We start from the raw sequence: 57,671 nt of genomic DNA on the forward strand, positions 1-57,671 counted from the left end.
CCGTAATGCCTCCAGGGAAACGTGAACTGGCACGAATCGAACGTCGGTTGATAACCACGCTCACCGAAGCGTGCGAAACAGCAAAAGGTGAAATCAAAGGCTTTGCTTGGCTCACCCACATCGCAAACCTGAACGCGTTGGCTGAAACCCTGAAGGTAATCTGGGTATTCGAGACCCTGGCTGACAGAAAGAACGCCCTGGTTGACGCTAAGGCGCGCATCTTCGAGTTGACGTCCATCGCGTTGAATGACGCCAACATCGACCTGATCCCTTCAGACCACAGTGTCCGATTCGACTCTGAGGAGGAGTGTCTGCGAACTCACGGAGGCGACTGGAAAATCCGCCTGACTCAATCACGTGCGGCCAAAGGTGGCTGACAATGGCTAAAGAAATCGAGAATCCCTGCATCTCAGTTTGCCAGCTCAGTGGTGATTTGTGTGTGAGCTGCGGGCGAAGCAAGGAAGACATCAGAAAGTGGAAACGCATGAAGCGGCCTGAAAAAATGGCCGCGGTGCAAAGGGCGAATGTGCGCTTGAAAGGGCTGAAGAAAGCACAGGGATAGTCACTTGTTCTGGATGACCGCTTTGGGTCGATGCTGTTGAAAAAGTCGGATTTTCAGCTCACCTGAACTCAGGCACGGCCACCAGCGGAGAACCTACTCACCACATTGAGTGGTTTTTCAGCCCTTCGTTGACCTTTACTGCTTTGTTATTGGGTTAATTTGAGGTTTTTTGCTTGGTGCAGGCGCGTGACTGGTGCCCCTTGAGAGGTAAGTTTGGCCAGCCGTCGCAGGTTCTGTACCGCGGCAGCCAACGTGAACTCATCGGTCGCGCCACTCATGCCACGTAGTCGCAAGCGATCCAGTTTCAGGATGCGCTTGAGGTGGGCAAATAACTTTGGAAAAGGTCGAGTGGTTGGGGACTTCATCTTAAAACAGTCGCTCCTGCCCACTTGATAACTGTCCCATCATGCTCTGTGATCCCCCGCCGGCCAATGAAGCAATTTTGCCGCAGGTCAGACAGGGGAGCTACTTTTTCAACAGAATCGCCCCATAGCGGACATTGGCGAAACTTAGGTGTACGAGTACTGAGTAAGCGTCCGGAAATTCACTTTCCGAACGGTGAGTAGCCGTTTGAAAGTCGCTAGCTGGCCCAGTTTTTGTTGCTGGCGCTTGCTGTAGCGTATGCCTACACTCCAAAAGCCTATCATTCCAGTACAGGGCGGCGGACAAGCTCGTGCAAGGGCGCTCACAAGGATATGTCGAGTTGGATCGTGAGCAATTACCTACCAGCAGGTGCATATTGAAAACAAATCCGTGCTGGGGAGCGTTGCTTGCGCTGGGAGGCTTGTTGGGGCTGGGCATGCCCTGCGTGGAAGCACGTACGCTGTCCCAGATTCAGGAAAGCGGCGTCCTACGCATATGCGTGGCTGGCTCAAGCGCTTCCTTCTACCGGACTAATGCGGAGGCGTTCGCGCAGTCACTCGGTTTACGCCCACAGGTAACGGAACTGCCGAGTTTCGATGCGCAGTTTCACGACGATCGGGGCGAGACCGTACGCGGGGAAAGCTACGACCCGAAGCTACTCGCCGACGGCCGCTGTGATCTTTATCCAAATGACTTGCATATCATCCCTTGGCGCGAAACGAAGATGTTGCTCGTGCCCTACTACCGGGTACGCAACCTGGTCATCGTCCATCGCTCCAACCAGCCCCAGGGCAACGAGGTGTCTGATTTGCTCGGTCTGACGGCGGCAGTGCAGAAGGGCACGGACTACGAGCAGTGGATCGATGAAGCCAACCGCGGTCCTCTCTCCAGTCAGCCGGTCAGAATGGTCTATGCGCCAACCGAACAGGCGGTGAAACTGGTCGCCGATGCGAAGGTGGATTTCACGGTATTGGGTAGCGAAAGCGCGCTGCGCTGGGCTCGTGAAGATCCCGAACGTCTCTCCATTGCGTTTCCGGTCAGCGAAGCGACCAGCGTTGGGTGGGGTGTTGCGCGCAACGCCCCGGATCTCGCGCGAGCGCTGGAGCGTTTCTTCCAGTCCAGCAATCGCATTGATTCGCCGCTCGATGCGAGCTGGCGGCGGTACTATCGCGTATCGCTCATGGAATACCGGCTGTTCGAGGATTCCTTCAACGAGGATAGCCTCGATATCAAAGCCGTAATGAGCTGGGCGATCCCGAGCTTGGTCGCGGTCCTGCTGTTGCTCGGCGCCATGCTGGCCTGGAACCGACGCCTCAACCGGGAAGTGGACGAGCGCAAGCGCGTTGCCGCAGAGCTGGCCGAGCGCGAAGCTTTCACCCGCGCGCTCATGGATACCAGCCCCGCCAGCCTGGTGCTGGCAGATCGGAACGGGGCCGTCAGGGAAGTAAGCCAACGCTTTTCACAGGCGACCGGTTATGTCAGCGAGGACCTGCTCGGGCGCAACGCCACGAGCCTGTATGTCGATCCTGAGGAGCGCGAACGCTTCCTCGAACTGCTGACCCAAAACGGCAAGGTCGAACACTTCGAGACCCGCCTGTTGCACAAAAATGGATCAATTCTCTGGGTTCTGGTCGGTGCATCATTCGTCACAATCCACGGTGAGACCCTGGTCGCCAGCTGGGTGCGCGATGTCACGGATCATCATGCGGCAGCAGTGGCGCTTAGCGAAGAACGCGCGCGGCTGCAGGCAATCCTCGATACGAGTCCAATCAACATAGCCTTTTCTACCCAGGGCGTGATCCGCTTCGCCAACCCCCGCTTCTGTGAAACGTTCGGCGTAGGCGTCGGTGACGCTGCTTCGCAGATTTACGCGAATGGGCATGATCGCGAAGCCATCGTCGAACGACTCACGGACGACGGCATCGCAAAGGGCCAGGAAGTACCGATGCGTGACCGGCAGGGGCGCGAACGCACCATGCTTGTCACCTACCTGCCAATCCAGATCCAGGGGGAGCAAGGGCTGCTCGGCTGGCTGCAGGATATCACCGAGCGCAAGGCAGCAGAGCACGCGCAGCAGCGGGCGAAGGAGATTGCTGAAGAGGCGACGCGGGCAAAAAGCGACTTCCTTGCAAACATGAGTCACGAAATCCGCACGCCCATGAATGCGATCATCGGCATGTCCTACCTTGCGCTGAAGACTTCGCTGGACCAGCGGCAGCGCGATTATGTCTCGAAGATCCATAAGGCGGGCACTTCGCTGCTTGGCATCATCAACGACATCCTCGACTTCTCCAAGATCGAGGCCGGCAAGCTGAGCGTCGAGGCAGTGCCGTTTGAGATCGATGCGGTGCTCGACAACGTGTCCTCGCTGATTGCGCAAAGGGCTTACGACAAGGGCATTGAGCTGCTGTTCGACCGGGCGTCGGACGTTCCCAAGACGCTGCTTGGAGATCCGCTGCGCCTGGGCCAGGTCATCCTGAACCTGGTAGGCAACGCAGTGAAATTCACCGAGCATGGGCAGGTGACAGTCGTGGTTCGCAACCTGGGCCGCACCGGCGGCAAAGTTCAGCTGCAGGTTCGTGTCCGCGATACCGGTATCGGCATGACTCCCGAGCAAACCGGGCGACTCTTTGAGGCCTTTGCCCAAGCCGATAGCTCTACCACGCGACAATTCGGCGGTACCGGCCTGGGCCTTGCCATCTCGAAGCGCATCGTCGAGCTGATGGGCGGAACGATCGCGGTGAACTCCGAACCGGGCAACGGCAGCACGTTCTCTTTCAGCGTCTGGCTTGGTCTTGACCAGCATATGCGTACGCAGCACCAGATTGTCCCTGCGGAGCTCGCCGGAGCGCGCGTCCTGGTCGTCGATGACAATGCCGACGCGCGCCAGATCCTTTCCGACATGCTTCGCGTAGCGGGGCTTTCGCCGGTCGCGGTGGCGTCAGGCGAGGCTGCTTTGGAGAGCCTTCGCGGTGCTGCGGCCGACGACCCGTTCCGGGTGCTATTGGTGGATTGGCAAATGCCAGAGATGGATGGCATCGAGACGACGCGCCGGGCGCTTGGCCTGCAGCCTGCACTGTACGCCGTCATGGTCAGTGCATTTGGGCATGACGAAATGCATGCCGCTGCGCAAGCGGCCGGCATTCGCGCGTTCCTGGTCAAGCCGGTCAACCAGTCCTCGCTGGTAGAGGTACTGGTCAACTTATTCGCGCCGCAAACGGGCGTGGTGGCGCTAACCGTACCCAATGCGCAGGCGCAGGTGCTCGCCGGAGTGCGCCTGCTCGTCGCGGAGGACAATGAAATCAACCAACAGATTGCCAGGGAGCTTCTCGAGGCTGCCGGTGCCCTGGTGGAAGTTGCCGGCAACGGCTGCGAGGCGCTGTCAATGTTGGCTGCAGCGCAATACGACGCGGTGCTGATGGACGTACAGATGCCGCAGATGGATGGTCTCGAGACGACCCGGCGTATTCGCGTCGAGCCTCACTGCGCACAGATCCCGGTGATTGCTATGACCGCACATGCCAGGGTCGAGGACCGGGAGCGCTGCATCGAGGCGGGCATGGACGACCATGTGACCAAGCCCGTGGATCCGCAAGCACTCATCGCCACGGTTCTGCGCTGGGTCGTACCTCGGTCGGCGGCAGTGGAGCCGTCCAGCGCCGCATCGGGCGAGGAGCGCCTACCGGACATTCCAGGGCTAGATAGCGCCGACGGACTGAGGCGAGTGGCGGGCAATCGCCAGCTATACATCAAGCTGCTGGGTCAATTTGCCGACCGCTGGGCTTTGGCAGGGCAAGCGCTGGGGAACGCGCTGCGCGCGGGTGATCGGGCGACGGCCGAGCGAATGGCCCATACCGTGAAAGGCGTTGCAGGCAACCTCGGCTTCAGCGGCCTGCAAGTCATGGCCGGTAAGCTGGAAACCGCGATCAGGGCGCACGCTGAGTCGGACGCATTGGTGAATGAATTGATCGAAGCGCTCTCGCTGGCCGTGCATGCGATTCGCCAAGCGCTGGGTAGCGGCCAGGCAGCACCGGCAGTGGTATCGAGCGTCGACTGGGCACAGCATGCCATAGCGCTCATGCACCTGCTGGAGGCCAATGACGGAGCAGCGCCGGATTATCTGGAGCAGTATGCGGATTCGTTGCGCGGAGCACTCGGCCAGGACAGTTTCGAGCAGTTGCTGAATGAGGTGGACAACTTTGACTTCGAGGCCGCACGGCTAACACTCAAACGTGCATCGACGGCCCGCGATACCCCGTGCTGGAGGGAGCATCATGAGTGAAACGCTAAACTACTCACTTAGCCCGATCATCCTCATTGTCGATGATACGCCGGAGAACATTAAGCTGATCAATGGCCTGCTGAAGGACATCTACCGCACGCGGGTGGCCATCAGCGGTGAGCGCGCGCTGAAGGCAGCGGTGCAGGAGCCTCGCCCGGATCTGATTCTGCTCGACATCATGATGCCTGATCTGTCGGGGTATGAGGTGGCAGAGCAGCTCAAGCGCGATCCGCGCACCGCTGATATCCCGATCATCTTCATCACCGCCATGGCGACAATGGAAGACGAGATCCTGGGTTTGCAGATGGGCGCCGTGGACTACATCACCAAGCCGATCAACCCACCCATCGTGCTGGCTCGGGTGGAAACCCAATTGAAGATCAAGGCGGCCGCCGACTTTTTGCGTGATCAGAAGGCTTACCTTGAGCAGGAAGTCCAGCGCCGCACCGCCGAGCTCACCGCCATCCAGGATGTGACCATTCAGGCCATGACCTCGCTGGCCGAAACCCGCGACAATGAGACGGGTAACCACATTCGACGAACTCAGCACTACGTCAGACTACTGGCCGAGATGCTTCGCGAACATCCGAGGTTCCAGCATTTTCTCAATGACGAGAGCATCCGCCTGCTGTTCAAGTCGGCTCCGCTGCATGACATCGGCAAGATCGGCATACCCGATGACATACTGCTCAAGCCGGGGCGCCTCACGCCGGAAGAGTTCGAGACGATGAAGACCCATACGGTACTGGGACGCGATGCCATCCGGCATGCCGAAGAGCAGTTGGGCATCTCGGTGGGATTTCTGTGCCTTGCCAAGGAGATCGCCTACAGCCACCACGAGAAGTGGGATGGTACCGGTTATCCCGACGGGCTGAGTGCCGATGACATCCCCATCAGCGCCAGGCTCATGGCGGTGGCGGATGTCTATGACGCGCTGATTAGCCGACGCGTATACAAGAAGGGCATGTCACACGATCAGGCGCTGGAGATAATCCGCCAGGGATGTGCTACGCATTTCGACCCAGAAATCTGCGAGGTTTTCCTGGCCAACCATGAGCAATTCCAGGCTATCGCGGTGCGTTTTGCTGATCGCGGTCAGGATGGTTAATCAACGCGTCGCCGTGAAATCAATGCCCAGGGCTTCACCGACAACAACGGAACACGACTTTTTCGTGGAGTGCCTCCCTATGACCTTGGCCCGCAAACTGTTTATTGGCGTCGCACTGGCCGGCCTGCTACTCGGCGGTTGCACCTCCCAAGTCACCGAACGCGAGCAGTACTCGGGCTTCCTGTCCAACTACGACAACCTGCAGGAAGTGACCACCACCACGGGCGAGAAGGCCATGCGCTGGGTGAGTCCGTCGTGGAACCCGAATGCCTATGACACCATAGCGTTCCGAACGCTGGAGTTTTATCCCGCGCCCAAACCCAACGAGCAGGTCAATCAGCAGACGCTGGCCGAGTTGCAGGACTTCATGTCGAGGAAGGCCAAGCTCGTGCTGGGCCAGAAGTACCAGAGGGTGTCTAACGCGGCCGCTGCACCGGCCGGATCACGCACTCTGATCCTGCGTGCGGCCATCACTGGCGTCAGCGCTTCGAACGAAGGCATGAAGTGGTATGAAGTGATGCCGATTGCGGCGGTTGTCGGCGCGACACAAGCCGCCACCGGATACCGGGACCAAGACACTAATCTGTTCATCGAAGCCGAGTTCATTGACGCGAAAACCCATCAGACAATCGCCAAAGTGGTGCGTAAGGTATTCGGCACGCAGCTGAAAAACGAGAGTCAGCGAATCACCACCAAGGACTTTAAAGACGCTATCGAAAATCTGAATACCGACCTCTGGACGTTCATTCACCGTTGACCATTACCTGGCTTCCACCGGATTACAAGGGTGACGTGCCTGCGGTCAACATGGAAAACGTCGGCGCCAAGTACCCGGCCACCTTCGTCGATGCCAAGGGTGAGTTCCTCTCGGGCAGCAATGCCTACGCAAACCTGGAGATTTGCAAAAGCAGTAAACATGAATGCCTCGGAGATATGAGCGTAGGAGCGCTCATATCTCCGAGTAAGTGGCTTGAAGTCATTAGGGGCGGTTTTTACCCACCGTTACCTAACCTCGTACGAAAGCGAGCAAATCGGCGTTGATCGTATCGGCGTTCGTCGTAGGCATTCCGTGTGGGTAGCCCGAGTAGATTTTCAGCGTGCTGTTTTGCAACAGTTTGGCTGACAAGAGTCCAGAATTTTCATAAGGCACGATCTGATCATCATCACCATGCATCACCAGCACGGGGATCGTGATGCTTTTCAGGTCTTCGGTAAAATCGGTCTGAGAAAAGGCCACGATCCCATCATAATGTGCCTTTGCGCTGCCCATCATCCCTTGTCGCCACCAGTTCAAGATGATGCCCGCTGACGGTTTGGCACCAGGGCGGTTATACCCGTAGAAAGGTCCGGTCGGGATATCGTGGTAGAACTGCGCGCGGCTGGCCTTCAGCTGTGCCTGCAAGTCATCGAAAACCGATTTTGGCAGCCCGCCGGGGTTGTTGTCGGTCTTCACCATCAACGGCGGTACGGCGCTGATGATGGCGGCCTTCGACACTCGGTCTTCGCCGTGGCGAGCAATGTAGTGGATGACTTCCCCACCGCCGGTGGAGTGTCCTACATGGACAGCACCTCGTACGCCAAGATGGTCGACTACGGCCGCAACGTCATCGGCATAGTGATCCATGTCGTGCCCGTCCCAGACCTGACTGGATCGCCCGTGGCCGCGTCGGTCATGTGCAACGACCCGGTAGCCGTTGGCCAGAAAAAAGAGCATCTGCGCATCCCAGTCGTCCGCACTGAGTGGCCAACCGTGATGAAAGAAGATCACTCGGGCATCGCGCGGCCCCCAGTCTTTGTAAAAGATCTCAACACCGTCCTGCGTAGTGACATACCCCATGTTCGCATCTCCTGTATGAAATGGAGGCCATGATCAGAGTCGTGTTCTGATCGTGTCCCTTATTGAACAAAGTGCAGCCCACCCAACAGGCGGTCAGAGGAGCCGATCCTGGTCTGGCTCACTTGCCCCTGAGTTCCATTAAATCTGCGCCGCTTGGCCGCCAGATCACTTAAGGTTTAAAGTCAGCTTTAAGGTCAATGGCTTTTTTGGGTGGAATATGAGAATAGGCGAACTGGCGAAAATCAGCGGATTGGCGCCTTCACGCATCCGTTTCTACGAAGCGAGCGGCCTGATCATATCTGTCGAGCGCAAAGCCAACGGCTATCGGGACTATGCACCTGACACGGAGCGGGTTCTGGGAATCATTACCGGCGCACAGGCTGCGGGGTTTTCATTGGAAGAAATCCGCCAATTACTGCCGATGAATGCGAACGGTTGCCAGCATGACGCGTTGCTCAGTGGGCTCAGGCGCAAGGTTGAGGAAATCGAGATCCTGCAGCAGCGGCTGGCCCTGAATAAAGCGCAACTGCTACTGGTCATCGAGGGCGTCGAGAGCAAGCCCGAAGGCATGGGTTGTGCGGACAATACGCAGATGCTGTTGCAACGTCTGCGCGAAGAAGGTGTGGCGGCAGTTTCAGGCAAGCCGTGATGTGCGTCTTCCAAGTGAAGGCAACCATGTCCGGAGTACATCCGATCGAGAAGCGGTTGTGAAGCAAAGTACCGCTTAGAATGTTTCTACTCCTTTGTCGGTCGCCGAAAGTGCAAATATATATAAGCTCGCCTGGTTTGCGTCAGCAAGCAGCTGGTAAGCCGTGTGAAGGTGCCCGCCTTTCTATTTATAGAGCGATTGTGTATTGGAATATGGGGAATGCTTATAGATTGGAAAGACGGGATGCTTACCATTCGCGGCAGCAGCGACAAGCTGAGGTGTAGAGCTTGCCGTGATGAGCCGGGGGCTTGCGAAGATGTGCAGAAAAAACCAGTCTTGTCTGATAGACACGCGCAAGTTGCTGAGGCACATTGGGCAAGGATATCTATTTAGTTAGAAATATGAGGGACTTGTGAAATCGCATAGCATTTTGAATTGCAACTGGCAATATTCAGCAAGTGATTTTGCAGACTGCCGAAACATTGCCAAGGGCGCTGTTTTCATTATTGCGTCGGGGAGTTCCGCGAAGGACTTTCCTATTGAGCGATTTGCAGACATTCCGATGATTACCATGAATGGCGCAATCTCGATGTTTGCTAAAACAGATATCAGGCCATTTTTTTACGCGTGCACTGACTTAGGTTTCCCCCGTCAGCAACCAGAATTATTTACCGTGGCGCTGAAGCTCAGCCAGCATGTTGCTCTGTGGAAAGATCAGCTGGACGCATTGCCCGTAGTACCGGCCGGAAGAGTCTTTCCACTGAAAAAGGTGAGGGATCCATCCTTGCTGGAGGCACTGGTAACACGCGAAAAGGGCCTGATACGCAACCGTGCATTTTGGGGCAAGCGATCTAGGTCACTGGGGTTCAGCAAGGATCTATCACTCGGGTTTTTCGATGCCCGCACTGTAGCCTACCTGGCCTTGCAGATTGCTTATCATGTCGGTTTCACCAAAGTGTTCCTTGTAGGTGTCGACCTGAACCAATCTGTGGGTCGCTTCTATGAAACCGGCAAGGTCGCTGTATCGCCCTGCGGGTTGGATCAGCACTTCCCTCGAAGAATTCTGCCTTCATTGCAGCTAATGGCCAACAAAGTGATGGGCGATCAGTTCGCCGTTTACAATCTTTCCCCCACGTCACGAATTCCGAAGTCAGTGATTCCGAAAATTGGCCTTGATGACGTTGAGGCTCTGCTCAGGCATACATAATGTGTCTTTAAATGCAGCACGTGACCAACGCAGCACGGTACAACTGACCGAATTTTTCGCTTCAACAATAATAAATGCGCAGTTCCACCCAGGCAGAGCGCCCGATTGAACATCGATACCCGAATCAAGTTCCGTCATCTGGTGTGTTTTCTCGAAGTGGCGCGCCAGGGCAGCCTGGCCCGTGCTTGCGACAAGTTGGCCATCAGCCAGCCCGCGCTTTCCAAAACGCTGAAAGAACTGGAATCCCTGCTGCAAGCCTCTCTGTTTGAACGCAGTAAAAAGGGCTCGACACTGACCGAGGCCGGGGTGGCCTTTTTGCGGTATGCGGGCCCGAGCGTGCAATCGCTGCGTGAAGGGGTCAACAGTTTGCGCTCCGGGGTACATGAACCCATTACCGTGCAGCTTGGTGCGCTGTCCACGGTCGAAAGCCTGTTGGTGCCTGAAGTGGTCGCCCGTCTACACGAGCGACATCCCGCGCTGGTGGTCAGTGTGGTGACCGGGCCCAGTGCCTACTTGCTGTCCCGACTGCGGGTCGGTGAACTGGATCTGGTGGTCGGCAGAATGACCGATAGCCCATTGATTCTCGGGCTGGCGTTCGAACACCTCTACAGCGAATCCATGACCCTAGTGGTCCGTAGCGGCCATCCATTACTCGCCGATTCACTGGGGCATAAAAATCTCGAAGACTATCCGCTGGTGTTGCCGTCGGCAGGGACGACGATCCGCAAGTTCGCCGACAGCCTGTTTGTGCAGCACGGGATAACGCCATCCCGACAACGCCTGGAAACCCTTTCGGTGGCCCTGAGCCGACGCTATGTGCAATGCAGTCAGGCCGTCTGGGTTGCGCCATTTGACGCCGTCAGGCAGGACTTGAGGCAAGGCGATTTGATGGAGCTGGACCTTGGGATGCGTGAACCTGGCGGTTCCGTGGGGCTCTGCACAAATCCGGTGTTGCCCGTGACACCCGCAGCCCAGTGGTGCGTGGAAGCGTTGCGCGAGGTCGGTGAGGAATACCGGGAGGGCAAATATCCATAACCATATGGATATGCTTCAAGTCGTTTTTTTCAATTTTTGGTTGGGTCGCACAAGCGGAAACTGGGTGTCACGTCGCTGCCAAGGCAGTGCCCGCCTCCGTCCAACCATAACAACAGGAAAAACGACATGTCTGATGCGCACGACAGCCGCTTCGTCATTCGTGACCGTAATTGGCATCCCAAAGCCCTGACTCCGGACTACAAGACTTCCATCCTGCGGTCCCCTCGCCAGGCACTGGTGAGTATCCCCCAGTCTTTATCCGAAACCAGCGGCCCGGACTTTTCCCATCTGAAGATGGGTCAGCACGACAACGATCTGCTGTTGAATTTCAATCACGGTGGCCTGCCCGTTGGCGAACGCATCATCGTCGCCGGCCGTGTGTGTGATCAGTATGGCAAGCCGATCCCCCATACCTTGGTGGAGATGTGGCAGGCCAATGCCGGTGGTCGTTACCGGCACAAAAAAGACAGTTACCTGGCGCCCCTCGATCCGAATTTCGGCGGCGTCGGCCGTGCCTTGACCGACCGCGATGGCAACTACAGTTTCCGCACCGTCAAACCCGGCCCTTACCCATGGCGCAATGGTCCCAACGACTGGCGGCCGGCGCATATCCATGTCTCCATCAGCGGCCCGTCCATTGCCACGCGCCTGATTACCCAGCTGTATTTCGAAGGCGATCCTCTGATCCCCATGTGCCCGATCGTCAAGTCGATCGCCAATCAGGAAGCGGTGCAAAGCCTGATCGCCAAACTGGATATGAGTATGGCCAATCCTATGGATTGCCTGGCTTATCGCTTTGATATCGTTCTGCGCGGCCAGCGCAAGACCCACTTCGAAAACCGCTGAGGAGGCCTGCACATGCCCGTTCAACTTCTGCCCGAGACGCCGTCGCAAACCGCAGGCCCCTATGTCCATATCGGACTGGCACTGGAAGCAGCCGGAAACCCGCCGCGCGATCAGGAAATCTGGAACCTGATGGCAAAACCTGGCGCGCCAGGTGAGCACATTCTATTGATGGGTCACGTTTATGACGGTAACGGCCACTTGATTCGTGACGCATTTCTGGAGTTCTGGCAGGCCAATCATGACGGCCTCTACGACAACGGTTTCGACCTCGAAAAGCCCTTCAACTGCTTTGGCCGCACCGCCACGACCGATGTCGGTGAATGGACGATCAACACCGTGAAACCGGGCGTAGTGAAAAATGCCTCGGGTGTTCCCATGGCCGCGCACATCAACGTGGCGCTGTTTGCTCGGGGCATCAACATTCACTTGCAGACCCGACTGTATTTCGACGACGAACCCGAGGCGAATGCGGTAGATCCCGTGTTGAACCTGATCGAACAACCCCATCGGCGCGAATCCCTGGTAGCCAGGCGCTGCACGGTTGACGGGAAGCTGGCCTACCGTTTCGATATTCATGTTCAAGGCGAATCGGAAACCGTGTTCTTCGACTTCTAACCACACTGAGCAGGTGTTGAGACGCCAGCGCTCAACACCCGCTCGGCGCCTTCTTATGCTCGCTGCAAGACCGACTCGCCCGCCTTCGGCGGCAATCGCAGGTTGTCCAGCAATGCAATCCCCCCAATCGCCGCGACACAAAGGAACGCCAGCTGGAAGTCCACTGTCTGTGCCTGCCCGGTATTGCCGTGGATGGTCATGGCGAGTCGCAACAGCAACGCGCCCACGGCAACGCCCATCGCCATGCTCAGTTGGAAAAACATACTGAACAGGGTTGAAGCATCGCTCATCTGCTCCTTGGGCACATCCGCAAACCCCAGCGTATTGAAAGCCGTGAACTGCATGGAGCGTGACAAGCCCCCAACGAACAGAATCAACAAGACAAGCGCCCTGCTCATGTGCTCATCCAGCAAGGCACAAGCCGCGATCGCCAACACACCGAGGACACCATTGACCATCAGCACCTGACGAAACCCCCAGCGTTGCATTACCGCCGAGGTGAACGGTTTCATGGCCAGATTGCCCGCAAACACGGCCAGCACCAACAGCCCCGCATCCAGCGCGGAAAGACCGAAGGCCAGTTGAAACATCAGCGGCAGGAGAAACGGTAAGGCGCTGATGGCGACCCGAAAAATCGACCCGCCGCACAGGCAGACGCTGAAGGTACGGATGCCCAAAACACCCAGCCCCAACAATGGCTGAACATGACGACGCATATGTCGCCAGGCCAAGACCCCGAGCACCGCACCAGCACCACTGAGCAACAGTGCCTGAAGCATATTCGCCTGGCCTTGCCCCAGCATTTCGACGCCAAACAGCAGCGCAGCGCTGGCGCTGCCAGTCAGCAGAAAACCACTGAAATCGAAGGTTCGGGCAATGACGTGTTCTTGCTTGGGAATCAGGAACAGCGCGGCCACCATCGCCAGCACGCCCAACGGCAGATTGAGGTAGAAAATCCACGGCCAGGAAGCGTGGGTGACGATGAAACCGCCCAAGGGCGGCCCGAGCACCGGAGCGACCAGACCGGGCCAGGTAATAAAGGATATCGCCCGCACAAGGTCTTTCTTCTCGGTGGTGCGAAGCACGGCCAGGCGTCCGACCGGGACCATCATCGCTCCGCTGATGCCCTGCAACACACGCGCAGCGACAAAGGTTTCCAGGCTGGCACTCATTGCGCACATCAACGAGGACAGGCTGAACAGCACGATCGCCGAACTGAACACAAGCCGTGAACCAAAGCGATCGGCCAACCAGCCGCTGATGGGGATGAACACCGCCACCGCGAGCATGTAGACGCTCATCCCGATGTTCACATCCACCACCGGCACGCCAAACGTACGGGCCATGTCAGGCAGTGCCGTCGCGATCACCGTGGCATCAAGGTTCTCCATGAAAAACGTGACGGCTACCAACAGGGCAATCCACATCGAACGGCGTTGAGACACAGTCACCCCCATCCATGAGCCTCCTCAATAAAGTGCAGCACCGCGCTGGAACGCTCATCGATGCGTGAAATCAGCGACAGTTCGCTGACCATTTCCGCTTGAACCAGCGGCACGATCCGAATGCCGGGCATGGTCAACCGGGTCATCGTTTCGGGCACGATACTCAAGCCGATACCGGCAGCCACCAACCCGGGGATGCTCATCAGTGACGGCACATACATGATGTTCTCGGGGTGCAGCTGGTTTTGCCGGCACGCCTGGAGGGTGTGCGAGGTCAGGCCGATGCCGGCACTGTCCTGCAAAAACACGAATTTCTCGTGGCGCAGCGTCGCCAGTTCACCCGTGAAGCTGTCCGCCAGTTCATGGTTGTCCGGGATCAGCAAAACCAGCCTGGATTGACTGAAATGATGGGTGCGCAGACGATCCGGCAGGTGATCCTTGAACACCCGGGCAAAAGCCAGGTCGAGTTTGTGGTCCAGCAACATGTCGAACTGTGCGCGGATCCCCGCGTCCACCAGCGACACTTTGACTTCCGGGAAAGTACTGAAGTAATGGCGCAGCAATTGCGGCAGGTTGGCCTCGAACAACGCCGAGTGGTAGCCGATGTTGATCTCGCCAACCTCCCCGCGCCGGGCACGCCGTGCGGCGGCAATCGCCAGTTCGCTGGATTCGATGGACTGCCGCGCATGGGGCAAAAACGCCTCGCCCGCAGCGGTCAACGCCACTCCTCGATTCTCCCGGCGGAACAGGGCCAGCCCCAGCTCGGACTCAAGTGTGCGCATCAATTGACTCAGCGCCGGTTGCGCAATACACAGTTGTTCAGCCGCCCGGCTGAAGTGCTGCAAGTCGGCGGCGACAACAAAGGCTTTCAGATGACGCAGTTCCATGAATCCCACCCATAAGGCCAGCTTATCTATTTGTCTTGATTTCGATAATTATTCTGTAGAGGGGATGCGCTAATGTCTACTCACTTCGACGTTTCCTGCCCGTGCCTATGCTCGAACGGAATCGTATGGGTATCCCGTAACCATAAAAACAATGACGAGCACCTCAATGAGCACAACCAGTCACGAGACTCATGATTCGCGCATGCCTCGCAAAGCGGTGACCGCCGCGACCGTTGGTACCGCTTTGGAGTGGTTTGACTTCACGCTGTATGGCGCGGTGTCGGCGACCATTCTGCCCAAGCTGTTTTTCCCGGCCATGGAGCCGACCGCCGGCCTGCTCGCCTCGCTGGCAACGTTTGGCGTTGGCCTGGCCGCCCGTCCATTGGGCGCGATTACGTGTGGTTACCTCGGTGACAAATTGGGCCGCCGCAATCTGATGCTGGCTACCGTGACCCTGATGGGTCTGGCATCGGTACTCATGGGCCTGTTGCCTACTTATGCTCAGATCGGCATTTGGGCACCGATCCTGCTCGTTCTGCTGCGGATCATTCAAGGCTTCGCGCTGGGCGGTGAGTCCACCGGGGCACAACTGATGGCGCTGGAGCACGCATCTCCCGACCGACGCGGACGTTATTCCGGCTTGCTCGGCTTGTGTTCGCCCCTCAGTCAGATATTAGCCAACGGCGTATTGATGGGCCTGGCCGCGACACTGTCCAGCGAACAATTCGAAAGCTTCGGCTGGCGAATCCCGTTCCTCATGAGTTTCGTACTGGTGGTGGTCGCGATTTTCATCCGCCTGAAAGTCGATGAAACCCCAGCCTTCATCGCCTTGAAAAAGACCCCCATCAAGCAGGAAAAAAGTCCGCTCAAATCCGCCGTGGGCAGCCACTACAAAACCATCCTGCGTTTGATGTTTTTCTTCTGCTCGCCCGCTGCGCTGTTCTATCTGATCGTGATTTTCTCCCTCAGCTACCTGACCAAGCACCTGGGCTTTAGCCAGTCGACGGGCTTCATGTCGCTGATGGTGGCAAACATGTGTGCAATCTTCGGTGCGCTGGCCGGTGGTTATCTGTCCGACCGTTGGGGCCGCAAAAAGGCGCTGGCATTTGGTTCGTGCATGACCTTGCTGATCCTGTTCGTCTACTTCCCGATCCTCAACACGCTGAACGTTGCCGCCATCATGGCAATCATGGGGCTGTTCCTGGGCTTCACCCAGTTTCAAAGCGGTATCCAGCCGGTGGCATTCGCCGAAGCCTTCCCGACCCAGGTCCGCTATTCGGGTTCGGCACTGGCGTACACCGGCGCCAACCTGGTGATCGGCGGTCCTATGCCAATGATCGCCGTGTATCTGATGAGCCAGTCGAACAACTCGCCGTGGCCTCTGGTGACGCTGTGCGCCGTGATCAACCTGATCTCGCTGGCCATGATTCTTATCGGCCCTGAAACCCGCGGCATCGACCTGAACGCCGTAGCGGCACCTGATGCGGACACGACTGCCGCTCCAGCCCTTCTTTCCAAATAACGCAGCAGGACGACCATGAACCGCACCGTCTTCATCCTTAACGGCCCTAACTTGAACCTGCTGGGTCGTCGTGAGCCGCACATCTATGGCCACACCACACTCGATCAGATTCGTCAAAGCAGTGAACGGCTGGCCGAGGAACTTGACCTGGTCTGCGACTTTCGCCAGACCAACCACGAAGGCGTGATGGTCGACTGGATTCAAGAAGCCTTCGAGCAAGGCGCAGCCTTGATCATCAACCCGGCCGGCCTGTCGTTTCATTCGATTCCTGTGCTCGATGCCCTGAAGCTGCTCAGCGCACCGCTGATTGAACTGCATCTGTCGAACATCCATGCACGGGATGAACTGCACCGCCACTCCATCATGTCCGGCGCGGTCAATGCGGTGATCTGCGGTATGGGGGCCGACGGCTATCCGCTGGCAATCAGGGCCATTGACGACCTGCTGCGTCGTCAGGTGGCCAACAGCTAACACCCCTCTTCGCCAAACGCTTACACGGCGGTCTCTCGGCAGATGGTTGCCAGAGCCGCCTGCGCCTGAAATTCAGTCGCACGCTGCAAAAACCGCCAAAAAAATAATAATTCACTGCGAGAGAATCCTCATGCATCACTCTGTTTTTCGCCGTAACGTGCCCGCACATTACGCATTGATCGGCCTGACACTGGCACTCGGTGCAGGCGTGGCGACTGCGGCTCATGCCGATGAAAATAGCGGTTTCATCGAGGGTGCAACCAGCACGCTCAACCTGCGCAACGCGTACATCAATCGCAACTTCGTCAACCCCGCCTATCCGCGTCCAGCCGCACCACAGAACAAAGCTGAGGAGTGGACGCAAAACTTTATTCTCGATGCCCGCTCCGGCTATACCCAAGGTCCGATAGGGTTCGGCGTGGACGTCCTGGGACTTTATTCGCAAAAACTCGACGGCGGTAAAGGCACCACGGGCACGCAACTGTTGCCTGTCCACGACGATGGACGCCCTGCTGACAATTTCGGACGCTTGGGTGTTGCGGCCAAAGCCAAGGTTTCAAAGACAGTGGTGAAAGTCGGCGAGTGGGTCAGTACCCTGCCAATCCTGCGTTCGGATGACGGTCGGTCGCTGCCGCAGACCTTTCAAGGTGCGCAGATCACTTCCCAGGAGATCGGCGGGCTGACGCTGTATGGCGGTCAAATCCGACAAAACAGCCCGCGCAACGACGCCAGCATGGAAGACATGGCGATGAACGGCAAAGCGGCGTTCACTTCCGACCGATTCAACTTCGGTGGCGGTGAATACACGTTCAACGAAAAGCGCACTACGGTTGGGCTCTGGTACGACGAACTTCAAGACATCTACCAACAACAGTACTTCAGCCTCAATCACAGCCAACCGGTGGGCGATTGGACGCTAGGCGCCAACATGGGCTACTTCGTTGGCAAGGAAGACGGTGCCAGCCTGGCCGGCGATATGGACAACAAGACCGCTTTCGGCCTGTTCTCCGCAAAACTGGGCGGCAACACGTTTTACGTCGGCTTGCAAAAGCTCACCGGCGATACCGCGTGGATGCGGGTCAACGGTGCCAGTGGCGGGACCTTGGCGAACGACAGCTACAACTCCAGCTTCGATAACGCGCAGGAACGTTCCTGGCAGGTTCGTCACGACTTCAACTTCGCAACCGTCGGCGTTCCTGGCCTGACGCTGATGAACCGTTACTTGAGCGGTGACAACGTGCACACCGGCGCTATCACTGATGGCAAGGAATGGGGCCGCGAATCTGAATTGGCTTATGTGATTCAGTCTGGCGTCCTGAAAAACCTGAGCGTCAAATGGCGCAACTCAAGCATTCGCAGAGACTACAGCACCAACGAATTTGACGAAAACCGGCTCTTTATCAACTACCCGATTTCGTTGCTGTAGTGCGACTCGCATAAACACGCTGCGACCCTCCAAGTGGATGTGAATGAGACCAGGTTGATCTGAAAGCGGGGACTTAGACGATTTTCTTTGTCGAGTCCCCATTCACCGTCCGACTATCATCGGCCGAAAACGGCCTGCCACGTTCGCTATAGGCAGCAACTGCCAATAGCGGACGCTCCCCGCTCATGCGCCCGCCTATACACCGATTTACGGATGATCTGGAACAGGTGTGGTCGTGATGTCGAACGCTTTGTGAAGATCGAGTTCTGACAAACTTCGGCGAAATGTTCCCGAGTGCCAGTGACCGCCACCAGATACTTTGGGAAACCCCGAAACGCCTGTTCGGCTTTACCGCCTGACCTGAAAAATCACCGATCACTCAGAACGGCTCACGCTCTCGCGAGGCCACCACCGTTATCCCAACAGTGCGTGCTTTCATCCAGACACCCCGCGGCCGCCTGATCTCCACTGATGGTCAGTTCAAGCAGCAGCACTCGCTCAATGGCTGGCACAAATTCAATGAACAGTGGTCGATGGGCGGTGAAATGGTCTACGGCCATCAATCGGGCGACGGCAAGGCGTCGACCGTGGACATCGTCACCAGCCCTGGTTTTGACGGCGCGCACTGGTGGGGGCCAACGTCGCGTTGACTTACCAGCAACGCAAGGACTTGTCGTTTTCGGTGCGGGCCGAGCATTTCGACGACCCGGACGGCTACGTGCTGTTCCCCTCTTCCACCGCACGCGGCGCCTTCAATGCGCTGACCACGGGGCTGCGCTACGATTTCAACAAGTACCTGACCCTGCGCCCGGAACTGCGCTACGACTGGTTCGATGGCCGCGATGACGCGCGTCCTTTCGGCCAGGGTGATGCACGAAATCAACTGACCGGGACTGTGGAAGCACTGGTGTATTTTTGAGGTCAGCAGCCTCGGAGAAAAGCTCAGCGGCAGAAAGGCTACTCGAGGCCGACGGCGAACTCACCGTCGGCCTCGAGCGGGGTAACTGCAGGTGTCATTGCAACTACCTGACGGAAAATCGACGATCCAAACTACGACCCGGTTACAGGATTTTAAAGGGAACGTTGATAATCAAACGGAACTCTTCGATATTGTTTTCCAGTTGCAATGGGCTGGACCGGTGCCAGACATAACCGCTCATCACACTCGCCCCTTTGAAACTACCGGACTGCAAGGTGTAGCTGGCCAGCGTGCCGACTTCATACTCGTTTTCGTCATCCTGTTTTTTAAAGTCGGCGTACATGCCGTTTGAGCCACCATTGTAGTGGGTGGCATCGATACCCCAGCCCTTGATGTACCACACCGAGGTCTTCAAGCCTGGCAGGCCGTAAGCGGCAAAGTCGGTCATGTAATTGATCTGGTACGACTTTTCGTTTGGCCCGTTATAGTTCGAGAGCGCGACGTTAGGCAGGTTGATTGCATTCGACTCACCGACAAAATCGAAGAATTCGTCGCCATCGATTTTCTGCAGGCCAAACTTCAGCGTATGGTTTTTCCAGGTCGGTGCCACGCTCAGGCCGTAGGCCTGCTGATCGATGTAGCCGCCCTTTTCGGCACCACTGGACTGGGTGTTATAGACATCCAGCTGCATGTCGGTACTGATCGGGCCCCACTGGTATTTCTTGCCCAGGCCAAAGTACTCACGGTCCCAGATATCGTCGAAGCGCGACAGGTAGGCACTGGTGCGCCATCCGCTTTGGGTCACGAAATCTGCACCACCGTAGGCGATGAAGTCGCCGGTGACGTGCCGGTACGTATAGGTCGGCGTCAGATCCTGAGTGCCCGCGCCAGTCCTGGGGGATGCCCTGTCGAAGAACCCGGACTTGATCGTCAGGCCGTCGATATCACGGCTTTCCAGCGAAACACCGTCGAAGGAAGCGGGCAGAGTCCGGGTGTCTGCGTAACCCATGACCGGCGTTCTGGACATCTGCTGCCGACCCACTTTCAGCGTTGTCTGCGCGAGCTTTACCTTCAACGCCGCCACGCCGATTTTGCTCCAGTCGTCGACCACATTGCCGTCCTTGTCCACCAGCACGCGATTGCTGCCGCCAGCCGTTGTCAGCTGGCTGCGCTCCAGCGCCACTGCCGAATAGGTTGAGACGTCGAGACCGAAACCCAGGGGGCCTTGAGTGAAACCGGATATGTAATCAAGCTTGAACCCCTGCACCCAGGCAGTACGGTCTCGCACCGCACGAGGGCCATCATTGGTCTGTGCGCGGAAGTGCACAGCCTTGCTGCCGATTTCATGGGAATACCACTGACGCGTATTGAGCGTCAGTGTGCTGTCTTCGACAAACCCATGTTCCTCTGCAAAAACCGGCGACGCTGAAATAGCGGCCGCGAGCATACCCGCCGACCATACTGGAAGCTTTTCTGTGCGGTACATTGACTTTGCCTATAGCGGAGTTATTGGCAGACGAACGTCTGAAATTATTGTTGTTGTTTTATCGCGAGGTCGAAGGCGCTTTATCTGCGCACTCCAACCTTCTGCTTCGCATAAATGCAATATTGCACGGGGTGCCAGCGGTTATTCCTGAACGTTGGTGTCACGTGATTCAGGCAGCATCCGCATGGCAATAAGGCTAACGATGCTGATACCGACCAGGTACCAGGCGGGGGCCATGGGGCTGCCGGTTACAGCAATCAGCCAGGTGACGATGAACTGGGTACTGCCACCAAAAATCGCGGCACCAAAGGCATAGGTAATTGACAGGCCGGTGCTGCGCACAGCGATCGGCAACAGCTCCGGTACCTGGACGATACCCGCCGCGCCAAACATGGCCGTCAGGGCTGCAAGTACCGCATTGACGGTCAGCAGCGTGACCAGACTGGGTGACCCCGTGAGCCACAGGAACAGTGGGACGATCAGCAAGGTCAGCGCGACCCGAGGTAAAATGTTGGTCAGGCGCCGTCCGTAACGATCACTCAGATGCCCGCCAATCAGGGAAAAGACAAAGGTGACGATCCCGCCGATCAGCACACTGCTTTGCGCGACCGCTGCCGGCAGCTTCAGCACCTGTACCGCGTAGCTCACCATGTAGTTGCCGATCTGCGATGCGACCGCGATCGAGGCGAACAACATCATGCCCAGGATCAGAATCTTTTTGTGGTTGCGCAGCACTTCGCCGACTATCGCGCTACCGCTGCGTTCATCGGTGCCCTCGTGGGTCTCGGGCAGGGACTTGCGCATGTACACCACCAGAGGAATCAGCACCAGGCTCAGCAGGAACGGAATCCGCCAGCCCCAACTGGCCAGTTGCTCAGTGCTCAGACTCAGGGACAGCACCACCCCGAGCATGCCGCCAACGGCAACGGCCAAGCCTTGGCTGGCGACTTGCCAACTGGCGTAGAAGCCACGGCGGCCGGGAGGTGCAGCTTCAATCAGCAACGAGGTGGCAGGACCCAGTTCACCGCCCAGGGCCAGGCCCTGCAGCAGGCGGCAAAAAACCACGAAGATGGGGGCCGCGATACCAATTGACTCGTAGCTCGGCGTGATGGCCACGCCCAGCGTGCCAAGGGTGATCAGGGCCGCGGTCAGGATCATTGCCGGTTTGCGCCCGGCCTTGTCGGCAAAGGTGCCGATCAACACACCGCCCAGTGGCCGCGCGAGAAAGCCGACGCCAAAGGTCGCTGCCGCGGCCATCAGGCTGCCGTACTCGCCTGATACCGGAAAAAAGGCTTTGCCGATGTAGATGGCGAAATACGCGTAGATGACAAAGTCATAGAACTCGAGCGCATTACCTGCCACCGCGGCGGCGACTGATTTCTTGCTGATGGTGGGGTGTGGAATTGCCCCTTCAGGGCTTTCCTCACTTGGGTTTTCAGTGATCGACATTGTCGAGTAGTTCATGGATCAAGATCTCTGTATTTATTAGAATTTATCTTAAACAGGTCCCTGTTTTCCGAGGTATGCCCTTACCAGTTTTCCAGTCCTTGCAGTGCCTGAGCCACGACATGGCTGGCTTGCGTCCAAACGGGTGTTTTCCAGTCCGCGTGGTTGGGGTAGAACAAATCCTTGAGTCGCTGGGTGATCTCGCTGCTTTGCGCCGTGTTCTGCTTGCCGTGGCGGAAAACCCAGTGGTCGGCCCGCAGCGTCGTGATCACTTTCTCGATCGGGTACGTGCCGAACTCCAGGCAAATGCCAATGTGTTTGGCCGACGGGCATTCCTGCGAAATGGCCACCTGAATCGGGCCGCTCATCGGCACGCTGGTAGAGCTGCCGGCATGTACATCGGTGATCTCACCCCACCAATTCCTGGCTGTCTCCAGGGTGCAGATGTCACGGGTGGCGAAGATTTTTTCCCCGTAGCCGTAGGGGCCAAGTCCAGTATGGACGTCGACAGAAGCGATGACCGTAGCGTTTGCGGCATAGGTACGCAGGATCTGCCGGAACGTGGTGTTGCTCCAGGTCGGCGTCTGTCCACCAAAGAACATGCCGTCCGGGTAGTGGTATTGGCCCAGGGAAATGGCGCACTGGAACTTCTTGTCACCATGGGTCATTCGGTATTGCTGCAATACCTGATCATCCTTGGGGGGCCATTGCGCAGGCAGCAGTGCCTCATGGATTTCGTGATAACCCTCGTTTTGAGGGAGCGGACCGTCGAACTGAATGAAGTTACGGTTCAGGTCGACGTTTTCCTGGGTCACTCGCCGCAGGTGGGAAAAGCCGTGCGGGTTGATCGCGTGAACATAGAGAATCGCCGTATCGTCCGGCTTCGGCGTATCGAGCCGCAGCGTGCCTGTCTGCACGGCCGAACCAGGAAAGCCTTCCACGCCATGCACGCCGCTGAGCACGATCAGCACTTTGGAAGCGTCCCTCGGACCGTCGAACACGACATCCGTTGCCAGCGTTTCGTCATTGGCACCTTTGAGATTCAGCTCATAGCTGTCGATCGACAGCCCTCGCTGGTGGGCAGCCGCAAAAAACTTTTCGCGTGCTTGTGCATACGAATCACTGAAAAGATCGTCGATGTGTTCTGCGTTCATCATGAAATCGAGGTCTCGGCGTCTGCAGCTTGTACGATCGAACGCAGGCGCGTTTCGCGGCGTCGTCGGCAGGCATCACCAAATGCCTTGAATATGTCGCGGGACAACGGGTCATCGTGCACGCGCATCTCCGGATGCCACTGCACCGCGAGGGCGAAGCTGCTGGCGCCCGTGACTGAAAACGCCTCAATCAACCCGTCCGGTGCGGTGGCCTCGACCGTCAGGCCGGTCCCGAGCCTTGCGATGCCTTGATGGTGCAGGGAGTTGACTTGCGCATCATCCGTGCCTCGCAGCCGGGACAGCAGCCCACCCGCAGCAACCTTGATGCCGTGACTGTATTGGTACCACTCGACGATGGGGCGGGAATGGTCACCTTCGCGATGGTCAATGGCCCCGGGGCGCTGATGAACGGCACTGTCCAGCGTGCCACCCCAGGCAACGTTCATCTCCTGGAAACCTCGGCATATCCCCAATACCGGGACCCCCGCTTCGACCAGCCTTCTGACGAGCGGTAGAACCGTTGCGTCTCTGGCCAGATCCAGCGTCGAGACGTCCGGCGTGGCGGTGTCGCCGTAACGCAGCGGCGAAATATTTGACGGGCTGCCAGTGAGCACCAGCCCATCGATATTGGCCAGCAGGCTCTCGAAGTCAATGGCATCGGGATCAGCGGGCAGCGCCAGGGGCAGTGCGCAAGCCGTGCTCGCCACTGCGTCCACGTAACCGTGCAGCAAGGTATGCGCGGGATGTCCATAGCGATCCACGCGATCGGTGGCGATGGCAACAAGGGGTCTGGCGCCGTCCGCGAATAGTGGCGATCTGGTCATGATCAAGTCCCGTAGGGGTAAACGAAAACCCAGTCTATGAGATCGTTTAATCATGGTAAATTGCATAATAAATTCTAATTTCATGCATTAACTGCAAGTGAGAAACCCGTGAACACTCGACAGTTGCAGCACTTTCTCGCCCTGATGAACACCGGATCGCTCAGCGCTGCGGCCGATGCGGTGCACCTGAGTCAACCGGCGCTCTCCAGAAGTATCAAGGCGCTGGAGGACGAACTGCGGGTGTCGCTCTTTGACCGGACTAATCGTCGATTGCACCCCACGCCATTCGCGATGGAATACCTCGAGCGGGCAAAGCGCATCGTTTTCGAGGAGCGTGAAGGGGCGCGAACGCTAAGCCTGATGAAGAATGGGGCTTATGGCCCGCTCGTGTTCGGCCTGGGCTCGTCGGTGGCCCATGACTTCCTGGCCTCGTTGATCCGGCAACTGCTTGCCACGGGCCCGGGCCTGAAGATCCAGGCTCAGGTGCACAGTACCGATGTGCTGCTCGATGCCCTGCAAAAGGAAAGGCTCGACTTCTTCATTGGTGACGTGGGTGCGGCCGCCCGCTACCCGGAGCTAATGGTCGAGCCTTTGTACACCTGCAGTTTTGGCTGGTTCGCCCGGGCCGGGCACCCGCTGGCCGGGCGCAAGGGCCTGACCATGGATGACCTGAAAGAGCACCCGTTGATTGGCTCCGGATACATCAATGAGATGTTGGCAATGAAAATGGCCCATCTCTATGGCATGCAAATGCCCATCGAGACCAACTTTGCCGCGAGCATCAATAACATCGAGACGGCGCACGACCTCATTCTGAGTACCAACGCGCTTTTCCCCACCACCTTCCTCGCCATGATCAAACTGCTGAGGGAAAAGTCCGTCGCCATCCTTGATGTCCAGCCACCCTTTGAGTTGGACCTGACCCTGGGCATCGTGACGATCCGGCATCGAACACAGACGCCCGCTGCGAAGCAGTCGTTCAACATCATCCGGTCGTATTTCCAGGAGGCGGAGCAGGAGATCGCGGCTTATCTATAGTCGTGCCTGACGGGGCGCATTACCCACCACGGGTCCATACTGGTTGATTGCATCGACCCAAAAAGTGACTCAGACAGTCACTCGATCAACTGGACAGGGAATGGGAAGCGCTACAGAAATACTGAGGAAACGAAAATGAAAAAGCCATTGTGTTTCGTCATGCTGTTGCTGACGACAGGTCCCGTGCTGGCCGCCAGCGCGTCATCTGTCGCCGATACTCAGTACAAGTATGGGATGCACCTGGATATCGCCGAGGTGGTCTCGGTGACGGCAACGCCCGTTGAGGACGCAGTGTATCCGGCGACCATGGAGTACATCGACCATCAAGGCCAGACGCAACGGCTTGCGTACATCCTGACGGACACCACTTGGGGCGGTCAGTAGTTCTGGTCAGGTCGCGCGTCGCGATTGATGCGGGTGCATGGAGTTGACCGGCAAGGTCGCGGCCGCCTTTGCTGCGTCGCCTGAATCAATGGGTAGTTGCGGTTACGCAACGCGACGTTGCGACCAGTATCAGAAATGAGCATCGAGAAAGTGAGTTTCAAGAAGGGTCAACACTCAGACCTTTGGCTATTCAGGCACCGCCCTCCAGAACTTTTCTCTGTTTATCGGTCTATGTGGATAGGCACATCCGCTCCGTCAGCACGCCCCCACAGGCTGACCTCTGTCAGATGGCCACATGCCCAATTGTCAATCAGAGGTTGTCTTCGCTCATGAAATTCCATGTCCCCCGGATGGTGCTCCTCGGCCTGTTCGCGTTCGCGGCAGTGGGCTCGGCATCAGCCACACAGTTGAAGACGTCAACCCCTGTTTTCGCCACTGAGGTCGCAGCCGTTCAGGCTCCGCTCCAGCCCGCCAGCAATCCTTGGCCGACCTTGGCCAGTATGGCTGGCACGCAACAAGCGCCTTTACTTGCCCATGACGACCGCCGGTACTGGCATGACGGCCACTGGCATGATCGCAGAGACGATTGGCGCCGGGACGACTGGCGTAGAGATAAATGGCGTAGAGAACAAGCCCGCCGAGAAGCCGAACGCCATCGTGATTGGGAACGCCACCAGGATCGGGCCATGCGGCACCGTTACGAGGACGACCGCCGTTACTATCGCCGCTAGTGCAAAGTGCCGCGCTCTTTCCAAGCCGATGCTCAACTGCGAAAGGCCTTATCTAAGCAGGGTCTATTGCTGCTCTTTATGCAGGACAGCAATCGGCCAAAATGGCCGGTGGTCGTTGCATGACGATTGTCGCCGGTGTTTGGCTAAGCTTAATAAATCAGGGTGAAATCAAAACTTAATCAATAGCGGCCATCAACGGATCTGGATTGGCATCCAGGCGGCACTCCAAAGGGAGACGGCTATGTATGCAGTGATAAGAACCTACTTGGGTACCGGAGCAAAAGAGCTTTTCCAGCGGTTGGAAGAGCGCCATGTCGACGTCGAAGCGACCCTGCGCACAGTGCCAGGCCTCGTCAGCTACACACTGTTGAATACGGGTGATGGCGGCACGTCGGTAACGGTTTGCACGGACAAGGCCGGCAGTGATGCGAGCCTGAAAGTCGCGCGTGAATGGGTTCAGAAAAATGCATCGAACATCCACGCAAACCCGCCGATCGTAACGGAAGGTCCGGTCATTGTGCAGATCAGCTAGCGGCCATTCCGCAGGGTGGTGAGTGCTATACTTTTTTCAGATTGCATGAGATGTGCAACAACGTTCCCCACAGTACAGCTACCGACTGCTGCAGGACAGAGGAGGTCTACAGCAAACCCGAAACGGGAGGTGTGGCATGAACCGACACTATTACATCAGTGACAATCTCAACGATCTTGAAACCGTGGAATATGAACTGGAAGCCAGCGGCATCAATTCCGAACAGATCCATGTACTCAGTAAAAAAGTTGCTGATGTAGAAGACCATCACCTCCACGAGATCAGCTCGTTAATGGAACAGGATGCGGTTCACTCGGGTGAGATTGGTGCGGTGATCGGTGTGCCGCTCGCGGCGCTGGTCCTGGGTGGCGCCTATTGGATGGGCTGGACCGAATCCGCCGCAGGCTGGATGCCCTTTATCTTCCTTGCCATTGTTGTATTGGGCTTCTGCGTCTGGGAAGGCGGTTTTTTTGGCTTCCAGGTGCCGAACACTCACTTCCGCAATTTCAAACAGGCCGTAAAAGACGGCAAACATATCTTCTTCGTGGATGTTGAACCGAGTCAGGAATCCGTACTGGACCAAGTCATCAAACAGCATCCGAAGCTGAAGCTCGCCGGCACGGGAACGGCAGCCCCCCACTGGACAGTGGCCTGGCAGCACAAATGGCATCAGTTCAAGCGAGTGATATCGGGTTAGCATCTGGAGACAAGGTCATCCGAACGTTGCTCACTGGCCAAAGAAAATGCCCCGGCTGAGGAAAATATAGTCTGCCTCGGTGGCCATCAGCCCGATGAGCACCAGTAAACACAACGGTGGCACCAGTATGGCGTAGACCAAGGCCAGGCGCTCCCATGCCATGTGCATGAAGATGGAGACAATCAAACCCGCCTTCAACAACATGAAAGTGATAATCAGGGACCACCGAAGGTAGCCTTGGAAGTGGAAGTAATCGACCAGGTACGACAGCGTACTGAGGACGAATAACAGCCCCCAGATCTTGAGGTACAAACTGATTGGATGTTGCTGGCCCTGAGCAAGTGCCATCACTCGTGCTCCTCTACCATAAATAGAAGAATGCAAAAATAAATACCCACACCAAATCCACGAAGTGCCAGTAAAGCCCGGCTATCTCGACGTTCTGATAGTTTCCGGAGCGCTCATAATCTCCACGCCATACCTTCAGCGCCACAATGCTGAGGTAGAGAGCGCCGATTGACACATGCAGTCCGTGAAAACCGGTAATCATGAAAAAGCAGGCACCAAACTGCGCCGCGCCCATGGGGTTCCCCCAGGGACGCACCCCTTCTGCGATGAGCTTGGTCCATTCAAACGCCTGCATGCCGACGAAAGTCACCCCCAGGGCAGCGGTTGCCAGCATCAGCGCCGTGGTTTTCGCGCGATCACGCCGATAGGCGAAATTGACGGCCATGGCCATGGTGCCGCTGCTACTGATCAGCACAAAGGTCATGATGGCGATCAGAATAAGCGGGATTTCCTTGCCGCCGATCGTCAATGCGAACACTTCACTGGGGTTCGGCCAGGCGCTGGTGATGGTCATGCGTACCGACATGTAGCCGGTCAGGAAACAGGTGAAAATAAACGTGTCGCTGAGCAGGAATATCCACATCATCGCCTTGCCCCAAGGCACCTGCTTGAAGGCCTCTTTATCCGAGGACCAATCGCTGGCGATGCCCTGCCATCCCGGTGCAGGCGGCGTACCTGATGGACTGGACTCGGCTTGGGCTTGTGGGTGCAATGCCATGGCTGTTCACCTCAGGCCGCAGAATCTGGCGATGGCTTCATAGGTTTGCGGCGTGCTGGCCAGCAGCGCGAAGAGCACGAACCAAAGGCCCAGCAAGTAATGCCAATAGATGGCACAGAGCTCTACGCTGGCGCTGAGTTGTGCCAGTGGCACATGCCGCAAAAATTTAGCGACGGTCCAGCACCAGACGATCAGCCCGCCCAGCACATGGAGCCCATGCAGACTGGTCAAAAGGTAGAAGAAACTGTTGGCCGGATTGCTGGCGACAGCGTAGCCCCAGGCGACAAACTGCTGCCAGAGCCAGAGTTGCCCCGCCAGAAAGGCAATGGCAAACACGCCCCCCAATGTAAAACCAATGACCGTTGCGCCCCGCCTTGCCTGTCGGGCGGCCATGCGCGAGCACTGCAGTGCGATGCAACTCAATACCAGAAAAGCCGAATTCAACCAGAGCGGCCAGAGATCGCCTAACGGCGCCCAAGGCTCTGTCAGGGGGCGCCAGTCGGTCATTTGTGAACGGGCAATAAAGGCAATCAGAAAGAGGAAAAATAACGAACTCACCACCACCAGAAACAAGCGCAGGCCTACCTTCGCGGTTTGCCTTCTATCGGCAACCTCGGCGCCCTGAACACCCTCAGGGTCGCGACTCCAACTGCCGCCGGGATCAGCGCCACCGATGTTTCTCAATAGCAGCCTGTTCATGTCTTGATGTCCGCTATTTTAGGTCCGGCACTGAGTTGCCGCATGTGCTCCAGCGCCTCGGCGGAAACCGTTTGCGGCACAAAATCCTGCTCGATCCCCGGCACACTGTAGTCATAGGCCCAGCGATGCACGACCGGCAATTTCTCTCCCCAGTTACCGTGTTTCGGCGGGGTGTCCGGTGTTTGCCATTCCAGGCTGGCCGCGCCCCAGGGATTACTGCCTGCGGGTTTGCCCTTGAATGCGCTCCAGGTCAGGTTGAACAGAAACAGCAGCTGAGAAACGCCGACCGTCAATGCGACCACCGTAATGAAAGCATTCAAGTCTTGCGCGGACTGCGGGATGAAGGCGTAGTTTTCATAGGCGTAATAGCGACGTGGCATGCCCTGGAATCCCAGGTAGTGCATGGGGAAGAAGATGGCGTAGGTGCCCAGAAAGGTAATCCAGAAATGCAGCTTGCCCAGGGTGTCATTCCACATGCGCCCGGTGACTTTCGGGAACCAGTGATAAATGGCACCGAACACCACCAGGACCGGGGCGACCCCCATGACCATATGAAAATGGGCCACGACGAAATAGGTGTCCGAGAGCGGGATGTCCACGATCACATTGCCGAGAAACAACCCGGTCAGACCACCGACCAGGAAGGTGACGATAAAGGCCAGGGCAAACAGCATCGGCACGGTCAGATGGATGTCGCCGCGCCACAGGGTCAGTACCCAGTTATAGACTTTCAGCGCGGTCGGCACTGCGATGATCAACGTGGTGACGGCGAAGAAGAAGCCAAAGTACGGGTTCATTCCGCTGACATACATATGGTGCGCCCAGACCACAAAACTCAGTACGCCAATCGCAATAATGGCCCACACCATCATTCGGTAACCGAAGATGTTTTTACGCGCATGGGTACTGATCAAGTCGGAGACCAGACCAAACGCAGGGAGCGCAACGATGTAGACCTCCGGGTGGCCGAAGAACCAGAACAGGTGCTGGAACAATATCGGGCTGCCACCCTGGTGATCGAGCTGCTGCCCCAGCGAAATCATCGTCGGCATGAAGAAACTGGTGCCCAACAGCTTGTCGAACAGCATCATCACCGCACTGACAAACAACGCCGGGAACGCCAGCAAGGCCATGATCGAGGCCATGAAGATGCCCCATACCGAGAGCGGCATGCGAAACAAGGTCATGCCGTGCGTGCGCGCCTGCAACACCGTGGTGACGTAGTTCAACCCGCCCATGGTGGCCGCGACAATGAAAATCGCCAGTGAGACAAGCATCAGGACAATGCCCCACTCCACCCCCGGTGTGCCCTGGGTAATGGACTGTGGCGGATAGAGCGTCCAACCGGAACCGGTCGGGCCGCCAGGGACAAAAAAACTGCTGAGCAACACCACTACCGCCACCAGGTAAAACCAGTAGCTGAGCATGTTGACGTAGGGGAAGACCATGTCGCGGGCGCCCACCATCAGCGGGATCAGATAGTTGCCGAAGCCACCCAGAAACAACGCCGTGAGCAAGTAAATGACCATGATCATGCCGTGCATGGTCATCGCCTGATAGTAAGTACTGGCATCCATGAACGCCAAACTGCCGGGGAAGCCAATCTGCATGCGCATCAAGCCGGACAACACCAGAGCGATGAGCCCCACGAAGATCGCCGTCAACGAATATTGAATGGCTATGACCTTGTGGTCCTGACTCCAGATGTACTTGGTCAGGAAACTCTTGGGCTCGTGCAGTGCTTCTGTTTCGGCTTGCTCCGCATAGGCCATCACGTCATCCTCCTGCCGAAGTTTCAGTGTATTTCTGGCTGCTTTACGGCTACTTCCCTGGCTCCGCCTTGTTTGCGTCAGCGTCAGCATTCGCGTTGGATTTGATAGAAATTATTAGGGCTTTCAGCTCCTAGTCACTCGGAGCCGCCGCACCCAGTGATTTGATCAGGGCGATGACAGCACCCAGTTCATCGTCTTTGAGAGTATAGGCCACCATGACCGGCGGGTAGCCCTGTACCAGTCGGGCCTTCGGATCGAGAATCGACTCTTTCAGGTAGGCTTCATCGACCTGCACACTGCTGCCATCGGCAAGCTGCTCGGTGCGGCCGTACAGCCCCTTCCATCCCGGGCCGAGACTGGCACTGCCATCCTGGCTATGGCAGGCCTTGCAGCCGAGTTGTTCGGCTAGCTGGCGGCCTTTTTCCAGCACGCTGTCGCGACCGGGTTTGGCCGCTGTCGTCAATGTCTGCGCAAAAGTCGGTTGGCCTTTGAGCCATTGATCGAAGTCGCCCTGCTCTTCCACGATCATATGGCCGCGCATGTTGTAGTGACCTACGCCACAGTATTCAGCGCAAAGGACTTCGTACTTTCCGGTTTTAGTCGGCGTAAACCAAAAGTACGACACCATCCCTGGCACCATATCCATCTTGCTGCGAATTTGCGGCACATAGAAATCGTGCAGGACATCTTTAGCGCGCAGCAAGACTTTCACCGGCCGATCGAGCGGAAGGCGAACTTCATTATTCATGACAAGCACATCGTCCTGCCCTGCAGGATCCTTGGGATCAAGGCCGAAGGGATTGGCGGAATCAATAAACCTGATATCCGATTTGCCCAGCTTTGCGTCCTGGCCGGGAAAGCGAAAAGCCCACTGCCACTGCTGGGCGACCACTTCAAGTTCGTAAGCTTCTTTCGGCACACGGATGAAATCGTTGTAGACAACCAGGCCTGGCGCCAACATCCCGGCAATGCCGACCGAAGTAATGATAATCAACCATAATTCCAGCTTTTTACTTTCTGGCTGATAGGCCGCCCTGGCGCCCTCCTTGTGTCGATACCGCATCACCGCGACCGCCATGAATACCGTGATGGCAATGAAAAATATTCCGCTGATGATCAGGGTGATGAACAGGGTGGTGTCTATGGACCCCCAGTTGGAAGCGGCCGGCGTCGCTTGCCAAGGCGCTAGTAGATGGAATAGCACTGATGCAATAACGATTAGTATCAGGACAATTGCTATTGCCATTTGCTCTTCATCCTATTCCTGTTGTTCATTGGTTATGCATAAGCATCGCCACTGACCTACAAGCAGGGCTGACAAACACCACCCATCCGGGCGGTAAAGTCAGTAAGAAGTATAGAGCCCATCGGGTTGTACCGTGGGGTTGGCAAGCGAGGCGCGGTGACCGGCTATACTGAAATTCTGATGACGGACAGCAGTGATCGGCCAGAAGCGGCGCAAAAAATCGAACCCTGCCCTTGTGCAGTCATCCAACATACGTGATGGCGTTGAGCAGGAACGATAACGACAGATTCCAGCAATCCACATGGGAGGTTTCGTCATGAGTGCCCTGACGATCGAAGGCTGGTGTAAAACCAGCGGCGCCCAAAAGTCCACCCCGATGGGGGAAGTCCATTTCTATGTCGACGGACCGCTGCATGTTCGTCTGGAGCAGGCCGAAGAGCGCTTGCAGAAGTCCCACGAGCCGGAAGCCATGGTCGATGTCGACATGGACTCGATGGATTTGATCATGCCCGAGGGATACGCACCCTTGTCCGACTGCCAGATGCGCGTCTATCTGCAACACGAACGCGGACAGTTCCATCTGGTTGGACACCGAGCGAGTGACGGCAGCTTGATCTACACCAATGCGGTGTTGATTGATCAACTGCTTGAGTAGCGGCTACGTGAATTTGGTACCGAACAAACATCAATATCGGGTACTGCTTTTGATTCACCGGTATTAGCCACTGTAGCGGGTCGACGGCAGTGTTTTCGCGCACTGCCGTCTTCTTGTAACGGTGGTGTCGCTGAGTCAGCACCGTCGTGACCAGTAGAATATCGGCCGCGCACCTCGCTGCGGCGCCAGATATTTGCCCTGAGTGGGGGGCCGAGCATCCCGGATTAGCCAGAAATCAGGTTAGAGTGTTCATCAATCTCTGTTCATAGCACCCTCCTCTCGATTCGCGTCATTGCGCCAAGCAATTCCAGCGGACGAACCGGGCAAAAAAAACCGTATATCAATCGTTGTTTGAAGAATGAATCGTCCGCTGTTTGTTTCTCTAGATGGGCCCAAGGGAACCGGCAAAACCACACTGCTGGAGGCCATTACGAAAGTACTGAGGGCAGACAACAAAAAGGTGATCCGCCTTTGCGAGCAAAAAAGCGATCCCGATAGGGGCGAAACAATGGCCCTCGTGAACAGGCTCGTCAGAAATCCCACCCGGGATCTGGAGTTGAGGGTTTGTGAGCGCTTTGCTGATAGCCGTACCTGGATTTCCCGGCACGTGCTGACTAAACAGCCACCAGGCAGCATCATCCTGATCGATCGCTGGTACCCGTCTGACGCCGCGTTTCGCCGGATAGTCCCGTTTGCAGAGATTCTTCAGTTGAACATTGATCGAAACGTGCGAGTGCCAGACCTGCATGTCGGGGTTGTCACCGCCCCTGATATTTCATGGGCCAGGGCAACGGCACGACGGCGTGGGCTGAGCAGTACCGTGATCCATAAGCTGGAAGAACATGTCGCTTGTACCAAGGCATTCGAGCGAGCGATTGCAGATCACGGCTGGGTTTTATGCCGTAATGAAGGAACGATCGAAGACGCAACGATGCAGGTGACTTCTGAGATCTATAGAGTCCTCGATGCCCGTTAGGCGAAGTTCGCTGCGCCGGCCTGTTCCGGGTTATGCGCCCTACGGTACTAGCGCTGGTTGCGATAGCGCTCGGTCAAGGACTGCACGAGGGTGACGTAGGATTGCGTCTCGGCGTAGGGAGGCACCCCGTTGTACTCGGCCACGGACGCTTCGCCAGCGTTGTAGCCTGCCAACGCCAGCATCTGGTTGCCGTTGAAGCGCTTGAGCAGCCAGGCCAGGTAGCGCACGCCGCCACGAATGTTCTGTCGTGCGTCGAACGGATCGTCCACGGCAAAGCGCTGGGCGGTGGCGGGCATCAACTGCATCAACCCCTGGGCACCGGCCTCGGAAATGGCGTTGGGCCGAAACGCCGATTCGGCATGTATCACTGCGCGGACCAGCGCCCTGTCGACACCATAATGACCCGAAGCAGCTTCGATCTCCCGCCGATAGGATTGGGTGTCCAGGCGCAGTGAGGCAACCTTGAAATTCTTCGGCGCCATGCACAGATAGCAGCCCTTGATGACATAGAGCTCAAGGGCATCGACCCGTGCGGAGATCCCGACGGGGCGCCGGCTCACATATTGACGAACACCCCTGTGGATGAAGGTGAACACCCGAATCCGCACCGCGCCTGAGTCGTCGTCCCGCACAACCCGTGGCACGGCCATTGCCTTGGCACCGACACCGGCGCCGGCGCCGGCGCCCGCCATGCCATTCAGGCGAGTGCAGCGGGCGCTGGCGATGGCTTGGCTGGTGTAGCTGATGGCGCCGTCCCTGGCTTGGCACTTGAACATGGCGCTGGCGCACAGTGGAACGACCAGCAAGGCCAGCTCGATGCAGCCAAGAAGGCTCTTGCGAGCCCATCGCCGTGCTCTGGAACTCATCACATCGCTCCGCGCCGAATGCGCCGATCAGGCCTGGGGCGCCTGGCCCGGGTGCTGCCTTTGCAGGGCTCATTCTGGGTGACCCGCCCTTTGTTCTGTTATACCCCTTGTAACCGGCCTTGGAACTTGCGTTGACGTACGGACTGCCGGCGTGGCCGTTATTTGCCCTTCACGACAGGCGGAAACCGACCAGTAGCCGACCTTGCAAACCTCCATCTGAAGTGGATAGCCGCATTAAGGTCGTTTCACTGTCGGTCGCAGATCTTGTTACACGATGCGAAGCAAATCTGATACGAAATGCGTCAGTCAGCAGAGTGATCCATTATCGATTCCTGCTGACTGAGCTTTAATTGACTGACTCTGTGTTCAACGCTGAATACATTACTGGACTTAGTGCCCCAGTATTTTCGACAGGAAGAGTTTTGCCCGCTCCGAAGATGTCCCGTTAAAGAATGCTTCAGAGGATGTGTCATCAATGATCATCCCCTCTTCCATGAACACCACCCGATCTGCCACCCGTCGAGCAAAGCCCATCTCATGGGTGACCACCATCATCGTCATGCCGTCCTTGGCTAGCGACACCATTACGTCCAGCACCTCGTTGATCATCTCAGGGTCCAGCGCCGAGGTTGGCTCATCGAAGAGCATGATGACCGGATCCATCGATAACGCCCGGGCGATGGCAACACGCTGCTGCTGACCTCCAGAGAGCTGTGCCGGATACTTGTGGGCATGCGCGCTGAGGCCCACACGTTCAAGCAATGCCAGACCTTTGGCTTTCGCATCGTTTGTCGCACGATGGAGCACCTTCGTTTGTGGCAACGTCAGGTTCTCGATGATCGACATATGGGGGAACAGCTCGAAATGCTGAAACACCATACCCACTTGCTGGCGCAACTTTGGCAGATCCGTTTTTGCACTGCCGATCGATTGCCCATTCACCAGGATTTCGCCTTTCTGAAAAGACTCAAGTCCGTTTACCGTCTTGATCAATGTCGACTTGCCTGAACCTGAAGGCCCGCACACCACTACAATTTCGCCTTTACTCACGTGCGTCGAGCAGTCTTTGAGGACTTGCAAATTTCCGTACCATTTATTGATTCCGCGCATTCTGATGCAGTGTGGCTGAACATCTGCAGAGAAGCGGGAAACCGATGCCACAGCGGCGTTAGTCTGAATCATTTGTCGAAGTACCCCGCGCGAATAGAGGCGCCGATCAGATTGACAATCAAGCGTCCCGCCGTCACGCAGGTGAGGTTGCTTGCGTTGTCTTTACCCGGCTGGATTTCAACGATATCCATACCGACTACCCGTCCTTTTTTCACCAATCCGTGAATCAGTTTGCGTGCCTGTAAAAAAGTCACGCCACCTGGGGCCGGACCATCTACAGCGGGCATGATGGTTGGATCGAGGCCGTCGGCATCAATGGTCAAGTAGTAGTTCCCACCATCGGGAATTCGCGAAAGTACTGCGTCCATGCCGATCTCATGCAGTTCATAGGCACTGATTAACTCCGCACCATACTCGCGCGCGACCTCAAGATCTTCGGGGCGTGCGCTACCTTGGGCGCGCAGTCCGATCTGGAAGATTTGGCCGACATGGGCCATTTCGGAGGCTCGACGTATTGGGCTGGACAACCCTTCCCGAATCCCGTTCACGTCGTCGCGCCAGTCAAGGTGCGCATCGATATGGATGATGGTGATCGGGTCGAGACTGTCGTAGGCCCGTAAAACCGGCGTAGTAATTCCGTGGTCACCGCCAAGGATGACGGGTAGCGCTCCGGCTTTGAGAAGCTGGCGTACGGCCTGCTCGGCACGCTCATAGTGCTCACCCGGTTTGGCGACATCTGGCAAGACATCACCACAATCGATGAATCGGATATCGCTACGGCCTTGCAGCAACGGGCCATCGATATCGAAATCATAATGCCGTGGATCACGCACCATACGGTCAGTGAGCTGACGTATTGCTAGTGGTGCATTGGTCTGGTCGTTGGTATATGAGCGCGGGCCGTAAGGCGAACCAAAAGGCATGCCAAGCACCGCAATATCCGCCTGTTGAAGGTTGTCCAGATCGGTCATCAGTTCTGAATAAAGCAGGGTCTGATGGCTGGTACGTGGGGCGACGGTCAGGTTCTTCATAAAAACTCCTAAATGATGGGATTTTCTAGCGATGCCGCCAGTGTCTTTCACGGGCTTCCAGTGCTTGGCCAAGCGCATCGAGGACAATGCTCGACAGCCAATAGAGCAATGCAGCGGTGCCTAACACTTCGAGATAGGCGAAGGTGTCAGCGGTCATCAGGTTGCTCTGATAGGTCAGCTCAGGAAGACTGGTTACCGAGAAGATCGCGGTGTCCTTGAACATCATGATGATCAGGCTGGTCGTAGGCGGGATCAGGTAGCCGAAGCTTTGCGGTACGACCACGTAGCGCTGAACCTGCCAGACGGAAAACCCCAGCGACCGCGCTGCACGCGCCTGGCCGGCAGGCACGCTCTTCAAGGCGGCACGCAGGATTTCACTGAAATATCCGGCCGTGTAGAACGCCGTGGCACCAATGGCGATCGCAAACGATGAGGCTTGCACTCCTAGCTGCGGCAGGCCGAAAAACAGCAGGTACACCACGATCAGGAATGGAACATTTCGGACAAGTTCGACATAACAACGGGCAAACAGCCTTGGCAACCAATGCTGGGCATCGGCCATGTAAGCGAACAAAGCACCGATCAACATCCCCAGCGGAATTCCTATGGCACTGACCGTCGCGGTGATTTTCAGCCCCTGCAGCAACGCCGGGATTGCGTGGCTGATCACTTCAATATCAATGGGCATTTGGCATTACCTTGGCAATGCGGCGCTCGATGAGTCGCGAGATCGACGAAGCGCACAGCAGAATAAGGAAGTAAACGATCGCTGTTGCACTGAACACTTGCAGTGGCAGATCGCTTTGCAGCGTCGCGTTACGAGCCACGGTCGCAAGCTCACTGACAGCGATGACCGACAGCAGCGATGAGGCTTTGAGCAGTACGGTGTACTCGTTGGTCAGCGGCGGAATGGAACGATGGAACATCTGCGGCAACAGCACGTAACGCCACTTTTGATGAGCGCGCATTCCCAGTGCCTGGGCTGCAGCCACCTGACCTCCAGGAATCGAAGTCAAAGCGCCTCGCAGGATTTCACTGATGTAAGCCGCCGTGTTCAAAGACAGGGCGAGGATCCCCGCTTCGAGTGGTGTCAGCTCAATACCGATCAGGCTCGGCAAAACGAAATACGCGATAAGCAACTGGATCAACAACGGTGTGCCGCGGATGGCACTGACGTAGACCATCACTGCGTATCGGAAAATTGGACCTGCGGCGACTCTAAGGAGAAGTAAAAGGACGCCGAGCCCGAGCCCTATCAGAAAAGCCAGGCTACTTGCGATAAGTGTTGTCGCTGCTCCTTGTAGTAGCCCATCGAAAAAGGGTCCTAGTGCGGTGTGTGCACTCAACCAGCTCGTCATTACCTGACCCTCCCTTTAGAGGGCCGCTTCAGGCAGATACCCTGAAGTCGGTAATGTCATCGTTTCGCCGAACCATTTTTTTTGCAGTTCCGCCAACTTGCCCGTCGCACGCATCTCATCAAGGGTTTCGTTGATAAAGGTGCGTACTTCAGGATTTTTAGCATTGACTACCCAAGCCAACAGCTTGGCATCGCCGACCTCGCCAACCGTCTTATAAACGTCTGGCTGACGACGCATTTGCACAGCCAATACGTTGCTGGGTAGAACACCCACATCGATCGAGCCATTGGCAATCGCCAAGCCGACATCGGGATAGCCCTGGAACAGTTTGAGGTCAGCGTAGCCCTGCCCTTTGCCGGCCTTGAGTGCTCGCTCGTATTCCTGCAGTGCTTGTTGGGCTGAAGAACCCATCTGGGTTCCCACCACTTTGCCTGCTACATCCTCGGGCTTGCTGATAGTGGTGTTGTCCGCCTTGACGACGAACAATGAGCGGACAATACCGATGGGCTGACTGAATGCGAACCGTTTGGCACGCTCCGGTGTGATCCCGACGGAAGTGGCCACGAAATCAAATTTGTTGCTCATCAATCCGGGAAGCAAACCGTTGAACGGCAAGTTCAACTGCTCCAGCTCGACGCCGAGTTTGGCGGCCATCAGTTCCAGAATATCGTGGCCGTAACCCACCACCTTGCCGTTTTCAACGAACTCATAAGGTTCGTAAGCGGCTTCGGTGCCCACTGTCAGCTTGCCACGTTGCTTGATGTCGGCAAGCGTACCTGCCTGGGCTAATGCGAAGCTTGATGTGCAGATAACCAGCGAGGTCAAGAGCACGGTTTTGACGATGCTTCGGCGACTGAGTGTTGTCATGATGCGGTCCCCCATTTCTTGGAGTGTTGTATTTGTGAAGGTTGCTGGAACCAAATTAGCCAGCGCGAAAGCACAAGTAAAATCACTTTATTGGCAATATGGTCTTGGAATCTGATACCTTTTTTCCCATGAACCGATTCGACCTGACCGAGCGTGACTTACGTTCTCTGCGTATTTTCTGTGCTGCCGCTGAAGCCGGTGGATTTGCTGCGGCTGAACGCCGGCTAAATATGACCAAAGCCTCCATCAGCAGGCATATCAAGGAGGTAGAGGAGCGCTTGGGTGTGCGCCTCTGCGAGCGAGGTCCGGCAGGGTTCAAGCTGAGCGCGGCAGGGAGGGTGGCGCTGGAGTTGACGACTAATGCCCTCAACTCTCTTGAACGAATCAAGCCTGAAATTGATGCGGTACGTGCTGTGATATCCGGCACCGTCTCGATTGGTACTGTCGAGCACATGCTCGCCGATCCGAATTGCCGACTGACCGAAGCGCTGAAAGAACTGAGACGACGGGCACCTAATGTTCAGGCAGAAGTCGCCGTGATGACCTTTGCCAATTTGAACCAGGCACTGCGCGAACGCCGGGTGCAGGTGGCCATTCGTGGGATGTACAGAAAAGAGCGAGTCTTTCATTACCAAAAGCTGTTCGTCGAAGAGCACCGCGTGTATGTGGCGAATCAAGCGCGGAGCGAGAAACAGCTTCGCCCTCAATTGGTTTATCGACCGCATCCCTTCGTCGAAGAAACGCTGGCTGCGCATGGTTTTGAACGTGGGCCCGAAGCCGCAGGACTGGAAGCGATCGCGATGCTTGTTGAAGGTGGAGGCTATGCCGGGCTGCTACCCGAGCATTATGTCGAACTCATTGCCCCGCGCTTCGACTTGCGGGAGTTACCGGACAGCCCCGTGTTCCATAACACCATCTGCGCAATAACCGAGGCTTCTCGCCCTCTGTCACGAAGCGCAGAGCTTTTTCTAGAGATCCTTGAAGAATTGCATGCAAGCGACTCCTCCATCTCGAATCGATATGGAGCCAGATAGAAAACGAATGGTTCAGTTAGTCGAGTTGTCACCCTTCGCGAAGAAGGTAGTGAACAGGTCAGTCAAGATCTCACCATGAGTCAGATCCTGCGGCGATCTTGGGCCTGATATTTCAAGTGTTGCTCCGCGATTTTTTGCCCTTGCTATGCTCACAGCATCTGTTTCTACAGAGGCGAGCAGCATGGCCGCACAAGGCAAGCATGTCCCATTCACATTCAAGGCTATGGCTAGCTCGGCGGGTGGGTTCCTTATCGTTTGGGCTGCCATGAAGCTGCTCGACACCTGGTTCGACCTGACGTTGTTAGCCGAGACCAAGGGCTGGCTGCTACGTTTTCGGGATTGGCTTTTGCTGGAAACGCCAATGCCGAATTGGTCTGCGCTGATGCTTGTCGCGATTTTAATCAGCACGCTGTCTGTCGCGCTTTACTACGCCCGCTTCACTGACGGCGCTAACGGCGAGTTACATGAGATAGAACGAAAAGTTTACAAAATGAACAACCCTCAGTTTCCGCAATTGACGGATAACCAAACGCTACTGATGGAGGCGTTGGCCTATCATGCAAACTTCAGAAAAGTTGCAAATTTAGACTCGGTTTGCAAACTTGTTTCGCTCAGTACGTTAGAAGTTGAAACCGGTTTAAATCAACTTCAGGTTAAACGTCTTGTCAGGCGAAAAGTGACACGAGGGACGTTCGGCTCCACCGTCTTTGAACTTACCCTGGAGGGTAAGGATTATGCATTAGAGCGACTTGAGCTAACGTAATATCGACACATGGGTCGTGACCCAGGCTGCTTTTTTGAGTGGCATTGTTCACCCTATGGGCGACATGATTCGCCCGAACGTTCGGTGAGTCAGCCTATCTCTCGAGAAAAACCACAGGACGAGCTATCTACGACCACTGGTCGCATTCGCCGATCACAGGTAGCAAAAAATCAGAAACCCGCTATTACGTTAATAATTGCAATTTCATTCATTGCACATCGCCACAGGAACGCCCCAGGATGCGAAACGCACTCAAGCATTCGAGACTCCGTTTTGGCTTTTTACTTTCTGTTATCTCAATAGGGCTGATCGCTTGCAGCAGCAACGATAATATTAATACACCCAATAAAGAAATGACTCGACCACCTATCGATGATAGCGAGACTTCCTCTGTGCGTGTCACGACCAGCTGGATACGACACTCGCTTAGCCAAACTGACTGCCTGAAACACGCCCGAGCGGCACTTACAAAAGCGAGATACTTTGTTGATGCAGGAGAAAGATCAGTCTTTGGGTTTCGTGAAGGCATGACTTTTTCGATCCGCTGCGACTACGAAGGCGTTGCTTTTTTAGCAGTGGCTTATCGCCAAAGACCCAGTACTCAAATCCAGGATCGGATCTTGAATGAAATAACCAGGTTATTTTAAGGACTAAGGACAGAGGTAAAGGGGCTCGTCCACAGAAAGATCGAATGCAGGTCTGGACGGTACAAATGGCTCTATTTGACTTTGCCGCCTCAAGGATGAGGGAGAATGAGATACCGTGTTGAGCTGTCGATCTGTTCAACACCCAGGGAAATCAATGCTGAGCTCACTTGTATCGAATGGCCAGTCACTCACGCCGGCCCCATCAGAACGCTCGGTCCCATGGTGGAGCTTTACCAAAACAGTCCTGGCCGTGACGGCACTGTCTCTGGTGCGTGATGGGCTGGTGGGACTGGACGATCCGATCCTCGATCAACCTTTCACGTTGCGCCAGTTACTGCGGCATGAGGCCGGTCTCGCCGATTATGGCGAACTGGCGGAGTATCACACTGCCGTTGCGAACAATGAGCCAGCCTGGTCGGCAGATCAAATGATGCAGCGCCTTGAGGGTGCTCGACTTCGATACAGTCCCGGAACCGCTTGGCGCTACTCGAATGTCGGTTACTGGCTGATTGGAAAACTGATCGAACGGGTGACTGATCTTGCGCTTGAAGAGGCCGTGAGTCGACGTGCACTAACGCCCTTAGGCTTGTCGAGCGTTCGCTTCGCTAAAACGCGAGCAGATTTACAAGAAACCTCTCCTGGAAACCCACCGAATTATGACCCCGCCTGGGTCTATCACGGCCTGCTGATCGGTCCTCTTTCACAAGCGGCGCTATTGCTGGATCGACTGCTCACCGGACACCTTCTCCCCACGGACTTGCTCCAGGCAATGCAGACCGCACGAACATTGGGCGGTCCGATTCCCGGACGTCCATGGGTTACACCGGGATATGGCCTTGGTGTAATGCAGGGCACAACTGAAGGCGGCTTGATCCTGTGCGGACACACAGGCTGCGGGCCTGGAAGTGTCATTGCTGTTTACCGCATCAGCGACGGCGACCCCTCGGCTTGTTGCGCAGCGTTTGGGACAAATGTCAGTGAAGGCGCCGTCGAAGCACACGTCGTCGACCAATTGAAACAAGCCTTGCGGAACTACGTTTGAGGCGTCCGCGCCCTCATCGACTCCGCTCCCTTGATTCTCTCGACGTCAGTTTTTTGGGCCGATTGCCGTCCTTCGTGAAAGGGTTGAAAAAGATATGGCCTCCAAGGAATCGAACCGTCGCCCAGCGGTCCAACGCGGGTCTGGACAACGGCGCCACGCGCCCGAATGATCACCTGCCGACCGTCATTGCCCTTGGAGAGCCTTTTGTCAGCTGTCTTTTCGCGCCAATTTTTCCGGTGGGCGTTACTGCTCTTTTGCGGTGGCGCCACGTCGCCTGCTCTCGCCTGCCCGACCGGGCAGTATCAAGTCAGCGTGGTCGCCTGCTTTTGTGCGCCAGGTTCCGAAGAGGACTTTGGGACGATCTTCAAAGACATGAACCTATTGGCGGCCTCGGGATTAGAGAACTGGATCGTGATGTCGCGCAACAACGCGGCAACGGGCGATGTTCTACCCATCCCGCTGAACATCCGGGCCCAACTCGAACCCTACTACGACATTCAAGTGCTCGACACGGCTCGCTACAAGGTCGGGGATGAAACGGAGCTGAACGCTGCCAATACCCTGCTGCAGAATCCCGATATCAATGCCGTCACCCTGGTAGACATCATCGTCTTTCGCGACGCTGAAGATGCACTCAACAATGTCGCGCTCTGGGCACATGAGTTGAAGCACGTGCAGCAATACCAGCAATGGGGCGTTCGCGAGTTTGCCACTCGCTACACCCGTGATTACTCAGCCGTCGAGGCGCCCGCCTACGAGATTCAAACCCAGGTGGGCAAAGCCTCGAGAGCCGCCGTCGAGCCGCAGACACCTCGAACACCATGAGTTCTGTCAGTGATCGTCAGAACCACCGAAGCGCAAATCAAAGGCTATGTAATCCGACTGGAAAATATCCTGATCGGGTTTGAAATGCGCTTTGTGCTGTTGCCTGCTCCCGTTGCACGGGCCGTCATCCTGGATGGCATCGAAGGCACTTACACCGGTCAGCTCGGCGTTAAGATCGCCTTTAAGTCGCTCTGCACTCATATTGTTATTTTCCTTACGACTGAAGGTCATTCGGCCGGGCAGCGCACGGCCGATCGAAGATCGAAATGGGGGATTGCCACGCAGTTCGTAGGGAGGAGTTTATCGACGCGCAGCATGTCAACCTTTCTATCGGCGACAACGCGTTAGCATTTCATGACAATTTGTTTCCGCTGATCCGGTCCGCACCGATCAGAGCATTTTCTCCAGACCGATTTTGTCGCTGAGCCAGGCTTTGAAACTGCGCCATGTTCCGCCGGGTTCCTCGTACAAGGTATGCAGTTGATCGTCGTCCTCCGTGACCCAGACGATTTCGCCTTTTTCCAGTCGGGCCTGATAACTCATCGCAGGCGCCATGCCCTCAAGCGCCAGCTCGCGCACGTAGCCGGCCAACTCGGCGCTGTCGACCAGCACCCCGACTTCGGTGTTCCAAAACACAGAACGCGGGTCGAAATTGAACGAGCCGATGAACACTTTTTGCAGGTCCATAATCATGGCCTTGGTGTGCAGGCTAGAGTCCGAGCCACCACTGAAGCCAAACGATGAAGCGCGACCGGGGTCGTCCGGCTGGCGCCGCAGCTCATAGAGCTTCACGCCGTGTTCGAGCAGGGTCTTGCGGTAAGGCGCATAGCCGCCATGCACCGCTGGCACGTCGGTAGCTTCCAGCGAGTTGGTCAACAGGCGTACCTCCACACCGGCATCGGCACGACCGAGCAAATAGTGCATGCCCGGCTGCTGCGGGACGAAATACGCCGAGATCATGATCAGTTCTTTATCGACGCTATCTAGCTCAGGCCGCAGTTGCGTGGCCATCAATAGCGAGCGGGCCGGCTCGTCGTCGGCCAGTACCTTGCTCGGGGCGTCCCACATTGCCTTGCCGTGGGCCCAGATCAGTTGCTTGCGCCAGGTGGCGAGTTGCGGCTTGGACCGGTAGGTCATGAGATGGTCGTACAAAGCCTTGTTCTCGGTACGCGAAGTCAGGAGCGATTGATCCAGACGCTGGCGGCTCTTGGCCAGGTCTTCGGCGGTTGGCTTGTTGATCAGGAAGTCGCTGATCGGCTGGCTCAGGGTGCTGTTCCAGTACTGATCAAAGCTCACGCCCAACTGCCCGGCAACCGGGCCGATGCACAGCAGGTCCATGTCGGTGAAGTTTAGGTCGGGCTTGGCGTCAAAATACTCATCGCCCAGGTTACGACCGCCGACGATGGCGACACTGTTGTCGGCCAGCCACAGTTTGTTGTGCATGCGCCGGTGCTGTTGGGAAAGATCGAGCAGACGGCCCATGGCTCGGGTCACCATGGTGCTGCGTCCCAGATGCAGCGGGTTGAACACACGGATATGGATGTTCGGGTGCACGGCCAATGTAGCGATGACTTCTTCCCGGCCGTCACTGGCAGTGTCATCGAGCAGGATGCGTACGCGTACACCGCGATCGGCGGCCAGCAGCATTTCACGCACCAGTGCCCGGGTGCTGAGACCGTTGTGCACGATGTAGTACTGCAGATCGACGCTTTTTTGCGCATTGCGGATCAACTCGGCGCGCGCCCGGAACGCTTCACTGCTGTTGGGCAGCAAGCGAAATCCGGAGCGCCCTTCCTGCGGTGCGGCTTGCGCCTGGATCGAGCGCCCGAAAGCCGATTCGCTGGCAGGCATCACCGAGCTGTAGTCATGGGGCAAACGCGTGGGAGTGGCACAGCCAGCGAGCACCAGTGCGACCAACACGGCGGGAATGAACCGGAAGATGGGCAAAGGCTCGTCCTCGCTGGATGTGTTCTGACCTCAGGAACCCGCCTATGGTTACGACCCCACGGCAATCTGCACGCCTGATTTCAGTAAAGCCCGGTTCAGCCAGCGTGTCGAAGTTTCCGACCATTCCCCCCAGAATGGATCAAGACAGGTTTTCGAGTAACTCCAGTGCCTGATCGAAATCGAAGCTCTCCGCTTGCTGAACAACCCGGTGCAACTGCTCGACGACCCGAGGGCCTGACGCCAGCCCCTGCAGTTCGTGCAGGGCAGTCAGCGCCAGGGTGTCGCTCTCGGCCAGCAGATGCCGGACGTGGGCCAATTGCGCCTGCCATTCGCTATTGAAGGGTGCGGTGACGGCGTCTATGGGCGCTGTCGGTTCGGTCAGCACCGATAAGCCTTCCAGCACGATGGCCAGGCAGCGTTCGACCTCCACCAGCGAATCTGTCAGGTCCTGCCCTGCGCCACCGTTCAGGCACGCCTGTTCCAGGACGCCGGCGTCGTTCGCCAGTTCAATCGCACCGATGTTACCGGCCGTCCCGCGCAAGGTGTGGGCCAATCGGATTGCCACCTTCGGATCGCTATCAGCTCGGGCCGCCAGGAACTCGGCGCTAAAAGACTGCTGGCTGGCGCAAAACTTGCGCAGCAGGCGCAAGTAGAGCTCAACCTTGCCCATACACGTGCTCAGGCCTGCACTCAAATCAATACCGGGAAGGCTGGCCGGCAGCACGTCTGTAGACTCCGTCGTCAGCGGCGAAATGACGGCAACAGGAGCGCCGCGACCCGCTCCCGGATGTATCCACCGGGCCAACGTGGCGAACATGTCTTCGACGTTCAAGGGTTTGGAGATGTGATCGTTCATGCCGCAGGCAAGCGCCCGTTCGCGGTCCCCCGCCATGGCGTCGGCGGTCATGGCGATCACCGGCAGATTCGCCCAACGAGGCTGCTCGCGTATTTTGCGGGTCGCGGTGTACCCGTCCATCACCGGCATCTGGCAGTCCATCAACACACCATCGAAGTCCGAGTCCCGCTCCAACTGGTCGAGCGCTTCCTTGCCATGATTGGCCAGCAACAACTCGATACCGGCGCTCTCCAGCAGTTCACACGCCAGTTCGCGGTTCAGCTCATTGTCTTCCACCAGCAACAGTCGCGCGCCACGCAGGCTCGCCATGGCGCTGGTGCTCTGGTCGGTGCGCTTGTTGGCCCGGGTGTCGACGTGGGGGATTTTTCCCAGCACGGTGCCCAGCGCCTCCAGCAACGTCGACGGCGTCACCGGTTTCGTCAGTACCACCGGCAATTGAATGCCGTGCCGGCTGGCTTCTTCGCGAGCCTCTTCGCGACCAAAAGCAGTGACCATGATCACTGACGGCGTTTTCACCAGTTTGGCGGCCTGCATCTGCCGCACCGTCTCCACGCCATCCATGCCGGGCATGCGCCAATCCATCAGCACCAGGTCATAGGGCAGCCCCTTGGTTTCGGCTTCCACCAACATGGCCAGTGCGGCTCGACCACTTTGCGCGACGTCCACTTCGACACCAAAACCGCGCGCCATGGTGGACAGAATCTCGCGCGCCGTGGCGTTGTCGTCGACAACCAGCACACGGCTACCCACCAATTCGTCGGCGGTCAACATGCGGCGTAGATGGGCGTCGCGCTGCACGCCCACGCTTACCTCGAAATGAAAAGTGGACCCTATGCCCGGCTCGCTCTCCACCCAGATGGTCCCGCCCATCAGCTCCACCAGATGCTTGGAGATGGCCAGGCCCAACCCGGTGCCGCCGTATTTACGCGTGGTGGAACTGTCGGCCTGGCTGAACGGTTGAAACATGCGCGAGCATTGCTCGGCGCTCATGCCGATCCCGCTGTCGCGCATCCAGAAATGCAGTTGCGCCTGCTCACCTTCGGCGCTTCGCAGTTCTGCACCGAGCACAATCTCGCCCTGCTCGGTGAACTTCGTCGCATTGTTGCCCAGGTTGATCAGCACCTGGCCCAGGCGCAACGGATCGCCGACTAACGCGGTCGGCAGTTCAGGTGCCGTGTTGAACAGCAATTCCAGACCTTTGTCCTCGGCTTTCAGGCCAATCATGCTGGCGAACCCGTCGAGCACGTCCTCGAGATGGAAAGGAATGTGTTCGAGGTTCATCTTGCCGGCCTCGATTCTGGAGAAGTCGAGGATATCGTTGATGATGCCCAGCAGGCTTTCGGCCGAGCGATGGACCTTCTCGATGTAGTTACGCTGCCGGTGGTCGAGTTCGGTTCGCAACGCCAGGTGGCTCATGCCGATGATGGCATTCATCGGAGTGCGGATTTCGTGGCTCATGGTGGCCAGGAAGTCGCTTTTGGCCCGGGTCGCCTCCTCCGCGGCCTCGCGTGCGCGCTGCACCTCGGCCTCGGCGGTCTTGCGATCGGTGATGTCAAAGTACCAATTGGCATCCATGCCCCGCTCTCCCAGTGTCATCGAGACAGCCGACACCAGTACGTCAAAGCGTTCACCACCGGCGCGCTGCATCGTGGTCTCGAAATTCAGCACCTGACCTTGCGAGGCCGCAGCGAGAAAGCGCTGGCGTGCCTGCGGGTCGACCCAGAACTGCGCCGGATCCGTCCCCTCCAGTTCCGCCAGACGGGTTCCGAACAAACTGTTGAACTGCGGATTGCAGTAGCTCGGACGCCCATCGAAGTCTCTGATCACCATGGCCACCGGGCTGCTGTCGAGCACGGCGCGCAACTGGGACTCACTGGCTTTGAGCGCCGCTTGCAACTGACGGCGCTCACTGACATCACGCACCGAAGCGCACACGCAGGTTTCACCCCCGTCCAGACTCGGCAGGTGCGACAGGCTGATCTCGGCCGAAAAGTGGCTACCGTCCTTGCGCACGCCTTGCAGGTCATCCAGATAGCTTCCCATCTGTCGAGTGTCGCCGTGGGCCACGAACTCCTTGCGCAGACCCACGTGGTGCTCTCGACTGGCAACGGGCACCAGACGTTCGATTTTCTCGCCAATCAACTCACCGGCCGCGTAACCGAACAGTTGATCCAGTTGGCGATTGGTTCGCAGGATCTTTCCGTCGGCATCCACCACCAGCATGCCGTCCGGGGCCGCTTCGATGATCCCGCGATACCAGGCCTCGGTCGCACGCAAGGCCGACTGCTGGGTTTCGAGCGCCTTGGCCTGTTCTTCCAGTTGCAGCGCCTGTTCCGCCATTTCATTGGCCTGGCGACGGGTTTCTGCCAACAGCGTCTTGACCGCCTGGTTACGCTCCAGAATCGCCATCGCGGCAGCCAGGCGTGGCGTGGCCTCATGCAACAGCTGTAATTCGCGCTCGCCCAACGGCTCCAGACCGGCCAGTTCGAGTACGCCCAGCAGCCGCTCGCCGCGCACGATGGGTTGCAGCAGCAAACAACTCGCTGTCATCTCGCCAAGCGGCGAGTGCAAACGCCATTGATGCTCCGGCAGCGCCTGAAACTGACGTGGCTGACGATCCACCGCGCACTGCCCCAACAGACCATCGCCGAACAGGACTTGTGCCTCAGGCGGTCGCTCGGCATCGGTCGCATAACGGCCCATCAGCGAAAGCGTGCCGGCGTCCTCGTTCGCGCTGTAAAGCACCCCTTGGCAGATTCCGTGCAGGCCGGCCATGCATTGCAGAAACACCTGCGCCAACTCGGCGGGCGTTTCAGCCTGTTGCAGATCAACCTGCAACTGGGCGGTATGCGACTTGATCCAGCGCTGGTGCTCCAGCTGTTGGGACTCGCTCTGCAGTTTGGCGATGGCCCGTGCCAGGTCGCCCGTTTCGTTATTCATGTCGGTGTGAGGGATCGGCTGATCCAGCTGCCCGGCGGCCAATTGGTCCACGGCCACCCGCACCCGGTTGAGCGGATTGCGTATCGATTGGCTGACCAGCCAGGCCAGCAGCAGCGCCAGCGACAGGCCTCCGAACAACAATATGTAGGTCAGCAGGGTGCTGCGTTCGGCATAGTCGGCAATGTCCTTGGCCGTGTCGCGAATCGAGGCTTCCTTGATCTGGGCGATCGCGTACAAAAGGGTGTCGGCCTGCTGAGCCAGTTGCTGGAACTCACTGCTATTGAGCAGCACCAACGCCTGACTCTGCTGGCCCTGATCGATCAATTGAAAGGCGTGATCGCCATGGCGCTGCAACTGTTGCAGCAACAGGTCGAACTCGGCGAGACGTGCCAGATTCTCCGCACGCCGCAGGGTCACTTTGGCCTGGGCCAGCGCGAGCTGCAGCCGATTCTGGATGTCACGCAACTGCTGCAGGGATTCGACGCGGATCGATGCGCTGTCGGTGCCTACCGCACGCTGCAGTGCTTGCATCATATGGGGCAGTTGAACCCGCGCTTCATGCAAGTACTCCATGCCCACCAGTTCCTGCAGGTAGAGTTTCTGCATGTCCTGCTCCAGCGAATGCTGGGTCCGCAGGCTTTGTACACCGAGCACCAGCACCAACAGCAGTAGCGCGGAAAACCCCAGAATCAGTTTGTGCAGAAGCGCAAGGCGCTCAAGCAGGGTGCGCAATCCGGCCATGGCCTGTCCTCGTGATCCTGATAAAAATACGGGTGAAGGGAGTGGAAAGTACCGGGTTCAAGGCGTCTGGCCGCTACGTTCCAGGGCGGCCTGTTTGGCTGCCATGTCCTGATTGGTGTCGGCGAAACGCTCGGCAATGGCCTGGAACTGTTCAACGCAGGCCAGGAAAGCGTCGCAGATGTCCGGATCAAAGTGGCTGCCTCGCCCCTGCCGAATAATCTCGACGGCCTGCTCGTGGGGCATTCCGGATTTATAGACCCGACGGCTGATCAGCGCGTCATAGACATCGGCCACCGCCATCAACCGGGCGCTGATGGGAATATCGTCAGCCGCCAGCCCCTGCGGGTACCCGCTGCCGTCCCATTTCTCCTGGTGACTGTAGGCAATCTCCTTGGCCAGAACGAGGAAGTCGACGCGAATGCCGAGCGCATCCTCGGCATGCTGGATGGCGTCACGCCCCAACGTTGTATGAGTCTTCATGATCTCGAACTCTTCCTCGGTGAAGCGTCCTGGCTTGAGGAGGATATGGTCGGGAATGCCGATCTTGCCGATGTCGTGCAGCGGCGCCGACTTGAAGAGCAGCTCGATGGTCTCCTCGCTGAGGAAGGGACTGAAACGCGGATGATCGCGCAGATGCTCGGCCAGCACCTTGATGTAATGCTGAGTCCGGCGGATATGGTTGCCGGTTTCGTTATCGCGCGTCTCGGCCAGTGAAGCCATGGCCTGGATCGCCACGTCCTGGATCGCAGTCACTTCACGGGTCCGGCGCTCGACTTCTTTTTCCAGATAGTCGTTGTGATCGCGCAGGAAGTCCTTCGCCGCCTTGAGTTTGAGTTGGGTATCCACCCGCGCCAGAACCAGCGCCGGTCTGATGGGTTTGGTGATGTAGTCGACGGCCCCGAGCTCCAGGCCATGGATCTCATCTTCGGTTCCGGCCATGGCCGTCAGAAAGATGATCGGAATATCACAGGTGCGCGGGTCGCGCTTGAGCCGCTCTGCCACTTCATGGCCGGACATTCCGGGCATCATGATGTCGAGCAGGATCAGGTCCGGTAGCGTATCGCCTTGCAATACCCGCAAAGCCTTTTCGCCACTATTGGCGGCCTTGACCCGGTATTTATCCTTGAGCAGATCGGTCATCAGCATCAGGTTATCGGGCGTGTCATCGACCACCAGGAGGGTAGGCGCACTGTAACGACTCTGTTCGACACTCATGGCCGGCGGCTCCCTGTCAGATATCGGCATCCCAAGGCGACATTTTCACCCCGGCGAAACAGAGTTTAGCTGCCATACTTGCGTATCGCCTACCCGCGTAGCACATGATTCAGGCAATCAATCGCTTGACGATCAGTATTTGATGTCCCGCGCTGTGCGACGTGTGTCCTGCTTGGTGCTGCGCTTTTCCTGACGACAATCGGCGTTGGTCTTGTCACTGCTCTTTCTGCAATCATCCTTGGTTTGTCGTGCCGTAGAGCGCCCGTCCTGACGGGTATCCCGTGCTTCACGCCGTTGCTCACCCTGCTCGGTCGCGTACGCCGGCAGTGACACCGACTGCACACCCGCGGCGACCAGGAACAGCGCCGCCAGAGTTTTCAAACATTGCTTGCGAATCATGATTCTTTCTCCAATTCGAAATCGCCCGGTTGCGTCTCAGGCCCACCGAGGATATTCAGGGAAATGTGTCTGACGTTACCCACAAAATTGCTTCGTGGCACATGAGATCTGACGATAGGACCCCAAAGGCAGTCCCGCAAGGAGCGAATTCTGCAAAGATCGCAAAATGGCCATCGACAGCGACTAAACTTTTGCAATGAAACATCGCCGCCGAGGAGATCTCCATGAGCGTCTCGCTGCCCGAACTCGATGCCGCCCTGCCCGGCCTGGCCTGCAAGATCCGCGTGCTGGACGCCCTGGCCTGGCCGGTTGGGGTCGAGGAAGACTTCCTGGAACATTGGCGCGGCGGCAAGGCACGATTACCCCGCGTCGAGCTGCGCCCGCGCGATCACAGTGCCGGGATCGTCGCCCTGGAAGATTTCGCTGGCCGTTGCGATGTGCAGCACCCCGCCGGGCATCACCTGGCCATGACGGCGCGCAGCTATGCCACGGCCGGACGGATGCTGGGCGCCATTGGCACCCCCGCGTTCACAGAATATTCGTCAGCGTTGTATCGGCGCCCGGATTTTGAGTATCCGCGCCTGAAACTGACCATGGTGGACGCGGCCCGATTTTTCCTCGATACCACCGATGCGTTGCTCGGCGGCACCCGAATTCCGCCGAGCGAAGCGGATATCCCGGCCGAGGCCTTCGCCGCCTGGATGCAACCGGAACTGGACCAGTTCTTTGGTCCGGGTCGAATTACCGTCGCACTCGATCCCACCCTGGCGGCCAAGGCGATCGCCGGTTCAAGCCGCATCCGCCTGCGCGCCAGCGCGATGTTCTCGGAACTGGACAAGAACCAGTTATTGCAACACGAAGCCTTCGTGCATGTGGCAACGGCACAAAATGGTGCACGCCAACCCAACCTCAAAAGCCTGGGCCTGGGGGCGCCCCGCACGACCCAGACTCAAGAGGGCATCGCGACCCTCGCCGAACTGTTCACCGGCAGCATGGACATCAACCGCCTGCGGCGCCTGGCCCTGCGCGTACTTGGGGTTCAGCAGGCGCTGGACGGCGCCGATTTCATTCAGGTGTTCGAAGGATTTGTCGCGGCCGGTCAGTCGCAAGAGGAGTCCTTTCGCTCGACCCAGCGGATTTTCCGCGGCGCCGACCTGCGTGGTGGATCGGCGTTTACCAAGGATGCCGCGTACCTGACCGGTTTGCTCGGCGTCCACACCCTGCTGCGCATTGCGATCCGTGATAATCGACCGGAACTGGTCAGCCATCTGTTTGCGGGACGCATCAGCCTGGGGGACACCTTGCGACTGGCGCCACTGTTCGACTCCGGCTGGCTCCAGGGACCGATTCACGTTCCGGCCTGGGCCAGCGATTTACGTCGGCTCGCCGCCAACCTGGCGTTCTCTGCCTTTATTACCCGGATCCAGCTGGATGTACTCGATCTGGACGTGTTCATGGCCTTCGCCGACGAACACGAAGACGACGCCAGTGCCCTGTGATCAGGGCAGCATGAAGTCCGAAACTGTCCCAATTTGCGAAGAAACTGTCCTGCTACGCCAATAGCGTCCCATCCGGCCTACCTACTATAGGCCCCGGCACCTCTGCCCATCAGCGGGGGCCCGCTACCTATACCGGATGCTCAATATTGCGCACCGCCGTACAGCACGGATTGGAGAAAACAATGACAACAGTCGCCGCAACCCAAGACGCTCCTTCACCCCTCACCCCCTCGGCACCCGCGATAATTCGGTCGTCAGTGCGCCAGCATTCGATCAAGGTGGAAATCTGCTCCCCTGCCATCGGCGCTGAACTCAGCAACATCAACCTGGCCGATGCAACCCGGGACCCTGAGCTGATCGCACAAATCAGGGCGCTGTGGTTGAAGCACAAAGTGTTGTTCTTTCGCGATCAGGACCTCACCCCTCTGGAGCAACAGCAGTTCGCCGCGCAATTCGGTGAGCTGGAAGGTCACCCATTGGCGCCGAGCCACCCAGAGGCGGACAAGCTGTTGATGCTGTATCGCAACCTTGACCCAAGCAAGCCCAAGACCTATGTCGAAAAGGCCAGTCGCGAAAACCTCTGGCATGCCGATGTCACCTACAAGAAGGCACCGCCGCGTGGAGCGGTATTGCGCTGCGAAATGGGTCCGGAGTCGGGTGGCGACACGCTGTGGTCAAACATGGTGATGGCTTACGAAAACTTGCCACAGGCCATCAAGCAACGAATCGACGGTCTGTACGCCAAACACAGTGCCGAGCACACCTTTGGCGCCCAGTTGCCACGCGACGACCGCCATGCGATGGCCGCGAAGAACCCGGCTGCTGAACACCCGGTGGTGCTTACCCATCCGGAAACGGGCGAAAAGGTCTTGTTCGTCAACTCCGCGTTCACCACCCATTTCTCGAATTTTTTCAACTTCGAGGACATCCGCTACGGCCAGGACTTCATGCCCGAGGCTCATCACCTGATGAACTACCTGACGTCTCAGGCCGCGATTCCGGAATATCAGGTACGTCTGAAGTGGCGTACCAATACGATTGCCATGTGGGACAACCTGCAAGTCCAGCACTACGCGGTGGCTGACTACGGCAATGCGCCAAGAAAAATGCTGCGCGCCACCCTCGCGGGCACCCCGCTCAGCTGATTCGAACTGCTTCCAGAGATATCCAGGGCACCCGACCATCAGAGATGGGTCGGGCGGCCGTGGCTGCCGACGAATACTCGATCTGATACGCCGTAATGGAGATAAACATGTTCTACGAACACGTCGACACCGCCGTCATCGATGGCGAATCACTGCCGAGAAAAAACGCGAATGGGGGCGCCAGAGCACCCCATCGTTAGAACTGCCCGAGAAACGTCAGGAGCAGTTCGTTGACTTGATCGGCGCTTTCTTCCGCGGCGCTATGGCCCACGCCGGACAGCAGAACCTTCATCTGTAATCCGGGTAGATAGCTGTCGAGCCGGTCATAAAGGCTGCGTATTTCGATCGGCTCTAGCGAAGGGTCGGCAGCACCACCGATGAACAGGCTCGGCTGGCGCACCACCGCACCGTCAAGAAACGCTGTGATTTCCCAGTTCCGGTCACGACAACGGTAGTAGTTCAGGGCGCCGGTGAACCCTGTACGTGTGTATTCAGCGACGTAGTAGTCGAGCGCCCGCGCGCTCAACCATGACGGGAACTCGCCCTTCGGCTCAGTGAACGCGTTGAGGATAGGCTCACCGGGCTCGACGAACAGACGCCAGCGTTCAGCCCCGACAGCGCTGCCGGAGATTGAGTAGAAAACGCTACGCAATGTTTTTCTCGGATCGCAGGCCAACTCGCGATCCGGCTTTTCGAGTTGCTGGAAATACAGGTGGTGATACACCCTGCCCTTTGCCATTGCCTGTAAACCTGCGGTCGGTTTGACCTTGCCGCGTGGAGGCACCGGCGTATTGAGCATCACGAGACCGCAGAACAGATCCGGCCTCATCATCGCCGCGGCTTGGGCCACCCAGGCACCCAAGTCGTGTCCAATGATCACCGCGGACGTTTCGCCCAGAGCCGTCATCAAACCCACCATGTCGCCGACGGCCTGGCTCATGTCATAGGCTTCAATCGCATCGGGCCGATCGGTCTGGCCAAAACCCCGTTGATCGGGGACCACGACGCGATATCCCGACTCGGCCAATGCCACGATCTGTCGCCGCCACATGTACCAGAGATAGGGAAAACCGTGCAGCAGGATGACCAGCGGGCCCTGCCCCTCGTCGATGTAATGCAGGCGAATGCCATTGAGTTCAGCAAAGCAGTGGTTGAATGCATCAGGATCGTCGGCGTCCACTTGCGCGATCGCCGCGAGCGGCTGGCCGATTCGTTTTGCTGTGCGTGTGTCCATGTCTACCTTCATCTTTTTGTCGTTATTGGCTTGAAGGTAGCCGTGACAGGACATCCTGCACTAAGCTCCTCAGGACACAATCTTGTGAATTTGGGACATGTAGATCTATGTTCACCCTGACGCGAAGTGCCAGCCTTACCAACTATGAGCAGGTCTCGCGCTCAGTGGGGCTCGATCCATTTCGCATGCTGCGCCTGGCCAGGTTGCCGGCCAGTGTCCTCGACGATCCGAATATCATGATCAGCACCGACTCGGTGGGGTGGTTGCTGGAGGAGTCGGCCCGTCTGTCCGGCCAAGAGGCTTTCGGATTGTTGCTCGCGCAGACGCGACAACTGTCCAACTTCGGCATGCTGGCGCTGCTCATTCGCGAAGAGCCGACATTGCGCGCAGCCCTGCAATCGTGCGCACGCTACATGCGGCTGCATAACGCCGGAGTGGAGTTGCGACTTGAAGACATGGGCGACCTGGTGCTGCTGCATGTGGGTGTGAAGATGCAGGGTCATCACGGGGTCTGGCGCCAGGCTATCGAGCAGTCGACAGGTATCGGACTGCGCACGTTGAGCGTGCTGACACGCAATACGTTCCGCCCTGTGCGGGTCAGTTTTACGCACGAGCGACCTGCCAGCCTTGACGTGCACCATCGCGTGCTGGGAACAGCCATCGAATTTTCACAGGAATTCAATGCCATCGTTTGCCGCGCGCGTGACCTGGACATGCCCATTCCCGCAGCTGACCCCGCGTTGCACCGCGAGGTGAAGCGCTCGCTGGACCTGCAGTTGGCCAACCAGCGCGACGAGCCATCGCAGCGGGTACGCCAGATCGTCAAGATGCTGCTGCCCAGCGGACTGTGCTCTGTCGATGGGGTTGCCCAGCACCTTGGCATGCATCGACGCACCCTTAATCGACACCTGGCGACCGAAGGCCAAAGTGTCACAACGATCATCAATGCGGTGCGCGCTGAACTCGCCGAAGAGTACCTGGCCAACAGCAAACGTCGATTGTATGAGGTCGCCGAACTCCTCGGCTTTTCCTCGGCCGGAGACTTTTCACGCTGGTTCCGCAGCCAGTTTGGCAAGACCCCCTCGGATTGGGCTGCCTGCTACAGAGCGAGCAAGGCGACGCGGTCGGTTTAGCCTTTTCGATCCTTTCGACGGTGTGCAAATTCTGCGTTTTCGGTCTTTCTGACTCGCTTCAATGCTTTTTTAATGTGAACTGAGCCTGACTGCCATGCGAACCTGTCCAGCACTTCTGTGACCCTCTGCTGGCCCCCGCGAAGCCCCCTAATTGTGCGGCGCGCGCAGTTTTGAGGCGTTTAGCCCGTACGGTCCGACTCATCCAGCTGTCAAAACTTTGTCTGTATTATTTTTTTCTTCAGAAAAAGTCATGAAACTGACGCTTTTCAATCCGTTGTTTCTATTTGACTTTTTATTCTGCTGACGGAAATTCAGTGTTTTTTTGCAGCGGCACTTTGCCACTTTTTCGGGTACCTCTTACTAATCTGGTCTGCTCCTTGCTTTGGAAGAGTCGTCGGTGCCGCCAAGGCATCGCCAAGATAGGGCGCTTCGAGAGAGACCTCTGTTGTACCTCCACGGACTGGGTATCTCCTCGACAGTGAAGCGCTTTTCCATCGGCTGACCACAGCCGTTTTCGATGTACCTGCCAAAAATCATTCTTCGACTTTCATAGACGAGTGTCAGGTTATGGCGGGCATCGATAAGGAACCATTGAACCCAGAATGGCCGCATCAGAAGAGGAAGAGTTCTTCGTTTGCGGCCCGCCTGTTCGATCGAACCAGTGCAGCCAAGTTTTTCGGTTGGATGCTCCTGTTCTGCACCCTGGCGTTGATCTGCGACAGCCTCGACCCCGAGCTCCTCGACCCAACCAATCAGAAGTTCATCCTGCTGGTCGGCGGGCTCGGTGCCTGGCGCTACGCCAATGCAGTGATGCACTACGTGCGCGGCATGTATTTCCTGCACTGGAAGTTTCCACTCATGCGACGGGCCGTGGAGCGAATGGGCGACTCCGCCCTGCCCTCACACCTGTTCATGGTGGTGACCAGCTTCCGTATACCGACCCATACCACTTACCGGGTCTATCAAGCGTTGTTTCAGGAGGTGCAACGCCTGCCGGTGCCCTGCACGGTGATCGCTTCAATCGTCGAGAAGGCCGACGAGGACTTCATCAAGCAGATTTTGCGCCGTGAAGTGCGAGACCTCAGTAGCATCCGTCTGGTGGTGGTGCGCGCCCGCGGTACTGGCAAGCGCCATGGCCT

At 57.4% G+C, this 57,671-nt stretch carries 52 protein-coding genes and 3 pseudogenes (1 of these 55 only partly in view); 31 read left to right on the forward strand and 24 right to left on the reverse strand.

Annotation, left to right across the window (positions count from 1 at the left end; translation table 11 throughout):
- The first annotated feature begins 5 nt into the window (after positions 1–5).
- Together CKW19_RS04440 and CKW19_RS04445 are read left to right on the forward strand one after the other, a co-directional pair.
- Positions 6–377, forward strand: coding sequence for a hypothetical protein (locus CKW19_RS04440; protein ID WP_095056775.1), 372 nt, complete (start codon positions 6–8; stop codon positions 375–377).
- Between the two features lie 2 nt (positions 378–379).
- On the forward strand, positions 380–562 hold the full coding sequence (locus CKW19_RS04445) for a DUF1289 domain-containing protein (protein WP_008033373.1): 183 nt from the start codon (positions 380–382) through the stop codon (positions 560–562).
- Between the two features lie 146 nt (positions 563–708).
- Here the strand turns inward: CKW19_RS04445 and CKW19_RS04450 are convergent.
- Positions 709–894, reverse strand: a pseudogene (locus CKW19_RS04450) (hypothetical protein); the annotation flags it as partial.
- A gap of 371 nt (positions 895–1,265) precedes the next feature.
- On the opposite strand from CKW19_RS04450, the gene CKW19_RS04455 reads away from it, so the two are divergent.
- The 3 genes from CKW19_RS04455 (at position 1,266) to CKW19_RS04465 (ending at position 7,072) form a co-directional block, all read left to right on the forward strand.
- Positions 1,266–5,207, forward strand: coding sequence for a response regulator (locus tag CKW19_RS04455; protein ID WP_095056776.1), 3,942 nt, complete (start codon positions 1,266–1,268; stop codon positions 5,205–5,207).
- On the forward strand, positions 5,200–6,315 hold the full coding sequence (locus CKW19_RS04460) for an HD-GYP domain-containing protein (RefSeq protein WP_095056777.1): 1,116 nt from the start codon (positions 5,200–5,202) through the stop codon (positions 6,313–6,315). Before CKW19_RS04455 ends, CKW19_RS04460 begins: the two co-directional genes overlap by 8 nt.
- Before the next feature lie 79 nt (positions 6,316–6,394).
- A complete protein-coding gene (locus CKW19_RS04465) occupies positions 6,395–7,072 on the forward strand; it encodes a DUF3313 domain-containing protein (RefSeq protein ID WP_095056778.1) in 678 nt (225 codons plus the stop codon).
- A gap of 249 nt (positions 7,073–7,321) precedes the next feature.
- Here CKW19_RS04465 and CKW19_RS04470 read toward each other — a convergent pair whose 3' ends face one another.
- Entirely contained in the window at positions 7,322–8,152 is an 831-nt protein-coding gene (locus CKW19_RS04470; protein ID WP_095056779.1) for an alpha/beta fold hydrolase, read from the reverse strand.
- A gap of 217 nt (positions 8,153–8,369) precedes the next feature.
- Between CKW19_RS04470 and CKW19_RS04475 the strand changes: the two genes are divergently transcribed.
- The 5 genes from CKW19_RS04475 (at position 8,370) to pcaG (ending at position 12,504) form a co-directional block, all read left to right on the forward strand.
- Positions 8,370–8,801, forward strand: a complete 432-nt coding sequence (locus tag CKW19_RS04475; protein WP_095056780.1) for a MerR family transcriptional regulator — start codon at positions 8,370–8,372, stop codon at positions 8,799–8,801.
- 412 nt (positions 8,802–9,213) lie between these two features.
- Complete coding sequence (locus CKW19_RS04480) at positions 9,214–10,008, forward strand: lipopolysaccharide biosynthesis protein (RefSeq protein ID WP_095056781.1); 795 nt, start codon at positions 9,214–9,216, stop codon at positions 10,006–10,008.
- 105 nt (positions 10,009–10,113) lie between these two features.
- Positions 10,114–11,043, forward strand: coding sequence for a pca operon transcription factor PcaQ (gene pcaQ / locus CKW19_RS04485; protein WP_095056782.1), 930 nt, complete (start codon positions 10,114–10,116; stop codon positions 11,041–11,043).
- Between the two features lie 126 nt (positions 11,044–11,169).
- Positions 11,170–11,889, forward strand: a complete 720-nt coding sequence (pcaH, locus tag CKW19_RS04490) for a protocatechuate 3,4-dioxygenase subunit beta (RefSeq protein WP_095056783.1) — start codon at positions 11,170–11,172, stop codon at positions 11,887–11,889.
- A gap of 12 nt (positions 11,890–11,901) precedes the next feature.
- The gene (gene pcaG, locus CKW19_RS04495) at positions 11,902–12,504 is read left to right on the forward strand and encodes a protocatechuate 3,4-dioxygenase subunit alpha (RefSeq protein ID WP_095056784.1); all 603 of its coding nucleotides are present in this window, start codon (positions 11,902–11,904) and stop codon (positions 12,502–12,504) included.
- A 53-nt stretch (positions 12,505–12,557) separates the two neighbouring features.
- Here pcaG and CKW19_RS04500 read toward each other — a convergent pair whose 3' ends face one another.
- Positions 12,558–13,961, reverse strand: a complete 1,404-nt coding sequence (locus CKW19_RS04500; RefSeq protein WP_177408772.1) for an MFS transporter — start codon at positions 13,959–13,961, stop codon at positions 12,558–12,560.
- Positions 13,952–14,836 carry a LysR family transcriptional regulator gene (locus tag CKW19_RS04505; RefSeq protein WP_095056785.1) on the reverse strand — a complete coding sequence of 295 codons (885 nt, stop codon included), beginning with the start codon at positions 14,834–14,836 and terminating at the stop codon, positions 13,952–13,954. The genes CKW19_RS04500 and CKW19_RS04505 overlap by 10 nt, the downstream gene beginning before the upstream one ends.
- A gap of 166 nt (positions 14,837–15,002) precedes the next feature.
- On the opposite strand from CKW19_RS04505, the gene CKW19_RS04510 reads away from it, so the two are divergent.
- The 4 genes and pseudogenes from CKW19_RS04510 to CKW19_RS04530 all read left to right on the forward strand — a co-directional run.
- Entirely contained in the window at positions 15,003–16,358 is a 1,356-nt protein-coding gene (locus CKW19_RS04510) for an MFS transporter (RefSeq protein WP_095056786.1), read from the forward strand.
- 15 nt (positions 16,359–16,373) lie between these two features.
- Positions 16,374–16,829 carry a type II 3-dehydroquinate dehydratase gene (locus tag CKW19_RS04515; protein ID WP_095056787.1) on the forward strand — a complete coding sequence of 152 codons (456 nt, stop codon included), beginning with the start codon at positions 16,374–16,376 and terminating at the stop codon, positions 16,827–16,829.
- A 130-nt stretch (positions 16,830–16,959) separates the two neighbouring features.
- Positions 16,960–18,255 carry an OprD family porin gene (locus tag CKW19_RS04520; protein ID WP_095056788.1) on the forward strand — a complete coding sequence of 432 codons (1,296 nt, stop codon included), beginning with the start codon at positions 16,960–16,962 and terminating at the stop codon, positions 18,253–18,255.
- A gap of 437 nt (positions 18,256–18,692) precedes the next feature.
- Positions 18,693–19,174, forward strand: a pseudogene (locus tag CKW19_RS04530) (outer membrane beta-barrel protein); the annotation flags it as partial.
- A 142-nt stretch (positions 19,175–19,316) separates the two neighbouring features.
- On the opposite strand, the gene CKW19_RS04535 reads toward CKW19_RS04530, so the two are convergent.
- The 4 genes from CKW19_RS04535 to CKW19_RS04550 form a co-directional block, all read right to left on the reverse strand.
- Positions 19,317–20,621, reverse strand: coding sequence for an OprD family outer membrane porin (locus CKW19_RS04535; protein WP_256580295.1), 1,305 nt, complete (start codon positions 20,619–20,621; stop codon positions 19,317–19,319).
- A 180-nt stretch (positions 20,622–20,801) separates the two neighbouring features.
- On the reverse strand, positions 20,802–22,124 hold the full coding sequence (locus tag CKW19_RS04540) for an MFS transporter (RefSeq protein ID WP_095056790.1): 1,323 nt from the start codon (positions 22,122–22,124) through the stop codon (positions 20,802–20,804).
- Positions 22,125–22,189: 65 nt separating this feature from the next.
- Positions 22,190–23,260 (reverse strand): M14 family metallopeptidase, encoded by a 1,071-nt coding sequence (locus tag CKW19_RS04545; RefSeq protein ID WP_095056791.1) that lies wholly within the window; start codon positions 23,258–23,260, stop codon positions 22,190–22,192.
- Positions 23,260–24,084 (reverse strand): gamma-glutamyl-gamma-aminobutyrate hydrolase family protein, encoded by an 825-nt coding sequence (locus tag CKW19_RS04550; RefSeq protein WP_095056792.1) that lies wholly within the window; start codon positions 24,082–24,084, stop codon positions 23,260–23,262. Before CKW19_RS04550 ends, CKW19_RS04545 begins: the two co-directional genes overlap by 1 nt.
- A gap of 108 nt (positions 24,085–24,192) precedes the next feature.
- On the opposite strand from CKW19_RS04550, the gene CKW19_RS04555 reads away from it, so the two are divergent.
- From CKW19_RS04555 to CKW19_RS04575, 5 genes are all read left to right on the forward strand, one after another.
- The gene (locus CKW19_RS04555; RefSeq protein ID WP_095056793.1) at positions 24,193–25,122 is read left to right on the forward strand and encodes a LysR family transcriptional regulator; all 930 of its coding nucleotides are present in this window, start codon (positions 24,193–24,195) and stop codon (positions 25,120–25,122) included.
- Between the two features lie 135 nt (positions 25,123–25,257).
- On the forward strand, positions 25,258–25,506 hold the full coding sequence (locus CKW19_RS04560) for a DUF2790 domain-containing protein (protein WP_256580296.1): 249 nt from the start codon (positions 25,258–25,260) through the stop codon (positions 25,504–25,506).
- 329 nt (positions 25,507–25,835) lie between these two features.
- Positions 25,836–26,237: a hypothetical protein gene (locus CKW19_RS28990; RefSeq protein WP_095056934.1), complete on the forward strand. Its 402-nt coding sequence runs from the start codon at positions 25,836–25,838 to the stop codon at positions 26,235–26,237.
- A gap of 241 nt (positions 26,238–26,478) precedes the next feature.
- Positions 26,479–26,769 (forward strand): hypothetical protein, encoded by a 291-nt coding sequence (locus CKW19_RS04570; protein WP_095056794.1) that lies wholly within the window; start codon positions 26,479–26,481, stop codon positions 26,767–26,769.
- Between the two features lie 136 nt (positions 26,770–26,905).
- A complete protein-coding gene (locus CKW19_RS04575; RefSeq protein ID WP_095056795.1) occupies positions 26,906–27,466 on the forward strand; it encodes a hypothetical protein in 561 nt (186 codons plus the stop codon).
- A 30-nt stretch (positions 27,467–27,496) separates the two neighbouring features.
- On the opposite strand, the gene CKW19_RS04580 is transcribed toward CKW19_RS04575, so the two are convergent.
- The 5 genes and pseudogenes from CKW19_RS04580 to CKW19_RS04600 all read right to left on the reverse strand — a co-directional run.
- The gene (locus CKW19_RS04580) at positions 27,497–27,814 is read right to left on the reverse strand and encodes a cytochrome C oxidase subunit IV family protein (protein WP_095056796.1); all 318 of its coding nucleotides are present in this window, start codon (positions 27,812–27,814) and stop codon (positions 27,497–27,499) included.
- A 13-nt stretch (positions 27,815–27,827) separates the two neighbouring features.
- Entirely contained in the window at positions 27,828–28,532 is a 705-nt protein-coding gene (locus CKW19_RS04585) for a heme-copper oxidase subunit III family protein (protein ID WP_095056797.1), read from the reverse strand.
- A 6-nt stretch (positions 28,533–28,538) separates the two neighbouring features.
- Positions 28,539–29,231: a cytochrome c oxidase subunit 3 gene (locus CKW19_RS04590; protein WP_095056798.1), complete on the reverse strand. Its 693-nt coding sequence runs from the start codon at positions 29,229–29,231 to the stop codon at positions 28,539–28,541.
- Positions 29,228–31,003 (reverse strand): cytochrome c oxidase subunit I, encoded by a 1,776-nt coding sequence (ctaD, locus tag CKW19_RS04595; protein WP_095056799.1) that lies wholly within the window; start codon positions 31,001–31,003, stop codon positions 29,228–29,230. Before ctaD ends, CKW19_RS04590 begins: the two co-directional genes overlap by 4 nt.
- 133 nt (positions 31,004–31,136) lie before the next feature.
- A pseudogene (locus tag CKW19_RS04600) lies at positions 31,137–32,249 on the reverse strand (c-type cytochrome); the annotation flags it as partial.
- A gap of 316 nt (positions 32,250–32,565) precedes the next feature.
- Between CKW19_RS04600 and CKW19_RS04605 the strand changes: the two are divergent.
- Positions 32,566–32,904 carry a hypothetical protein gene (locus tag CKW19_RS04605; RefSeq protein WP_095056935.1) on the forward strand — a complete coding sequence of 113 codons (339 nt, stop codon included), beginning with the start codon at positions 32,566–32,568 and terminating at the stop codon, positions 32,902–32,904.
- A 358-nt stretch (positions 32,905–33,262) separates the two neighbouring features.
- Positions 33,263–33,880, forward strand: coding sequence for a dTMP kinase (locus tag CKW19_RS04610; RefSeq protein ID WP_095056800.1), 618 nt, complete (start codon positions 33,263–33,265; stop codon positions 33,878–33,880).
- Between the two features lie 47 nt (positions 33,881–33,927).
- On the opposite strand, the gene CKW19_RS04615 is transcribed toward CKW19_RS04610, so the two are convergent.
- The 6 genes from CKW19_RS04615 to CKW19_RS04640 all read right to left on the reverse strand — a co-directional run bounded on the left by CKW19_RS04615 (position 33,928) and on the right by CKW19_RS04640 (position 39,112).
- Positions 33,928–34,746: a lytic transglycosylase domain-containing protein gene (locus tag CKW19_RS04615; protein ID WP_095056801.1), complete on the reverse strand. Its 819-nt coding sequence runs from the start codon at positions 34,744–34,746 to the stop codon at positions 33,928–33,930.
- 390 nt (positions 34,747–35,136) lie between these two features.
- Positions 35,137–35,856 carry an amino acid ABC transporter ATP-binding protein gene (locus tag CKW19_RS04620; RefSeq protein ID WP_256580302.1) on the reverse strand — a complete coding sequence of 240 codons (720 nt, stop codon included), beginning with the start codon at positions 35,854–35,856 and terminating at the stop codon, positions 35,137–35,139.
- A gap of 68 nt (positions 35,857–35,924) precedes the next feature.
- On the reverse strand, positions 35,925–36,887 hold the full coding sequence (locus CKW19_RS04625; protein WP_095056803.1) for an agmatinase: 963 nt from the start codon (positions 36,885–36,887) through the stop codon (positions 35,925–35,927).
- Between the two features lie 25 nt (positions 36,888–36,912).
- Positions 36,913–37,575: an amino acid ABC transporter permease gene (locus CKW19_RS04630; RefSeq protein WP_095056804.1), complete on the reverse strand. Its 663-nt coding sequence runs from the start codon at positions 37,573–37,575 to the stop codon at positions 36,913–36,915.
- Positions 37,565–38,245 (reverse strand): amino acid ABC transporter permease, encoded by a 681-nt coding sequence (locus tag CKW19_RS04635; RefSeq protein ID WP_095056805.1) that lies wholly within the window; start codon positions 38,243–38,245, stop codon positions 37,565–37,567. Before CKW19_RS04635 ends, CKW19_RS04630 begins: the two co-directional genes overlap by 11 nt.
- A 15-nt stretch (positions 38,246–38,260) precedes the next feature.
- Complete coding sequence (locus CKW19_RS04640) at positions 38,261–39,112, reverse strand: transporter substrate-binding domain-containing protein (RefSeq protein WP_095056936.1); 852 nt, start codon at positions 39,110–39,112, stop codon at positions 38,261–38,263.
- A 104-nt stretch (positions 39,113–39,216) separates the two neighbouring features.
- On the opposite strand from CKW19_RS04640, the gene CKW19_RS04645 reads away from it, so the two are divergent.
- The 6 genes from CKW19_RS04645 to CKW19_RS28285 all read left to right on the forward strand — a co-directional run bounded on the left by CKW19_RS04645 (position 39,217) and on the right by CKW19_RS28285 (position 43,771).
- A complete protein-coding gene (locus tag CKW19_RS04645) occupies positions 39,217–40,146 on the forward strand; it encodes a LysR family transcriptional regulator (protein ID WP_218232046.1) in 930 nt (309 codons plus the stop codon).
- 181 nt (positions 40,147–40,327) lie between these two features.
- Entirely contained in the window at positions 40,328–40,909 is a 582-nt protein-coding gene (locus CKW19_RS04650; RefSeq protein WP_095056807.1) for a hypothetical protein, read from the forward strand.
- Between the two features lie 239 nt (positions 40,910–41,148).
- The gene (locus CKW19_RS28280) at positions 41,149–41,556 is read left to right on the forward strand and encodes a hypothetical protein (RefSeq protein ID WP_143498332.1); all 408 of its coding nucleotides are present in this window, start codon (positions 41,149–41,151) and stop codon (positions 41,554–41,556) included.
- Positions 41,557–41,710: 154 nt separating this feature from the next.
- Positions 41,711–42,598, forward strand: coding sequence for a serine hydrolase (locus tag CKW19_RS04655; RefSeq protein WP_095056808.1), 888 nt, complete (start codon positions 41,711–41,713; stop codon positions 42,596–42,598).
- 204 nt (positions 42,599–42,802) lie between these two features.
- Positions 42,803–43,423 (forward strand): DUF4157 domain-containing protein, encoded by a 621-nt coding sequence (locus CKW19_RS04660; protein WP_256580297.1) that lies wholly within the window; start codon positions 42,803–42,805, stop codon positions 43,421–43,423.
- A gap of 9 nt (positions 43,424–43,432) precedes the next feature.
- Complete coding sequence (locus CKW19_RS28285) at positions 43,433–43,771, forward strand: hypothetical protein (protein ID WP_143500291.1); 339 nt, start codon at positions 43,433–43,435, stop codon at positions 43,769–43,771.
- 42 nt (positions 43,772–43,813) lie between these two features.
- On the opposite strand, the gene CKW19_RS04670 is transcribed toward CKW19_RS28285, so the two are convergent.
- From CKW19_RS04670 to CKW19_RS04685, 4 genes are all read right to left on the reverse strand, one after another.
- A complete protein-coding gene (locus CKW19_RS04670) occupies positions 43,814–45,370 on the reverse strand; it encodes a phospholipase D-like domain-containing protein (protein WP_371856340.1) in 1,557 nt (518 codons plus the stop codon).
- A gap of 139 nt (positions 45,371–45,509) precedes the next feature.
- Positions 45,510–49,907 carry a response regulator gene (locus CKW19_RS04675; protein ID WP_095056810.1) on the reverse strand — a complete coding sequence of 1,466 codons (4,398 nt, stop codon included), beginning with the start codon at positions 49,905–49,907 and terminating at the stop codon, positions 45,510–45,512.
- 57 nt (positions 49,908–49,964) lie between these two features.
- Complete coding sequence (locus CKW19_RS04680; protein WP_095056811.1) at positions 49,965–51,122, reverse strand: two-component system response regulator; 1,158 nt, start codon at positions 51,120–51,122, stop codon at positions 49,965–49,967.
- Positions 51,123–51,254: 132 nt separating this feature from the next.
- Complete coding sequence (locus CKW19_RS04685) at positions 51,255–51,521, reverse strand: hypothetical protein (RefSeq protein ID WP_095056812.1); 267 nt, start codon at positions 51,519–51,521, stop codon at positions 51,255–51,257.
- A 224-nt stretch (positions 51,522–51,745) separates the two neighbouring features.
- Between CKW19_RS04685 and CKW19_RS04690 the strand changes: the two genes are divergently transcribed.
- Positions 51,746–53,020, forward strand: a complete 1,275-nt coding sequence (locus CKW19_RS04690; RefSeq protein ID WP_095056813.1) for a flavohemoglobin expression-modulating QEGLA motif protein — start codon at positions 51,746–51,748, stop codon at positions 53,018–53,020.
- Between the two features lie 272 nt (positions 53,021–53,292).
- Positions 53,293–54,165 (forward strand): TauD/TfdA family dioxygenase, encoded by an 873-nt coding sequence (locus CKW19_RS04695; protein WP_218232047.1) that lies wholly within the window; start codon positions 53,293–53,295, stop codon positions 54,163–54,165.
- Positions 54,166–54,361: 196 nt separating this feature from the next.
- Here the strand turns inward: CKW19_RS04695 and CKW19_RS04700 are convergent, their stop codons facing one another.
- Positions 54,362–55,453, reverse strand: a complete 1,092-nt coding sequence (locus CKW19_RS04700; protein WP_256580298.1) for an alpha/beta fold hydrolase — start codon at positions 55,451–55,453, stop codon at positions 54,362–54,364.
- Positions 55,454–55,506: 53 nt separating this feature from the next.
- On the opposite strand from CKW19_RS04700, the gene CKW19_RS04705 reads away from it, so the two are divergent.
- On the forward strand, positions 55,507–56,532 hold the full coding sequence (locus CKW19_RS04705; protein ID WP_095056815.1) for an AraC family transcriptional regulator: 1,026 nt from the start codon (positions 55,507–55,509) through the stop codon (positions 56,530–56,532).
- Between the two features lie 684 nt (positions 56,533–57,216).
- A protein-coding gene (locus tag CKW19_RS04710; RefSeq protein WP_095056940.1) for a glycosyltransferase crosses the window boundary here: on the forward strand, positions 57,217–57,671 show its beginning. Its footprint extends 1,006 nt past the window's final position; the window shows 455 of its 1,461 coding nt (coding positions 1–455); its start codon is at positions 57,217–57,219; its stop codon lies beyond the right edge, outside the window.

It is taken from the genome of Pseudomonas sp. Irchel s3f7, from assembly GCF_900187615.1.
Lineage (GTDB): Bacteria > Pseudomonadota > Gammaproteobacteria > Pseudomonadales > Pseudomonadaceae > Aquipseudomonas.

Excerpts from the sequence above, each read along its gene's own strand:
- CKW19_RS04440 (WP_095056775.1), top strand. The coding sequence starts at position 6 with ATGCCTCCAGGGAAACGTGAACTGGCACGAATCGAACGTCGGTTGATA.
- CKW19_RS04445 (WP_008033373.1), top strand. The coding sequence starts at position 380 with ATGGCTAAAGAAATCGAGAATCCCTGCATCTCAGTTTGCCAGCTCAGT.
- CKW19_RS04460 (WP_095056777.1), top strand. The coding sequence starts at position 5,200 with ATGAGTGAAACGCTAAACTACTCACTTAGCCCGATCATCCTCATTGTC.
- CKW19_RS04465 (WP_095056778.1), top strand. The coding sequence starts at position 6,395 with ATGACCTTGGCCCGCAAACTGTTTATTGGCGTCGCACTGGCCGGCCTG.
- CKW19_RS04470 (WP_095056779.1), bottom strand. The coding sequence starts at position 8,152 with ATGGGGTATGTCACTACGCAGGACGGTGTTGAGATCTTTTACAAAGAC.
- CKW19_RS04475 (WP_095056780.1), top strand. The coding sequence starts at position 8,370 with ATGAGAATAGGCGAACTGGCGAAAATCAGCGGATTGGCGCCTTCACGC.
- pcaH (WP_095056783.1), top strand. The coding sequence starts at position 11,170 with ATGTCTGATGCGCACGACAGCCGCTTCGTCATTCGTGACCGTAATTGG.
- pcaG (WP_095056784.1), top strand. The coding sequence starts at position 11,902 with ATGCCCGTTCAACTTCTGCCCGAGACGCCGTCGCAAACCGCAGGCCCC.
- CKW19_RS04500 (WP_177408772.1), bottom strand. The coding sequence starts at position 13,961 with ATGGGGGTGACTGTGTCTCAACGCCGTTCGATGTGGATTGCCCTGTTG.
- CKW19_RS04505 (WP_095056785.1), bottom strand. The coding sequence starts at position 14,836 with ATGGAACTGCGTCATCTGAAAGCCTTTGTTGTCGCCGCCGACTTGCAG.
- CKW19_RS04510 (WP_095056786.1), top strand. The coding sequence starts at position 15,003 with ATGAGCACAACCAGTCACGAGACTCATGATTCGCGCATGCCTCGCAAA.
- CKW19_RS04515 (WP_095056787.1), top strand. The coding sequence starts at position 16,374 with ATGAACCGCACCGTCTTCATCCTTAACGGCCCTAACTTGAACCTGCTG.
- CKW19_RS04520 (WP_095056788.1), top strand. The coding sequence starts at position 16,960 with ATGCATCACTCTGTTTTTCGCCGTAACGTGCCCGCACATTACGCATTG.
- CKW19_RS04535 (WP_256580295.1), bottom strand. The coding sequence starts at position 20,621 with ATGCTCGCGGCCGCTATTTCAGCGTCGCCGGTTTTTGCAGAGGAACAT.
- CKW19_RS04540 (WP_095056790.1), bottom strand. The coding sequence starts at position 22,124 with ATGAACTACTCGACAATGTCGATCACTGAAAACCCAAGTGAGGAAAGC.
- CKW19_RS04545 (WP_095056791.1), bottom strand. The coding sequence starts at position 23,260 with ATGAACGCAGAACACATCGACGATCTTTTCAGTGATTCGTATGCACAA.
- CKW19_RS04550 (WP_095056792.1), bottom strand. The coding sequence starts at position 24,084 with ATGACCAGATCGCCACTATTCGCGGACGGCGCCAGACCCCTTGTTGCC.
- CKW19_RS04560 (WP_256580296.1), top strand. The coding sequence starts at position 25,258 with ATGAAAAAGCCATTGTGTTTCGTCATGCTGTTGCTGACGACAGGTCCC.
- CKW19_RS28990 (WP_095056934.1), top strand. The coding sequence starts at position 25,836 with ATGAAATTCCATGTCCCCCGGATGGTGCTCCTCGGCCTGTTCGCGTTC.
- CKW19_RS04570 (WP_095056794.1), top strand. The coding sequence starts at position 26,479 with ATGTATGCAGTGATAAGAACCTACTTGGGTACCGGAGCAAAAGAGCTT.
- CKW19_RS04575 (WP_095056795.1), top strand. The coding sequence starts at position 26,906 with ATGAACCGACACTATTACATCAGTGACAATCTCAACGATCTTGAAACC.
- CKW19_RS04580 (WP_095056796.1), bottom strand. The coding sequence starts at position 27,814 with ATGGCACTTGCTCAGGGCCAGCAACATCCAATCAGTTTGTACCTCAAG.
- CKW19_RS04585 (WP_095056797.1), bottom strand. The coding sequence starts at position 28,532 with ATGGCATTGCACCCACAAGCCCAAGCCGAGTCCAGTCCATCAGGTACG.
- CKW19_RS04590 (WP_095056798.1), bottom strand. The coding sequence starts at position 29,231 with ATGAACAGGCTGCTATTGAGAAACATCGGTGGCGCTGATCCCGGCGGC.
- ctaD (WP_095056799.1), bottom strand. The coding sequence starts at position 31,003 with ATGGCCTATGCGGAGCAAGCCGAAACAGAAGCACTGCACGAGCCCAAG.
- CKW19_RS04605 (WP_095056935.1), top strand. The coding sequence starts at position 32,566 with ATGAGTGCCCTGACGATCGAAGGCTGGTGTAAAACCAGCGGCGCCCAA.
- CKW19_RS04610 (WP_095056800.1), top strand. The coding sequence starts at position 33,263 with ATGAATCGTCCGCTGTTTGTTTCTCTAGATGGGCCCAAGGGAACCGGC.
- CKW19_RS04615 (WP_095056801.1), bottom strand. The coding sequence starts at position 34,746 with ATGAGTTCCAGAGCACGGCGATGGGCTCGCAAGAGCCTTCTTGGCTGC.
- CKW19_RS04620 (WP_256580302.1), bottom strand. The coding sequence starts at position 35,856 with ATGCGCGGAATCAATAAATGGTACGGAAATTTGCAAGTCCTCAAAGAC.
- CKW19_RS04625 (WP_095056803.1), bottom strand. The coding sequence starts at position 36,887 with ATGAAGAACCTGACCGTCGCCCCACGTACCAGCCATCAGACCCTGCTT.
- CKW19_RS04630 (WP_095056804.1), bottom strand. The coding sequence starts at position 37,575 with ATGCCCATTGATATTGAAGTGATCAGCCACGCAATCCCGGCGTTGCTG.
- CKW19_RS04635 (WP_095056805.1), bottom strand. The coding sequence starts at position 38,245 with ATGACGAGCTGGTTGAGTGCACACACCGCACTAGGACCCTTTTTCGAT.
- CKW19_RS04640 (WP_095056936.1), bottom strand. The coding sequence starts at position 39,112 with ATGACAACACTCAGTCGCCGAAGCATCGTCAAAACCGTGCTCTTGACC.
- CKW19_RS04650 (WP_095056807.1), top strand. The coding sequence starts at position 40,328 with ATGGCCGCACAAGGCAAGCATGTCCCATTCACATTCAAGGCTATGGCT.
- CKW19_RS28280 (WP_143498332.1), top strand. The coding sequence starts at position 41,149 with ATGCGAAACGCACTCAAGCATTCGAGACTCCGTTTTGGCTTTTTACTT.
- CKW19_RS04655 (WP_095056808.1), top strand. The coding sequence starts at position 41,711 with ATGCTGAGCTCACTTGTATCGAATGGCCAGTCACTCACGCCGGCCCCA.
- CKW19_RS04675 (WP_095056810.1), bottom strand. The coding sequence starts at position 49,907 with ATGGCCGGATTGCGCACCCTGCTTGAGCGCCTTGCGCTTCTGCACAAA.
- CKW19_RS04680 (WP_095056811.1), bottom strand. The coding sequence starts at position 51,122 with ATGAGTGTCGAACAGAGTCGTTACAGTGCGCCTACCCTCCTGGTGGTC.
- CKW19_RS04685 (WP_095056812.1), bottom strand. The coding sequence starts at position 51,521 with ATGATTCGCAAGCAATGTTTGAAAACTCTGGCGGCGCTGTTCCTGGTC.
- CKW19_RS04690 (WP_095056813.1), top strand. The coding sequence starts at position 51,746 with ATGAGCGTCTCGCTGCCCGAACTCGATGCCGCCCTGCCCGGCCTGGCC.
- CKW19_RS04700 (WP_256580298.1), bottom strand. The coding sequence starts at position 55,453 with ATGTCCTGTCACGGCTACCTTCAAGCCAATAACGACAAAAAGATGAAG.
- CKW19_RS04705 (WP_095056815.1), top strand. The coding sequence starts at position 55,507 with ATGTTCACCCTGACGCGAAGTGCCAGCCTTACCAACTATGAGCAGGTC.